The sequence below is a fragment of the Paracoccus halophilus genome, assembly GCF_000763905.1.
GTDB classification, from domain to species: domain Bacteria; phylum Pseudomonadota; class Alphaproteobacteria; order Rhodobacterales; family Rhodobacteraceae; genus Paracoccus; species Paracoccus halophilus.
The window spans coordinates 1-49,259 of sequence record NZ_JRKN01000025.1 but is presented as its reverse complement, the minus strand read 5'-3'; the positions used below and the strand labels follow the sequence as shown (position 1 = coordinate 49,259).

The 49,259-nt window shown below is 65.0% G+C and carries 50 protein-coding genes, 2 tRNA genes, 3 pseudogenes and 1 riboswitch; of the genes and pseudogenes, 17 read left to right on the top strand and 38 right to left on the bottom strand.

The genetic code is table 11. From position 1 onward, the window contains the following. Nucleotides 1–160: 160 nt before the first annotated feature. The 3 genes from IT41_RS19535 (at nt 161) to IT41_RS20845 (ending at nt 2,011) form a co-directional block, all read left to right on the top strand. Complete coding sequence (locus IT41_RS19535; RefSeq protein WP_052081632.1) at nt 161–1,111, top strand: ATP-dependent metallopeptidase FtsH/Yme1/Tma family protein; 951 nt, start codon at nt 161–163, stop codon at nt 1,109–1,111. After that, the gene (locus IT41_RS20850) at nt 1,108–1,533 is read left to right on the top strand and encodes a hypothetical protein (protein ID WP_139221730.1); all 426 of its coding nucleotides are present in this window, start codon (nt 1,108–1,110) and stop codon (nt 1,531–1,533) included. The genes IT41_RS19535 and IT41_RS20850 overlap by 4 nt, the downstream gene beginning before the upstream one ends. A gap of 145 nt (nt 1,534–1,678) precedes the next feature. Then, entirely contained in the window at nt 1,679–2,011 is a 333-nt protein-coding gene (locus IT41_RS20845) for a hypothetical protein (RefSeq protein WP_139221729.1), read from the top strand. A gap of 21 nt (nt 2,012–2,032) precedes the next feature. On the opposite strand, the gene IT41_RS14795 is transcribed toward IT41_RS20845, so the two are convergent. From IT41_RS14795 to IT41_RS14740, 13 genes are all read right to left on the bottom strand, one after another. Continuing rightward, entirely contained in the window at nt 2,033–3,184 is a 1,152-nt protein-coding gene (locus IT41_RS14795) for a site-specific integrase (protein ID WP_139221728.1), read from the bottom strand. A gap of 406 nt (nt 3,185–3,590) precedes the next feature. Beyond that, on the bottom strand, nt 3,591–5,372 hold the full coding sequence (locus IT41_RS14790) for a TniQ family protein (protein ID WP_074948160.1): 1,782 nt from the start codon (nt 5,370–5,372) through the stop codon (nt 3,591–3,593). Then, nucleotides 5,372–6,319 carry a TniB family NTP-binding protein gene (locus IT41_RS14785; RefSeq protein WP_036742780.1) on the bottom strand — a complete coding sequence of 316 codons (948 nt, stop codon included), beginning with the start codon at nt 6,317–6,319 and terminating at the stop codon, nt 5,372–5,374. The genes IT41_RS14790 and IT41_RS14785 overlap by 1 nt, the downstream gene beginning before the upstream one ends. Beyond that, entirely contained in the window at nt 6,312–8,447 is a 2,136-nt protein-coding gene (locus tag IT41_RS14780; protein WP_052081628.1) for a DDE-type integrase/transposase/recombinase, read from the bottom strand. The genes IT41_RS14785 and IT41_RS14780 overlap by 8 nt, the downstream gene beginning before the upstream one ends. After that, nucleotides 8,444–9,133: a TnsA endonuclease N-terminal domain-containing protein gene (locus IT41_RS21660; protein WP_231564760.1), complete on the bottom strand. Its 690-nt coding sequence runs from the start codon at nt 9,131–9,133 to the stop codon at nt 8,444–8,446. The genes IT41_RS14780 and IT41_RS21660 overlap by 4 nt, the downstream gene beginning before the upstream one ends. Before the next feature lie 29 nt (nt 9,134–9,162). Continuing rightward, the gene (locus IT41_RS14770; RefSeq protein WP_231564759.1) at nt 9,163–9,399 is read right to left on the bottom strand and encodes a helix-turn-helix domain-containing protein; all 237 of its coding nucleotides are present in this window, start codon (nt 9,397–9,399) and stop codon (nt 9,163–9,165) included. 233 nt (nt 9,400–9,632) lie between these two features. Next, nucleotides 9,633–9,791, bottom strand: coding sequence for a hypothetical protein (locus tag IT41_RS20840; RefSeq protein WP_156116965.1), 159 nt, complete (start codon nt 9,789–9,791; stop codon nt 9,633–9,635). Nucleotides 9,792–10,321: 530 nt separating this feature from the next. Then, nucleotides 10,322–11,524: a cytochrome-c peroxidase gene (locus IT41_RS14765; protein ID WP_036742778.1), complete on the bottom strand. Its 1,203-nt coding sequence runs from the start codon at nt 11,522–11,524 to the stop codon at nt 10,322–10,324. Then, nucleotides 11,524–11,925, bottom strand: a complete 402-nt coding sequence (locus IT41_RS14760) for a FixH family protein (RefSeq protein WP_036742777.1) — start codon at nt 11,923–11,925, stop codon at nt 11,524–11,526. Before IT41_RS14760 ends, IT41_RS14765 begins: the two co-directional genes overlap by 1 nt. Nucleotides 11,926–11,943: 18 nt before the next feature. Next, on the bottom strand, nt 11,944–12,555 hold the full coding sequence (locus IT41_RS14755) for a hypothetical protein (RefSeq protein WP_074948159.1): 612 nt from the start codon (nt 12,553–12,555) through the stop codon (nt 11,944–11,946). After that, on the bottom strand, nt 12,548–13,165 hold the full coding sequence (locus IT41_RS14750) for a histidine phosphatase family protein (RefSeq protein ID WP_052081624.1): 618 nt from the start codon (nt 13,163–13,165) through the stop codon (nt 12,548–12,550). The genes IT41_RS14755 and IT41_RS14750 overlap by 8 nt, the downstream gene beginning before the upstream one ends. An 8-nt stretch (nt 13,166–13,173) precedes the next feature. Next, nucleotides 13,174–13,920 carry a CbtA family protein gene (locus tag IT41_RS14745; protein WP_036742773.1) on the bottom strand — a complete coding sequence of 249 codons (747 nt, stop codon included), beginning with the start codon at nt 13,918–13,920 and terminating at the stop codon, nt 13,174–13,176. 66 nt (nt 13,921–13,986) lie between these two features. Beyond that, the gene (locus IT41_RS14740) at nt 13,987–14,196 is read right to left on the bottom strand and encodes a CbtB domain-containing protein (RefSeq protein ID WP_036742771.1); all 210 of its coding nucleotides are present in this window, start codon (nt 14,194–14,196) and stop codon (nt 13,987–13,989) included. Between the two features lie 43 nt (nt 14,197–14,239). Continuing rightward, nucleotides 14,240–14,320: riboswitch (adenosylcobalamin (AdoCbl) riboswitch) on the bottom strand. A gap of 130 nt (nt 14,321–14,450) precedes the next feature. Here IT41_RS14740 and IT41_RS14735 point away from each other — a divergent pair. The 3 genes from IT41_RS14735 to IT41_RS14725 all read left to right on the top strand — a co-directional run bounded on the left by IT41_RS14735 (nt 14,451) and on the right by IT41_RS14725 (nt 16,293). Further along, nucleotides 14,451–14,846 carry a hypothetical protein gene (locus IT41_RS14735; RefSeq protein ID WP_156116964.1) on the top strand — a complete coding sequence of 132 codons (396 nt, stop codon included), beginning with the start codon at nt 14,451–14,453 and terminating at the stop codon, nt 14,844–14,846. A gap of 99 nt (nt 14,847–14,945) precedes the next feature. Further along, nucleotides 14,946–15,290, top strand: coding sequence for a PepSY domain-containing protein (locus IT41_RS21895; protein ID WP_036742767.1), 345 nt, complete (start codon nt 14,946–14,948; stop codon nt 15,288–15,290). A 133-nt stretch (nt 15,291–15,423) separates the two neighbouring features. Then, on the top strand, nt 15,424–16,293 hold the full coding sequence (locus IT41_RS14725) for a PepSY-associated TM helix domain-containing protein (protein ID WP_269429318.1): 870 nt from the start codon (nt 15,424–15,426) through the stop codon (nt 16,291–16,293). Nucleotides 16,294–16,664: 371 nt separating this feature from the next. On the opposite strand, the gene IT41_RS14720 is transcribed toward IT41_RS14725, so the two are convergent. Together IT41_RS14720 and IT41_RS22190 are read right to left on the bottom strand one after the other, a co-directional pair. Beyond that, a tRNA-Ala gene (locus IT41_RS14720) sits at nt 16,665–16,740 on the bottom strand. 287 nt (nt 16,741–17,027) lie between these two features. Beyond that, nucleotides 17,028–17,277: pseudogene (locus IT41_RS22190) on the bottom strand (hypothetical protein); the annotation flags it as partial. A gap of 63 nt (nt 17,278–17,340) precedes the next feature. Between IT41_RS22190 and IT41_RS20835 the strand changes: the two are divergent. After that, nucleotides 17,341–17,463: pseudogene (locus tag IT41_RS20835) on the top strand (transposase); the annotation flags it as partial. A gap of 173 nt (nt 17,464–17,636) precedes the next feature. On the opposite strand, the gene IT41_RS20830 reads toward IT41_RS20835, so the two are convergent. Beyond that, the gene (locus IT41_RS20830; RefSeq protein WP_074948158.1) at nt 17,637–17,837 is read right to left on the bottom strand and encodes a hypothetical protein; all 201 of its coding nucleotides are present in this window, start codon (nt 17,835–17,837) and stop codon (nt 17,637–17,639) included. Between the two features lie 287 nt (nt 17,838–18,124). On the opposite strand from IT41_RS20830, the gene IT41_RS14710 reads away from it, so the two are divergent. Further along, nucleotides 18,125–19,123, top strand: a complete 999-nt coding sequence (locus IT41_RS14710) for an L-threonylcarbamoyladenylate synthase (protein ID WP_036742765.1) — start codon at nt 18,125–18,127, stop codon at nt 19,121–19,123. Here IT41_RS14710 and IT41_RS14705 read toward each other — a convergent pair. Beyond that, nucleotides 19,086–20,045, bottom strand: a complete 960-nt coding sequence (locus IT41_RS14705) for a hydrogen peroxide-inducible genes activator (RefSeq protein ID WP_036742763.1) — start codon at nt 20,043–20,045, stop codon at nt 19,086–19,088. The two genes, IT41_RS14710 and IT41_RS14705, sit on opposite strands and share 38 nt — an antisense overlap. 149 nt (nt 20,046–20,194) lie before the next feature. On the opposite strand from IT41_RS14705, the gene katG reads away from it, so the two are divergent. Beyond that, nucleotides 20,195–22,372 (top strand): catalase/peroxidase HPI, encoded by a 2,178-nt coding sequence (gene katG / locus IT41_RS14700; protein ID WP_036742762.1) that lies wholly within the window; start codon nt 20,195–20,197, stop codon nt 22,370–22,372. A gap of 242 nt (nt 22,373–22,614) precedes the next feature. Here katG and IT41_RS14695 read toward each other — a convergent pair whose 3' ends face one another. The 11 genes from IT41_RS14695 to IT41_RS14645 form a co-directional block, all read right to left on the bottom strand. Next, nucleotides 22,615–23,325 carry an outer membrane protein gene (locus IT41_RS14695; protein WP_036742788.1) on the bottom strand — a complete coding sequence of 237 codons (711 nt, stop codon included), beginning with the start codon at nt 23,323–23,325 and terminating at the stop codon, nt 22,615–22,617. 225 nt (nt 23,326–23,550) lie between these two features. After that, nucleotides 23,551–25,989, bottom strand: a complete 2,439-nt coding sequence (gyrB, locus tag IT41_RS14690) for a DNA topoisomerase (ATP-hydrolyzing) subunit B (RefSeq protein WP_036742761.1) — start codon at nt 25,987–25,989, stop codon at nt 23,551–23,553. A gap of 102 nt (nt 25,990–26,091) precedes the next feature. Continuing rightward, nucleotides 26,092–26,427: a DUF1491 family protein gene (locus IT41_RS14685; protein WP_036742760.1), complete on the bottom strand. Its 336-nt coding sequence runs from the start codon at nt 26,425–26,427 to the stop codon at nt 26,092–26,094. Then, the gene (era, locus tag IT41_RS14680; protein WP_036742759.1) at nt 26,420–27,331 is read right to left on the bottom strand and encodes a GTPase Era; all 912 of its coding nucleotides are present in this window, start codon (nt 27,329–27,331) and stop codon (nt 26,420–26,422) included. The genes IT41_RS14685 and era overlap by 8 nt, the downstream gene beginning before the upstream one ends. Next, a complete protein-coding gene (gene rnc, locus IT41_RS14675; RefSeq protein ID WP_036742758.1) occupies nt 27,328–28,017 on the bottom strand; it encodes a ribonuclease III in 690 nt (229 codons plus the stop codon). Before rnc ends, era begins: the two co-directional genes overlap by 4 nt. 44 nt (nt 28,018–28,061) lie before the next feature. Next, on the bottom strand, nt 28,062–28,853 hold the full coding sequence (lepB, locus tag IT41_RS14670) for a signal peptidase I (RefSeq protein WP_036742757.1): 792 nt from the start codon (nt 28,851–28,853) through the stop codon (nt 28,062–28,064). A gap of 57 nt (nt 28,854–28,910) precedes the next feature. Then, the gene (gene acpS, locus IT41_RS14665; protein ID WP_036742756.1) at nt 28,911–29,345 is read right to left on the bottom strand and encodes a holo-ACP synthase; all 435 of its coding nucleotides are present in this window, start codon (nt 29,343–29,345) and stop codon (nt 28,911–28,913) included. 31 nt (nt 29,346–29,376) lie between these two features. Beyond that, nucleotides 29,377–30,123, bottom strand: coding sequence for a pyridoxine 5'-phosphate synthase (locus tag IT41_RS14660; protein ID WP_036742755.1), 747 nt, complete (start codon nt 30,121–30,123; stop codon nt 29,377–29,379). A gap of 24 nt (nt 30,124–30,147) precedes the next feature. After that, nucleotides 30,148–30,969 carry a 4-(cytidine 5'-diphospho)-2-C-methyl-D-erythritol kinase gene (locus tag IT41_RS14655; RefSeq protein WP_036742754.1) on the bottom strand — a complete coding sequence of 274 codons (822 nt, stop codon included), beginning with the start codon at nt 30,967–30,969 and terminating at the stop codon, nt 30,148–30,150. 3 nt (nt 30,970–30,972) lie between these two features. Continuing rightward, a complete protein-coding gene (locus tag IT41_RS14650; protein ID WP_036742753.1) occupies nt 30,973–32,877 on the bottom strand; it encodes a tetratricopeptide repeat protein in 1,905 nt (634 codons plus the stop codon). 95 nt (nt 32,878–32,972) lie between these two features. Next, a complete protein-coding gene (locus IT41_RS14645; RefSeq protein WP_036742752.1) occupies nt 32,973–34,628 on the bottom strand; it encodes an electron transfer flavoprotein-ubiquinone oxidoreductase in 1,656 nt (551 codons plus the stop codon). A gap of 274 nt (nt 34,629–34,902) precedes the next feature. Between IT41_RS14645 and greA the strand changes: the two genes are divergently transcribed. Together greA and IT41_RS14635 are read left to right on the top strand one after the other, a co-directional pair. Beyond that, a complete protein-coding gene (greA, locus tag IT41_RS14640) occupies nt 34,903–35,373 on the top strand; it encodes a transcription elongation factor GreA (RefSeq protein ID WP_036742751.1) in 471 nt (156 codons plus the stop codon). Nucleotides 35,374–35,394: 21 nt separating this feature from the next. Then, nucleotides 35,395–36,378 (top strand): hypothetical protein, encoded by a 984-nt coding sequence (locus IT41_RS14635; RefSeq protein WP_036742750.1) that lies wholly within the window; start codon nt 35,395–35,397, stop codon nt 36,376–36,378. A 22-nt stretch (nt 36,379–36,400) separates the two neighbouring features. Here the strand turns inward: IT41_RS14635 and IT41_RS14630 are convergent, their stop codons facing one another. After that, a complete protein-coding gene (locus tag IT41_RS14630) occupies nt 36,401–36,988 on the bottom strand; it encodes a GNAT family N-acetyltransferase (protein WP_036742749.1) in 588 nt (195 codons plus the stop codon). 101 nt (nt 36,989–37,089) lie between these two features. On the opposite strand from IT41_RS14630, the gene IT41_RS14625 reads away from it, so the two are divergent. Next, complete coding sequence (locus IT41_RS14625; RefSeq protein WP_036742748.1) at nt 37,090–37,866, top strand: AzlC family ABC transporter permease; 777 nt, start codon at nt 37,090–37,092, stop codon at nt 37,864–37,866. Further along, nucleotides 37,863–38,195 carry an AzlD domain-containing protein gene (locus IT41_RS14620; RefSeq protein WP_036742747.1) on the top strand — a complete coding sequence of 111 codons (333 nt, stop codon included), beginning with the start codon at nt 37,863–37,865 and terminating at the stop codon, nt 38,193–38,195. Before IT41_RS14625 ends, IT41_RS14620 begins: the two co-directional genes overlap by 4 nt. Here the strand turns inward: IT41_RS14620 and IT41_RS14615 are convergent. The 5 genes from IT41_RS14615 to IT41_RS14595 all read right to left on the bottom strand — a co-directional run bounded on the left by IT41_RS14615 (nt 38,180) and on the right by IT41_RS14595 (nt 42,486). Next, entirely contained in the window at nt 38,180–38,827 is a 648-nt protein-coding gene (locus tag IT41_RS14615; protein WP_052081634.1) for a hypothetical protein, read from the bottom strand. The genes IT41_RS14620 and IT41_RS14615 overlap by 16 nt on opposite strands. A 24-nt stretch (nt 38,828–38,851) precedes the next feature. Beyond that, nucleotides 38,852–39,004, bottom strand: coding sequence for an aa3-type cytochrome c oxidase subunit IV (locus tag IT41_RS14610; protein WP_036742746.1), 153 nt, complete (start codon nt 39,002–39,004; stop codon nt 38,852–38,854). Nucleotides 39,005–39,062: 58 nt separating this feature from the next. Then, nucleotides 39,063–40,085, bottom strand: a complete 1,023-nt coding sequence (locus IT41_RS14605) for an MBL fold metallo-hydrolase (protein ID WP_036742744.1) — start codon at nt 40,083–40,085, stop codon at nt 39,063–39,065. After that, complete coding sequence (locus IT41_RS14600) at nt 40,082–41,773, bottom strand: acyl-CoA dehydrogenase (RefSeq protein WP_036742742.1); 1,692 nt, start codon at nt 41,771–41,773, stop codon at nt 40,082–40,084. Before IT41_RS14600 ends, IT41_RS14605 begins: the two co-directional genes overlap by 4 nt. Nucleotides 41,774–41,913: 140 nt before the next feature. After that, nucleotides 41,914–42,486 carry a YqgE/AlgH family protein gene (locus IT41_RS14595; protein ID WP_036742784.1) on the bottom strand — a complete coding sequence of 191 codons (573 nt, stop codon included), beginning with the start codon at nt 42,484–42,486 and terminating at the stop codon, nt 41,914–41,916. A gap of 114 nt (nt 42,487–42,600) precedes the next feature. Between IT41_RS14595 and IT41_RS14590 the strand changes: the two genes are divergently transcribed. Further along, nucleotides 42,601–43,383, top strand: a complete 783-nt coding sequence (locus tag IT41_RS14590) for a protein-disulfide reductase DsbD domain-containing protein (RefSeq protein ID WP_036742740.1) — start codon at nt 42,601–42,603, stop codon at nt 43,381–43,383. Nucleotides 43,384–43,401: 18 nt separating this feature from the next. Here IT41_RS14590 and IT41_RS14585 read toward each other — a convergent pair whose 3' ends face one another. Next, nucleotides 43,402–44,238, bottom strand: coding sequence for a uracil-DNA glycosylase (locus tag IT41_RS14585; RefSeq protein WP_036742738.1), 837 nt, complete (start codon nt 44,236–44,238; stop codon nt 43,402–43,404). 47 nt (nt 44,239–44,285) lie between these two features. After that, the gene (locus IT41_RS14580) at nt 44,286–44,687 is read right to left on the bottom strand and encodes a hypothetical protein (protein ID WP_036742736.1); all 402 of its coding nucleotides are present in this window, start codon (nt 44,685–44,687) and stop codon (nt 44,286–44,288) included. A 151-nt stretch (nt 44,688–44,838) separates the two neighbouring features. Here IT41_RS14580 and leuB point away from each other — a divergent pair, with 151 nt between their 5' ends. From leuB to IT41_RS14565, 3 genes are all read left to right on the top strand, one after another. Beyond that, nucleotides 44,839–45,960, top strand: a complete 1,122-nt coding sequence (leuB, locus tag IT41_RS14575) for a 3-isopropylmalate dehydrogenase (protein ID WP_036742783.1) — start codon at nt 44,839–44,841, stop codon at nt 45,958–45,960. A gap of 59 nt (nt 45,961–46,019) precedes the next feature. Next, on the top strand, nt 46,020–46,970 hold the full coding sequence (locus IT41_RS14570; protein ID WP_036742734.1) for a DMT family transporter: 951 nt from the start codon (nt 46,020–46,022) through the stop codon (nt 46,968–46,970). Between the two features lie 69 nt (nt 46,971–47,039). Beyond that, nucleotides 47,040–47,116 (top strand) — tRNA-Pro (locus tag IT41_RS14565). 241 nt (nt 47,117–47,357) lie between these two features. Here the strand turns inward: IT41_RS14565 and IT41_RS14560 are convergent. After that, nucleotides 47,358–49,025: an AAA family ATPase gene (locus IT41_RS14560; protein ID WP_081967574.1), complete on the bottom strand. Its 1,668-nt coding sequence runs from the start codon at nt 49,023–49,025 to the stop codon at nt 47,358–47,360. Further along, nucleotides 49,022–49,259, bottom strand: a pseudogene (locus IT41_RS21655) (hypothetical protein); the annotation flags it as partial. The gene IT41_RS14560 and the pseudogene IT41_RS21655, both read right to left, overlap by 4 nt.

Sequence of the window (49,259 nt, the reverse complement as noted above, 5' to 3'; positions counted from 1 at the left end):
GAGCCGCTTTGCGCTCGTATCGTTTCCGGGTGATTTCGGTCCAGGGCATCATGATCTCCGTTCGTTCTCACAAACAAACAGAATCATAACTCGCTGAAATCACCCAACTCATTTCCGATCAGGCTCTCAGGGAATTCTCAATCAGAATATTGGAAACCTGTTGAAAAAGGATGAACTCGAACAGCTTGCGACCTCCCTCGCCGGCCAGTCTGCCGCCGCGATCGACGCCGCCATCCGCGCCGCCCGCGCCGAATCCCGCCATGGCGGAGCGACGCTCAGCCCGGAGCTGATCCGCCGGCACCTGGGTCTCGCCGAAAACCCCCTAAGCCACACCCTCACCCGCCGCATCACGCTGCATGAATGCGGCCATGCCCTCGTGGCGACGGCCCTGGATCGCGGCCAGACGAGCCGCGTGCTGATCACCCTCGAGGGCGGCGAGACCCATCGCGCTGAGGCCCCCGATGAGGGCTGCCTCGCCGATCACCAGGCCGAACTCACTGTGCTGCTGGCCGGCCGCGCCGCCGAGCGGCTGGTCCTCGGCGAGGTCTCCGCCGGCGCCGGCGGCGCCCCGGCCTCCGATGTCGCCCGCGCCACCCGGCTCGCGCTGCAGATCGAGACGCAATCCGGCCTCGGCATCGCCGGCCCGGTCTGGAGCGACGCCCCCGCCGCCATCGCCCTGCGCGACCCGGCCATCCACCAGCGCGTCAGGCAAAGGCTCGAGGCCGCCGAACAGAGCGCCACCGCGATCCTAGCCGCCCATCGCGACCTGCTGGAACGCATGGCCGGCCACCTGCAGCAGCATCGCGAACTCGCTGGCGATGAACTGCGCCAATGGCTCGCCCGGGTGAGCCGCGCGCAGATCGGCAGCGCAGGCGGTGCGCAGATGACAGAGGCATCGCCGGGCGAAGCGCCGAACGAACCGCCCCGCGATATGCGGCGCGCATCGGCCGGCAGATCGCAACGCGCATCCGGGGACGATATCCCGCACGGACAGCAAGACCTGCCCGATCAGGAAAGCAATCCGCATGGCGCGAAAGACAACCCTGTGATCAGGCACGACGATCCTGTGATCGGACAAGATAACTCCGACCCGGATCAGGCCATCTCATGAAGACCACGAAAAACCTATGGAAAGAAGGCAATCCTGTCCTGTCAGGAGAGCCCTGGCAGCAGTCAGATATCCCCATCCTCTGTGGATCCCTCTCAACATGGCGGCGCGGGCAAAAGCCGCGCCGCTTTTTCTACCTTTTCATATCTCCACACCAGACAATCTCCGCCTGCGGCGGTTTTCCCCTTCTTTATCTCTTCCCGACGAAGACAGCCTCGCGACAAAGGCGCGTTTTCACCTCTTTACATTTTCATCAGAACGAGAGCCGGATTTTCGGACAGTCTTTGTCTCTTCCGGAATTATCCGGATTTTTCCTATTTTATTTCAATGACGGAGGGCCTCTTCGCGGTCTTCATGCCACGCCCCCCAAAAAACCAAAAGCCGAGGCCGAAAATCAGCGATTTTCACCCGTTATCCACAGGTAAGGCCCGATTTTCGCCCCCATTCCCATTCTGAGAGGGCCCCGATGCTCTATAATGATCTCAACAACATGATCCCCGGACCATCCGGACAGATGAGCAGACGAAACCGCGGGAGAACCCCTTCGCGCGGACCAGGAGAGACTTGCCCGTGGCCAAGGCAACGCAACAGTGTAGGGAAAGCACCGGGGCGAAAGCCCCGGGCAAACCCGTCGCTACGGCGGCCCCGGAGCGACCTTGCTGTATCCCGTCAATTTCCAAGGGCCAAACGCTTCCCTGCAAACCGGCCACAAAACTGGATCGCCTGCGCAGCGCCCTGAATTTCATGGCCGAACTGGTCCTGCGCGATCCTTCCTATGTGCCCATTTTTACCCGGCTGGAGGAGGAAATCGCCATCGAGGAGGCAAAGTGTCAAGACGACGCTTTGGCCCGTGCACGCGCGCTGATCCATCAGAATGCGATGCGGCAGATGGCCGCCGCCTGAGGGGCGCTGTCAAACTATCGGCTACAAGGCAATTCTCTCGAGTGCCTTCCTTCGGATTTCAAGCGAGCCGCCGCGACCATAATCGGGGCGCGCGTATTTGTGGCCCATCAGTTCCGCCCTGATCCGGTCGTCGATAGCCGCCTCGACCATGCGATCCTCGAACGAGTGCCGCAGGCTATAGGCGGCATGCTTCGGCGTTTCGCGCAGATTATTTCTGGTCAGATATTTATTGACCGTCGCCGACCAATTATCGCCTTTGTCGAGGTAATGGGTGATCCCACCCCGGTCAACGATCCGCTTCGCCGCGTCAAGTGACACGCCCAGCAAAGGGATTTGACGCGGCGATTGCGCGGTTTTCAGGACGCGCGGAATCTGCTTCGAAATATCGATATGCGGGACCGGTCCTGTCAATTGCCACGCCTCGGTCGAGCATCCGAGAATTTCGGAAGGTCGCGCTCCGGTATTCACCATGACCAGCAGAACATCGCGTGCTTCTTCGTTCAGCCCGTCCAGCGCGCCGGAGCCAAGAATGCGCTCACGGATGAATGCCTCGGAGAAGGCAACGCCAACGGTCCCGGTTTTCTTGCCCCTGAACCGCAGCCTCGCGAAGGGATTGGGCAGGTCGAGGGCATGATATTCGAACCATGACCGGAACAGATCGGACAGATGCCCGATATCCTTGTTGGCCGAGCCTTTGTCCAGGCCCTCGCGCGCGATCCGTTCGGCCCAATGGTCGCGCAGCCGCTGTGCGTGGTCGCGCCTGATTTCCGACATCGGCAAGTCGCCATTCAGTTGGATGAAGGTTGACACTGCGCGCTGGCGCGGCTGTCGCCAGCGCTTGATCTGGCGTTCGGATTTACCAGCCTGCCGCTCAACCTCCGAGAAGCGGAAGAATTCCTCAAGAGCCATGCTGATCGTGACCAGCGGCTGATCGATACCGCCCAGCAGGGCGATCTCTTCCGTCTGGCGTTCTACGCCGCCCTTGGCAGATGCGACCATCTCGATCCGACGCAGCAGATCGTCGATCGGTCCCCGAGCCAGTTCAGAGGCCGGGCGATAGGGAAAGTCGCGCGATTTGGCCAACTGTCGCGCCGCATCATAGGCGGCCGCCGCATCGCCTGCCTGTCCCGCTGCCAGGGCCTCCCAATGGGCCATGATCTCGGCCTCGACCACGACCGCCTTGATCCTCGCCTCACGCTCGGAATCTGTCCACAACGCGCGTGTGACCTTCTGTCGGGGATCGACATGCGCGAAACGCTTCGGCACACGCTTGACGAACTACCAGTAGCCGCGATCCTTGGTAACGACCATGCAATCCCCCAAATGTTCCGCGAATTGTTCCGGGATTTCGGGGCGCTTTCAAGGGGCATCGCTGCGTTTTCCCAGCAATCACGAGGAATTCGTGCAAGGATTGACGCATGAAAAGCGCCACGTAATTGTTCCATTTCCTCCCCGAAAATCTCAATAAAATCAGTTCCCCTTGCGCTGCTCGACGCACTTTCCTGTCCATTTCGGCCACATAGTTTGTTCGCCCTCGGCAAAACAAAAGGGCCGGTGAAACCCGGCCCTTTGTTTGGGATCAGCGGATGTCGACGCGGCGGTAGATGGTTTGACATCGCTCCGGAATGGGTAGGCGGTCGATGCCACGATCAGCCTGGATGATGGCTTCGACTCCAGGATTACGACGATTTTCGGTCGCGAGCTGCGTCACGGTGATGAAGCTGCGCTGGAAATCTTCAACGCTGTTTCCCTGAATGTACCTGCGTTGTCTCCCGCTCTGAGGTTCGGTTACGGGAATGCTTGCCAGGTGCCCGCCGTCGACAAGCGCGCGAAGTGTCCTGATGTCGATTTCAAGCATGCGTGCGACCGTACCCGGGGGCAGCGCCCCGTCGACCGGGCAGGAAATCGCCTCGCGCAAGGTCGGCAGGTGGACGCGGAGTGCCCGGAACCTGCTGCTACAATCGGGCTCCCGGCGCAACGGGATATACTGTTTCAGGATCAGGGTGGTGACCCGGTCGGTTGGGCAGCGTAAGCGATGAGCTGCGGTGGGAATGTCGAGCCAGTCCTCATTGATCGCTCCGCTTTCGGCCAGCCCATTCAAAGCGGTGATAAAGGTGCTCAGATCGCGCGGGTGGTAGCGCGGCGATGCGTGCTTGTCGGCGAAAAATTTTTGTATCACACCGCCATCGGTCAGTTTGGTCAGCAGGAAGCGGTCGATGCCCAGCCACTGCGCCGTGTCGCCTGCCGTCATCAACGCGTTGAAATCACCCGCAACCTGATCCATCACTTCGGCCGAAACATAATCTGTCAGCCGGAAATCACGATCATCCGCACTGCGCTGCGCGAGACCAAGCGCGGTGAGGCGGCGGCCGAGTTGCCAGCGTGTCACGCCATAGGCGCGGCTGGCGGTTGAAATCGAATGCACCAGCTGGCGCGGACATGGCTTTCCGAGGACAATCGCTCCTTTGGCCACAGGGTAGTTCTGGAAAATGAAATCCCGGACAAGATCCCGTATGACGTCAAAATCCGGATCATCGTCACGATATCGCAGCCAGTCAAAAAACAGACGGTACCGGCTACGATATAGTGCGGCGTCGAGCGGAACAGCGCGTTGAAGTTCCTTCAGCGTGTGGCACAGGGCATCCGGGCCTCGTTTCAGGATGGAAAACCCGATACTGCCCGCCTGATGCCATTTGTCTGCGGTGATCAGATCGCGGGGCGCATCGGGGCCGAGCAACATCAACGCCCCGAGGTTTTCTGAGGTTTGGGCCACGACATGAAAAGGCAGCTGGTCGACCCATGTTCCCTCCTTATTGCCCAGGATGCAGGCGAGCAGATGGTTTTCCAGCGGGCTCTCGTTCGCCGCGACAGTATCAAAAAGACGCCCCCGCATTTGCGCAGCATGGAAGGCGAAATCGAATATCTCTTTATTGCTTGGGGTGACGGGCAGTTCCACCAACAGACAGCCATGCCCGATGCAGCGGCGGATGGAACTGAGTTGCCAGATTGCCGGATGAGCTGCCTGACCCTCGGCAAGGCAGGCGGGGCAAGCCCGAAGTCTTGTCCGGGCAAAAGCTGTGAACTTGATCCGCTTCCGGCCAAACCTGAACCAGCCGTTGGCGGTCAGGCGCGGTGTCCAGAACAGCAGAGCCTCAGGATCGGTGCCAGCCAGAGCGGCAAGGCGCCAGATTTCGGTGTCATTGCCATTGGTCAGGGCGCGGTGATCAAGACCCATGTCCGAACAGAAGGTGATCAGCCGTGGTGCGCCGTTCCGCCGTGCCAGACGCGCAGCAAGCGATGTCGCGCTTTCCCCGGGAACCGTTGGGACAGAAAGGCTAAGAGCCGGGAGGGCAGAGAACATCAGGCCATCTCCCGCGTAAAGACTTTTCGGGCGTCGATCCGGTGATAGTCACTGACGATGAACGGATTGAAGGCATCCAGGCAGGAACTGCGCAGCGTATAGGCTGCAGTGAAATGCCGCCATTCGAGGCGGCTGGAGCCCTCCAAAAACGCCACCTCAATTGACGCGATGATCATTTCGATCACCAAACCGAACTGGAAAGCTGCTGCATGGATCAGCCGCTCGGACAGGGTGATGTCGGTGATCTCGCCTGACAGGGACAGGTCGGCCCGCCGGGCATAGCCCGCGATCAGCCGTGCCACGTCGGGTACGTTCAGCACCGGAGAGAGGGGCGCGAAATGAACCGTATCCATGCGGCGGGCAAGCTGGGGATCGTGATTGAGGATGTTTTCCAGCTCCTCCGTCCCGGAAAGCAGGATGCCCACCGGCCAGTCCGCATCTGTCATCAGGGTTTTCAGCATGGATGCGACCGCATCCAGCTCATGGCGGGTCCCGCGCGCGCTGAGGTCCTGCGCCTCATCAAGATGCAGAAACAGCACCTTTCGCTCGCGAAGCTGATGGCGCACCAGGTCCCAGATGTACCAGGCCTGCCGTTCGGCGGTGAGATTGTAGCCAAGGGCACGCAGCACCGTTTGCCCAACGAATTTCAGGGTGGCAGGTGATGGCACACGCAGGCTGATGAGCGTGGCATCCGGCAGGGAAGAGCCCGCCAGATAGGCCTGCATCTTGCTGAGAAGATGCGCGGTGGTGGCGCTCTTTCCGGTGCCGGATGCGCCAGACAGCGCTATCCCATGCGCCTCGGATGTGCGACCGGCGGTAATATCGGCAAGGCGCTTTTCGATCAGAAGCCGGAAACGGTCCTGCAGGGGGGCATAGCGCTCATGGGTGATAAAGCGGCCGCGCAGGTCGGCGATGCGAAGGGCGGTCTGGGCGACATGATCATTCATCGTCAAAACTCCAGGTCGCGGCAGATGACGGGGGTTTATCTTTGGAGAGGCCATTTGTGCAGGCGGGACCTGGGATAGGCGCTGATTGGGAAAGCGGCAGGATTTCGATCCCCTCAGCCAGTGGGTCGGCACCGGAGCTTTGGCCCGTGAGCTTCTCTGTCGATGAGGTCAACGAGAAATGCAGCGCCTTTTCGTTGCGGGCAACATCGGCGTCGGTGACATGGAACGGTGTCAACTGCATCCTCAGTACAGCCGCGCGGTTGGCTTCCGAAATCCGTGCGACGGCCCGCTGCACCAGATCTTCCGACAGGGCAGCCGCGCGGCGGTGCTTAAGGCGAAGAGCGCGACTGGCCTCCTGCCAGTCGGAGTAGCGCATTCCGTCAAAGCCACGATGGTTGCAGGTTGCGGCATGCCAGATGCTGCCGACCTTCACCGCAATCCAATCCAGATCGAACAGGTCTGCGCGGACTTCAACATCACGCTCGGGTGAATGCAGCAAGGCCTCGCGCAGGGCATCGCAGCTATAGGAGAGACCGGCGAAGAGAACGCCATCACCGCGCAAGCGCCGCATCATCGGGCGGCCGAACGCCTTGCGCAGCACCAGCCCGTCCGGCACCGGCAGCAACCCCTGTTCTGACGCCAGCCGTTTCCAGCAATGCGCCGGGGTTTCGTCCTTCGGCGAGCCGTGCGGCTCGTTGTGGTAGATGTCCACGACTAAGGTCAGAAGGATGCGGATAAGGTCGTCGTCATCCAGGCAGGCCAGTTGCTCGGAAGGATAATCGGCCCGCTGCACCGGGTTGAAGAAGGTTCGTCCGGATAGAAGCGGCATGAGCTTGTGCCCCAGCGTGCGAAAAAAGCTCTCGATATTGCCGCGCATCTGCGGCAGGCCCGCCGGGGGGAAATGCATCGTCAGCCCGAGCGAGGCCGCGACCGCCCGGAACTCTTCCGAGATAAATGCCGAGCCCTGATCGGTGACCAATGTGCCGATCCCCGCGACCTGATCCCGCGGGCTTTCGCAGCTTGCGGCCTGTGCATAGAGCGTCCGGTCGTGAAATACGTCGCGCAGGGCGCGGATCGCGTCCTGCGCGTTCGGTGTATTCGCCAGACGAAGAGCGAGAATGCACTTCGTCGCAGCGTCTTTGGCGACATAAAGCCAACGTCTCCCCTTCAGCCGCTCAACCTGTTCGGGCGGCAGATGATCGAGAACCCCCGAGACTGTCAGCAGCGAGATCACATCGAGGCGGTTTTCGTCCATCTCGACACGTTCGCCCGGAAACAGGGTCTCGACGCCGGTCTCGAACAGGTTGAATTTCCGGTTCGCCGCGTCGATACCCCATCGCCGCGCGTGAATGTAATAGGGATTGGCCTGCGAAAGACGCCGCAGGAGGCTGCGTCCCGAGGGAAGGGCAAGCTCAGTCTGCCCATCGGCCCGCCTGCGCAGGTTTTCGGATTTGATCCGATTGCGGGTGTCGGCCACAGCCTGCCGTTTGGTCGGGCGCTGCGTGCTGGCATAGATTTCGATAACCTCCGAAACCATCGCCTCCGTGCGATGGCACCAGCGCAATCCGCGATTGCCGCTGCGATGAGTGCGGGGCAATAGTGCCAGCGGATCATACCCGCCGTTCTCATAGGCACGGAGCCAGCGCAGGATGGTTTTGGCGCAGGGGAGTTTGCGGGTGACGAGCTTCGCACCCGCGCGGCGTCCACCTGCATCGGTGCCGATCTGCCCTGATTTCCGCCGAACCTCATAGTCGAGTGCGGGCAGGATCGCCGTAACCGAGGCATAGGTTCTGGCAACCCGGCCGTCCTGTTCGAGCTTCAGGACACTGTCGCAGATCGCCTGCCGCCAGAGGACGATGGACCGGGCTTCGTCCTCGAGTTCGGCGAGCAGGTCGACCGGACGGTTCTGCCGGTCCCGGCTGCGCGCAAAATCGAAATATCCGGCCTGATAGCGGGTGTCCGAGGATCGCAACAGCTCGTGGATCTCGGCGTGGCTGAAACTCTGGGTGATTCCGGGCTGATCGGAGCGCTCCAGGGTGATCGCATCGGCCTGAACCTCGACCGGGCGATAGGCGACACCCGCGACCGTCAGCAGGTCCGAGCGCGAGAGGCGAAGACGCATATTCATGCCGCGACCTCCGTCAGGACGGGACGGTTGCGCATGATCTGCCGCGCAGCTTCTGCCGCCGCCCGCCGGTCAAGCTGTTCGTCGGTCACGAGCTTGACCCGATGCGCGAGTTGCTTCGGCATGGCGGCAGCGATATGGCGCAACTCGGTGATGAAATCGCGCCGGATTACCCGATGCGCTGGCTTGATCGCGACGGCGATTCGCTCGCCGCTGTTCAGCGTGACAAGAAAATCGAACACATGGTTGGCAATACCGCCATCGGCGCGCCGGTAACGGATCGCAGGCGGCTGTTCCAGAATGTCATGGATATCGGGGCGCAGCAGCGTCAGGCACAGAAAGCGGTATTCCAGCATGCTTTCGAACTGGATGACGCGCGGGCGCTTAAAGGCGGGAAGTTTGGCAATCATGCTGCCGCGCAGGCTCGCCTTCGAGCGGCGCACAACATCCCGACTCGCGCAGCTCGGTTCCGGCTCACGATAGATCAGGGTCTGGGTCATATGGGTTTCGGAGCGCGTGATCTTCCATGCCGCAACTGCGGGGAAGAGGCGCTTCCGCCTCCTTTCAAGGGATGCAGGGATCGGCCCCGCCGGAACTGCTCCGGCGGGTTGACTTTTTCTGCGTCTCGGGGGATGAAAGAAGGGTAGCCGCAAAACTACACCTAGTTTCGAAGGGCCTTCCTGCGTCAACAGGAGGGCCTTTCCCTTTCGACGGCATGCTAATCGGCCGCGTGACCCTCCTGTGCTGAATACCGTTCCGGGAAAAGCTCTTGCGGCGTAACCCCGAGCGCACCGGCAATGGCCGCCTCGATCCTATGCGAGCGCCGATAGCCCTGGCTCACCACGGTCACCGTCGATTGCAGCACACCGAGCTGATTGGCAATCCGGGTCAGAGAACTGCCTCGTTCCCGCAGTCTTACCTTCACATCGCTGTGGCGCAGAAGATCGACCGACATGCCATTCATCTCCATCCGACTTGGACCATGATTCTGCCCGGACAACACCAGATGTTGTGTTTTCCCCAGCCCAACGAATCACAGATATGATTCGTCTGTCAAATGAAGATTCGGCAGAAAAGTGTATTATTTTCAAATCGATAAAGAGTTTCGACCACCGAGGAAGAATATCGGGGGCCGAAAAAGAGTGGCGCTCAGGATATAGTAGCGGTTAAGTTCCGCTAACTTTCACCTCAGCCAAGCAAGGCCAGAGCAGCGCCGAAGGCGACGCCAAGCGCGACAATTGCGACGCCAGCCAGCACAGGCTGCCAGACAGGTTTTTGGCGGATGCGCGCGGTGTCCCGAATAAGCGCAGCGATCTCGGCGCGTATCAGTTCATCGGTTTTGTTCATGCTCGCCCCCATCAACCTAGCCCGCAGTTTGATATCCCAGCCTGTCCCGAGCCTCAGTCCTCACCCCACATCTCATCCATGAACGCCTATTGCCAGCTTCGAAGGAGGCTGCAACTCTGGCGCCGAAACCAGCCTGTTCCGCCCGTTTCTGGATCTCGTGCACGCGCTCTACGAGCCTCGCCGCAGAATGCGGAGAAAGGCATTGGGCTGGTTGAAGGCGATCCATTTTCCATGCGGCAAGGATATCACTGCCAGGTGCTTGAGGGAAAGCGGGTGAAGGCAGGAAACGCTTATTGTGTTGGAGGACCGTGCGCAGGAACCCGCGAAAACGGCGGGGAGCGGTCATTCGCTGCGCGTACAACTTTACTAGCCTGCAACAGCGGAAGCAGACATCCCTGATGAGTCCGAAAACAATCAGTTGAACTTGCTGTCTTTGAATAGATGACGGCTTCCATAATCCACGTGGGAAACACAATGTCTTGGGTTGGGAAAGCCCCTGGCCTTCAAGGCGAAGCATGTAAAGGATCATATTACAGCGTACCGAGGAAAGCGGCCAAATTGGCCCGATCGCGTGCACTCAGGTTGAGGGGAGAGAGTTCGCTGACCCCGATCACCGCCCAGGGAGCGCGGTTGTAATGATTGAGCGCCTCGGCCAGGGTCGCGAACTGGCCGCCGTGCATATAGGGCGGGCGGGTGGCGACGCCGCGCAGGGAGGGGGGCTTGAAGGCGCCGAGAAGGGCCTCGCCCTCCGCCATGAAGCGCAGTTCGGTACATTCCTGCGGGGCGGCGTCGCTATAGGGGCCGAGACAGTTGAACGGATCGGCCTTCACCACTGCCAGCCCGTCGTAGCGGCCAAGGTCGCGCGGCAGGCCCGCGGCCTCCGGCACGCCCGTATTGTGGAAGCTGCCGTTGCTCAGAAGCGGGCCGTTGTGGCACTGGGTACAATTGCCCTTGCCGATGAAGAGGCGCAGCCCGGCGATCTCTGCCCGGGTCAGGATGCCCCGGCCGCGCCCGCCCGCGGCGATGGCATCGGCATAATCGTCGAACCGGCTGCGGGGTGGGGTGAGCCCGTGCTGCCAGGCGGCCAGCGCCTTGCCGATATTGGCGGCGACCCGGTTGATCGCATCGCGCCGCGCTTCGGGAATGGCTTGCCAGGCGGCAACCGTGGCCGGGGCGCCGATCGGGGAGGCATCGGGCGGCAGGCCGGAGAGATCGGGCAAGGGGCCGAAAAGCGCCCGGTAGCTTTCGGCATAATCGCTGGCGATCAGCCGCGCGAAGGCGAGGCGGCTTCCCGCCATCTCGTCGGGGTTTTCGAGCGGGCCGAGTGCCTGCGCCCAGAGGCTGTCCGCCCGTCCATCCCAGAACAGCCACGGGAAATGTGCCACCCCGGCGAGCGGCATGGTGCGGCGCACGGTACGACCGACGCCTTCGCCCGGGCGGGCGCCGTCCTGAAACTGCCCTTCTGGCAGATGGCAGGAGGCGCAGGAGATGTCGCCGAAGGCGCTGAACCGCGGGTCGAAAAAGATCGCCTCGCCCAATTCGGCAGCGCGCGGATCCCCGGCGAAACGGTTCGACGGGTCCGGCGGCGGCGCGGGCAGCCGCGACAGGGACAGCGAGGCGATCGTCGCGCGCTCCTGCCCGCTCCACCCCGCGAGCCAGAGCCAGCCGATCAGCGCCGACAGGGCGAGCAACGCCAGAAAAACGAGCCACCGGAGGCGAGGCGCCGCGCCCATCAGATGTCGAAACGGAAGATGATCCTGTCCGCGCCGGGGGATGCCATGACCCCGAAACCGAGCGCCCAGACACCGGTCATGGAGAAGTGCAGCCCCTCGATCCGGTAGCGGCCATCGCCCAGATCGGCGGTTACCCCCGGCGCCGTCGGCAGGCCGTGGCCATGCGCGGGCATGCCGCCGGTGATGGCGATGCGCGCGCCCTCGACCGGTATGCCGGCGGCATCCGTCAGGGTCAGGGTCCAGGCTTGCATGATGTTGATGGGAATGGGCATGGCTTCGGGCAGTAATTCTGCCCGGTAGAGCCCCGCATCGGACGTGGCGGTCAGCGGCGCGGCGTCCTGCGCGAGGGCGGCTGTGGCAAAGGCGGCCAAGGCGAGAGCCGCGAGGCGGCGTAAAAACATGGCTGGCTCCTTTCTCGTCTAGTGATGTCCGTTGAATGTCAGCCAGCGGGTCATCGAGGCGATGGCGCTTTTCTTCACCAGCAGCACCTCTTCGGCTGCCTCGATCAGTGCCGGCGCGCTGGCGCTTTCGGTTGCGTGCCCTGCCGCCGCCACCGCCCCGCCATAGACCGCCTGCAAGCTAAACACGAAGATGCGGTCTGGCAGGGTTTTGATGGCGATTGCAGTGCCGAGATCGGCGCGGGTGCGGGTGCGGATCGCCTCATAGAAGGGGTCCGGGCCGGCCGATGCGCCGGTTTGGCGCAGGGCCGCCACCCGGGTGTCGGAGGTCGTGGCGACCCTCTGAGCGAAATCCCGGACCGTTGGATCGCTCAGGTCTGCGAGTGCGGCAGAGGCGAGCGCAGTGGCGGTCTCAAGACAGGCGGCCAGAAAGGTGGCACAGGCCCCGTCGCCGCCCATTGTGGCCAGATCGGGCAGGTCCAGCCCGGCCGCGGCGGTAATGAGGCGCGCGCGCAGCCGGTCGTTGCGCGGGCGCGGGTCGAGCACCCGGATGCCGGCCGCCGCCGCGCCGATACCGACCGCGAGCAATCCAAGTGCCACGAGCCGGCGGCCGGGGCGCGAAGGCTCAGCCATCGCTGCCCGCTCCGGCGTCGCCCGCCCCGATGTCGCTTGCCCTGTCCGGCAGGGTCAGCGACCGGAATACCCAGCGGCGGCCGTTGCTGCGGAAATCGGCCATGGTCAGCGGCCCCGCGTCGATCCGCCAGAAGGCGGCCGGCCCCGCCCCGATCACCGTCGCGATAGCCGCGCGCAGGATGGCCGCGTGGCTGATGGCCAGAACATGCCCGCCATCGCGCGGAAGCGCCTGAAACCAGAGGCCCACACGCTCCAGCAGCGCGGCGATGGTTTCGCCGCCATGGGGCGCGGTGTCGGGCTGGCGCATCCATGACAGAAGCTTGCGCGGCTCACGGCGCAGGACGTGCTGAAAGCTCTGCCCCGCCCAGCGGCCATAATCGCAATCGCGCAGGGCATCCTCGGGCGTGCCGCTCAGGCCGAGCGCCTCGGCGGTTTCCCGCGCCGCCCGCGCGGGGCTGAAATATACGCGATCCACCTTGTCCATCCGTCGGGCGATATGGCCGGCCCGGATGCGACCGGCTTCCTCGATGGCGCCGTCCGCCGCGAAGACCGCCGATCTCTGGCCGCGCGTGGCGGCATGGGCGAGAAGGGTGACGCGCGGCCCGGCCATGGCCGCGCTCAGGCGGCGGCGATGCGGCTTGTGCCATCGCGATCCAGCACGCGCCCGGCCAGAGAGCCAAAGACAAGGCCGATACCGGCCCAGAGGACGAACTGGATGCCCAGCGAGGCGATGCGGAACTCCCAGAGCACCGTTGCGGGGAAGGTTTCCGGCGTTTCATTGACCGCCGGCATGATCAGGAAGACCACGGCGACGGCCACGACATAGCCCAGCCCGGCGATCACCGAGGCATTCCACGCCCCGAGCCCGGGCAGAAGCTGCTGGCGCAGCATCCAGGCGCCGTAGCCCAGTGCCAGCGAAATCGCCAGGATCAGGAAATACAGATCCGTGCGATAGACGATCGTATCGTCGAAGGTCGAGGCGGGCGGGTTGGCGGGATATTTGAGCCAGGGCACCAGCGAGAAGGAAATGAACCCGATGGCCGCCAGCAGAAGCGAGGCCTGCGCCGCCGAAAGCGCCCCGAGCCGGCCATAGGCACAGGCGAAAAGGATGGCAAAGACCCCGCCCAACCCGACTGACAGGATCAGGATGCCGGTCAGCAGGCCCCAGCTCGATTGCACCGGGCGGGAGACCAGCGGCTCCTCCTCGATCGCACCGGGATCGGCGGGCTCGGCCGCGGCCATCTGCTCCTCGAAGACGATGGCCGCATCGACGGAGGGCTCGCCGAAGACATAGGCGAAGCAAAAGGCCAGAATCCCGGCCACGAGGCCCGCAAGAAGGCCCCGCATCAAAAGTTGTCCAATCATGTCATTACTCCTACGGGGCCGCGCGCGGTCATGCCGCTGCGGGCCCTGTGTCATCCACGGTCGCGATCAGTGGCAGGGAAAGCCGAGCAGGTGGCGGGCGTCATGGACGAATTCATGGATCGTCGCCCCTTCGAAAAGCGCCAACGCGCCCTGTTCGAGCCCGATGAAATAGAGCGCGATCAGGCCGATGATCAGCCCGAAGATCGCCCAAGGCGTTACCTCCCGCAGGGGAAAGGGCTGTGGTGCAAGAGCCGGAATCGTTGTATTATCTGACATGGTATCCTCCCGGGAGATCGTGTCCCGTTGCAGCAGCTTGTCCTGCGAATGAAGGTCTGACTTCCGAAGGCTCGGTTACAGTGGCACGACCGCACCGGATTTGCACCGGGTTTCCTCACCCGCATCATGCTGAATGCACGGTATCAACGGCGCCCCTCTTTGTAAATTGGATTCGACAATTGCTCTTAATACGACTGATCTCTTGCGAATACTGTTCGCTTCGGCGACGAACGGACCAGCTTGCGCAGGGGCAGATGAATTCGGATCTTCTGTTTACGCCCTGTCGGTGCCATAAGGCTGCCATACGAAAACAGGTGACTCTTGCGCTAGTCATGTCCCTCGGCGTGATCATGGCATTGTCGAGCGCGATTTCTGCCGCGCTCATGGCGCCGGATCGCGCGACTGTTGAGCTTCAGGCCTATGCAATGGTCTATGGCAGCGTCCTCGGCGACCTTTGCGGCAAGGGGGGCGATGCTGAGTACCGCTGTCCGCTCTGCCACAGCTTGCCCAAAGCCCCCATAAGCATCCATGAAGGCCGCTTCCTCCTGCTTGAACCGCATGAGGCGTGGCGGTGTTACGACGACCTCCACCGCGCCGCGCAGGCGCGCAACCTCCGTCATTCCCCGAGGGCGCCGCCGGTTCCCGTCTGACGGCCGCGCGCCATGCTTTCGCGGAACCGCTCCGGGCCTACCCTGCCCGGAGCCCCCTTCTCATGCCCGCCCTTCGGCCGGGCCAATCGGAATTGTCTCATGACGGAAATGACCCCATGCGCGGCATCGGCCGCGCTCTACCGCGCCATGTGGCGCTGGCACTTCATCGCCGGGCTGGTGATCTTGCCCTTCGTGGTGATCCTCGCGATCACCGGCGCCATCTACCTCTTCAAGGACGAAATCAACGATGCCGCCCATTCCCGGCTGCGCTTCGTCGAGCCGACGTCTTCGCAACTCACCCTGACCGTCCTCGCCGCCGCTGTGCTGGACGCCCATCCGGGCGAGGTGAAGGCCTATACCCCGCCCGCCGCCGCGAACCGCAGCGCGGAGGTCGACATCCTCGGCGAGGACGGCCTGAAGGACACAATATTCGTGAACCCCTAACCGGCGAGGTGCTGGGCACGCTCTGGGACGGCGGCGCCGCGGGCAGCCCGGCGATGTATGTTGTCCGCAAGCTGCATTCGCTGGAATATGTCGGCTGGGTCGGCAACGCCTGATTGAGATGGCCGCAGGCTGGATGGTGCTGCTGGTCGCCTCGGGCATCTATCTGTGGTGGGCCCGCGGCAAGGGTCTCGGCACAACCACCATCAAGGCCAGGCGGGGCCGTCCCTGGTGGCGGGACCTGCACGCGGTGACGGGCATCTATACCGGCGTCTTCATCGTCTTCCTCGCCCTGACCGGCCTGCCCTGGTCCGCGGTCTGGGGGAGCAAGTTCTATGATTATGCCAACTCGCTCGGCCTCGGCATGCCCGAGGGCTTCTGGTCCGGCCTGCCGATGTCGACCGTCCCGCTCTCCGAGGCCACCGATCGCGCGCCCTGGATCATAGAGAAACAGCCGGTGCCGCTCTCCGGCACGGCCTCGGGCATACCGCTGACGCTCGATCAGGTGGTTGCGACGGTGGAGGGCCTGGGTATCGTGCTAGGCTATGCCGTCTCAATGCCGAAGGGCGCCGAGGGTGTTTTTACTGCCTCGGTCTATCCCAACGACATCACCTACGAGCGGGTGATCCACCTCCACCAGTACAGCGGCGCGGTGCTCTACGATGCCGGCCTTTCGGACCTCGGCACGCTCGGCCGCTGGGCCGAATGGGGAATCTCGGTCCATATGGGGCAGGAATGGGGGCTGGCAAACCAGATCGTGCTGCTGCTCGCCTGCTTCGCCATGGTCGCTCTGTGCCTGTCAGGCGCCACGATGTGGTGGAAACGCCGCCCCTCCGGAATACTTGGCGTCCCCCAAGTCCCTACCGACTGGCGCATACCGCGTACGCTGTTGTTGATGGCTGCGGCGGCTGGGGTGTTCTTTCTCCTGGTCGGTCTGTCGATACTGGTGCTCGCAACCGTCGAAAGCGTTGTCTACGTTACGGCCCGGCAGAAAAAGCTCGCATGACCCCATACAGGCGCCCGGCACCCGGGCGCCTGCTTTTTGAAGCCTCGGAAGGCGTGTCAAACGCTGGTTTTGTCCCACGCTGACGTAATTCACCTGTAAAGCTCTCAACGGCGGCTTTGGCTCGCTGCGTTGCAGCATGTGCGCACATAGTCGAATGGCAGCTTCGGGCCGGCTCTGCCGCACCAGTGTATCTGGCGTCTTGACGGTGAGCGTCGGAGGAATGGCCCTCGGCTTTCCCCGCGCATAGCAATAAAGCCCGCAGAACGATCTCTACCGGCTTCTGATTCCCTCACAGATGCAGATTTTCCAACAAAATGGACAATCTGCTGTCACTAATGGAAGATCTATCTGGCACTTGCAAGACGCAAATATGGTGGAGCCAAGGGGAGTCGAACCCCTGACCTCTTGAATGCCATTCAAGCGCTCTACCAACTGAGCTATGGCCCCACCGGAGGTCTGCAGCGTATCCGCCGCTCGCGTGGAGCGTCGTATATGGTTGCTGCCACAAGAGTGCAAGTGGGAAAATGCGTCGGCCCGGAAATGCCACGGATGGGTTCCCCGGTCGTTATGCCGGCCTTCTTGGCAGGGCCAAGCCAAGAAATAGGCGCCCTGCGGTGCGGCCCGCGCATGCCCGGCCGTTCAGACCTTCCTAAAGCGTTTCGATGAAAGTTTGCCTCGGACGCTTCCCCTGACGCCTGAGTTTTGATTCCCCATGTTTGGGAGGATCGCATCATATCGGTGAGCACGGTTGAACGCGACGCTTTCGGCTCTGTTTTCAGGTGCTCCACCGTCGCACGCTTGCGCCACTTGGCCACCGTTTTGGGGATGATGCCCAGCTCTTGGCTCAGCTGCGCGAACGAAGCCTGCGATCATTCGGGTCGGCCCTTGGACCGATGGCGGGCAGGCCCTCATTATTGCTGCTCGGACGGCGTGCGTGGTCGTGGCGCTGCCGTGACGAACTTGTTCCTTTAGGCTTTCTTCCATTCCTGCGAAAGGATCACAGCATCAAACCGTGGGATCAAACAGCCAAATGAGCTTCTCCGGAAGCATTGCGCGAAGCTTCGCGGTACGAATCCAATAGGAGGCCGGAACGGCGAGATCAAGCGGCGCACAGACGTTGTCGGCATCTTGCCCAACGAGGCTTCGATCCGCCGGTTCGTCGGCGCGATGCGGGGGCGATGCTCCCGATGGGTCGCCCGGCGACCCGATGATGGCCTTTGTCATGTGGCTTATCCCCTTCTGGGAAGGGAATGACGGCGTCCCGAATATGCCGTTCCACCGCGGCCGGTCACGCGCCAGCGATCGCACCGCAGCACTCGCGCGGCGATGAACAGCGGGTGTCGCTAGACCCCGCTCATGTCACGCCAGCGTGTATGGATGTTCTCGCAATGCGCGCGTTCCTTGAATGCGCGGTCCATCGCGGCCATGAAAACCGACCTCCACAGGGAGGGCGGCTGGCGATAGACTCGTGAGTAAAGCGGCTCGGACTGCTGGCCTCCAAGCGCGCGGTTCAGGGCGACGGATGTGCTCCACCAGGCGTTCATGTTAACCTCGAATACTAGCTACCAAAACTTCGACCATAAGAACGTGACGCCTATGAAACACTCGGCGCCATACTCAACAGAATCCGCTCTTTTGGCAAAAAAGTCACGGTGCCTTTTTGGACAACTGCAGGTGGAGTTCCCGTTCAACCCGGCCGGGGCTTCCGGGGCGGGGTTCGGGCCGGGTTTTGCGGCGTTGACGCCTTGCCGGATCGCTCCTAACAGTCGGGCAGAAGAAAAGGGATCGTCATGAAATCGCAACATCTTCGCAAGTGCCGCAGAGGCAGCGCATGAGCGGCGCCGAAACCGGCCGTGCCCGGGTGCTGGATGCCGCCGACCCCGCCGCGCTGACCGAGGCGGCGGCGCTTCTGGCAAGCGGCCAGCTTGTGGCCCTGCCGACCGAGACGGTCTACGGGCTTGGCGGTGTCTCGACCATGCCCGAGGCGATCGCGCGCATCTATGCCGTCAAGCGCCGGCCGGCCCGCAATCCACTGATCTCGCATGTCGCCGATATCGACATGGCCGCGCGCTATGTGCGGTTTGACAGGTTTTCGTTGCGGCTGGCGCAGGCGTTCTGGCCGGGGCCGCTGACGCTGGTTCTGCCGCTGCGCGAAGACTCGGCCATCGACCGCATGTCGACGGCCGGCGGGACGACGGCAGCGATCCGGGCGCCGCGCGGATTCGCGCAGCGGCTGATCGCCCGGCTCGACCTGCCGCTGGCCATGCCAAGTGCCAACAGCTCCGGGCGCATCAGCCCGACCTCGGCGCGCCATGTGGCCGAGGATCTGGGGCCAGAGTTGCCGCTGATCATCGATGCCGGCCCGACCGAGATCGGTCTGGAATCGACGGTGGTCCGGGCGCGCGCCGATGGCATCGACATTCTTCGCGCCGGGGTGATCACCGCCGATCAGATCGCCATGGCGGCGGGGGTCGGGCTTGCCGATGTGGGGACGCCGGCGGCAGGTGACGGCGGTGCCCTGCCGTCGCCGGGCATGCTGGGTTCGCATTACGCGCCGCATGCGCTGCTGCGCCTGGATGCGCGCGAGGTCGCACCGGGCGAGGTTCTGATCACCTTTGCCGGGCAGGTGCTGCCGGGACAGGAAGATGCTGTCGCCATCTTTGACCTCAGCCCAAGCGGCGATCTGGCCGAGGCGGCGCGGCGGCTTTTTGCCCTTCTGCATCAGGCGGATGCGACCGGGGTCGGGATGATCGCGATGGCCCCGATCCCCGATCACGGCATCGGTCTGGCGATCAGGGACCGGCTGACGCGGGCCGCCGCGCCGCGCTAGCCGCCGATCCGCTGCCGGTTTCCGTGCCGATCGTCGCTAGCGCGACGTCGCGCACGATCGCCCCGACCTGTTCCAGCCTGTCGCCCAGCGGATTGGTCTTGCGCCAGATCATGCCGATCTTTCGCGATGGCCGCGGCGGCGCCAGCCGGGTGACCGAGACCGAGGCCGAGCGCGTCTCGATCGGGATCGCCATCTGCGGGACCAGCGTCACGCCGATGCCCGCGCCGACCATCTGCACCAGCGTGGCAAGCGAACTGCCCTCCATCATGTCGCGCGCGACCGAGGCCGACATCTTGCAATAGGACAGCGCCTGATCGCGGAAGCAATGCCCCTCGTCCAGCAGCAGCAGGCGCATCTCGCCAAGCATCTCGGCGCTTGGCGCGGGTTTGAGCGCGTCCTCGCCGGGGCGGACCAGCAGGAACTCCTCGCTGAACAGGGGCATCTCGACCAGCATGGGTTCGGAAACCGGCAGGGCGACGATGGCGGTGTCCATCCGCCCCTTGGTCAGGTCGTCGATCAGCAGGCGCGTGATCGCCTCGCGCGGGCGCAGGTCCAGACCGGGAAACCGCGCCGACAGTGCCTTGACCACCCCGGGCAGCAGATAGGGCGCGACGGTCGGGATGACGCCGATGCGCAGGGGGCCGGTCAGCGGCCCCTCGGCCATATGGCCCAGCAGCGCCAGTTCATCGACCGCGCGCAGGATATCGCGCGCGCGGGCGGCAAAGGCTTCGCCAAGTGCGGTCAGCCGGACCTGCCGCGTCCCGCGTTCGATCAGCGGCGTGCCCAGGATATGCTCAAGTTCCTTCATCTGCAGCGACAATGCCGGCTGCGAGATCGCGCAGGCCTCGGCGGCGCGGCCGAAATGGCCGTGCCGGGCAAGTGCCTCGAAATAGCGAAGATGTTTCATCGAGATATTGTTCATAAGAATTGCATATCAGATGAATTAGAAAATGAAAATTTATCTTATGATTGTGCCTTGCTATCGTGGCATCGACGCGCGAATCCCCGGCCCGCGCCGATGACGCATCGGGGAAAGGCATTTCACGACTGCAGCCACGATTGGAGAGCGACATGGACGGAAATGATATCAATACGGCGGGCAAATGTCCGGTCATGCACGGCGGCATGACTGCGGCCGGAAGATCCAACACCGACTGGTGGCCGAACGCGCTGAACCTGGACATCCTGCATCAGCATGACCGCAAGACCAACCCGCTGGGCCCCGATTTCAACTATCGCGAAGCCCTGAAATCGCTGGATATCGACGCGCTCAAGGCCGATCTGCGCAAGCTGATGAACGACAGTCAGGACTGGTGGCCGGCCGATTGGGGCAGCTATGTCGGCATGTTCGCGCGCGTGGCCTGGCACGCGGCCGGCTCGTATCGTCTGGCCGACGGGCGTGGCGGCGGCGGCACCGGCAACCAGCGCTTCGCGCCGCTGAACAGCTGGCCCGACAATGCCAATACCGACAAGGGGCGCCGCCTGCTGTGGCCGATCAAGAAGAAATACGGCAACAAGATCAGCTGGGCCGATCTGATCATCCTCGCGGGCACCGTCGCCTATGAGGTGGCCGGGCTGAAGACCTTTGGTTTCGCCTTCGGCCGCGAGGATATCTGGCATCCCGAAAAGGACACCTATTGGGGCGCGGAAAAGGAATGGCTGGCCCCCAGCGACGGGCGCTACGACAGCGTGGACGATCCCGCGACGATGGAAAACCCGCTGGCCGCCGTGCAGATGGGCCTGATCTACGTCAACCCCGAAGGGGTGAACGGCCAGCCCGACCCGCTCAGGACCGCCGCGCAGGTCCGCGAAACCTTTGCCCGCATGGCGATGAATGACGAGGAAACCGCCGCCCTGACCATCGGCGGCCATACCATCGGCAAATGCCACGGCAATGGCAGCGCCGCCGATCTGAGCGCCGCGCCCGAGGGCGGCGAGGCCGAGCATCAGGGCCTTGGCTGGCTGAACACCAAGGGGCGCGGCATCGGCCGCAACACCGTGGTCAGCGGCATCGAGGGCGCCTGGACGACCCACCCGACGCGATGGGACCATGAATATCTCGACCTGCTGCTGAATTATGACTGGGAGCTGAAGAAAAGCCCGGCCGGCGCATGGCAATGGGAAGCGGTCGATCTGGCCGAGGAACACATGCCGGCGGATGTCGAGGATCCCTCGAAGCGGATCAATCTGGTCATGACCGATGCCGACATGGCGCTGAAGATGGACCCGGATTTCCGCAAGATCATTGACCGCTTCCACCGCGATCCGGCGGCGCTGGACGACGCCTTTGCCCGCGCCTGGTTCAAGCTGACCCATCGCGACATGGGCCCGAAATCGCGCTATTTCGGGCCGGATGTCCCGGCCGAGGATCTGATCTGGCAGGACCCGATCCCCGCCGGCCCGACCGGCTATGACGCCGAGGCGCTCAAGGCCAGGATCGCCGCCTCGGGCCTGTCCATCGCCGATATGGTCGCCACCGCCTGGGACAGCGCGCGCACCTATCGCGGCTCGGACATGCGCGGCGGCGCCAATGGCGCGCGCATCCGGCTGGCCCCGCAAAAGGACTGGCAGGGCAATGAGCCCGAGCGTCTGGCCCGCGTGCTGTCGGTGCTGGAGCCGATCGCCGCCGAGTCGGGCGCCAGCATCGCCGACACCATTGTGCTGGCCGGCAATCTGGGCATCGAACAGGCTGCGAAAGCCGCCGGTTTCGAGATCAAGGTGCCCTTCGCGCCGGGTCGCGGCGACGCGACCGACGCGCAGACCGAGGTCGATTCCTTTGACGTGCTGGAACCGCTGGCCGACGGCTATCGCAACTGGCTGAAAAAGGATTATGTCGTCAGCCCCGAGGAGCTGATGCTGGACCGCACCCAGCTGCTGGGTCTGACCGCGCCTGAAATGACCGTCCTGACCGGCGGCATGCGTGTGATCGGCGCCAATTTCGGCGGCTCGAAGGACGGGGTCTTCACCGACCGCGAAGGCGCGCTGAGCAATGACTTCTTCGTCAACCTGACCGATATGGGCAATAGCTGGCACCCGGTCGGCGAAGGCCGCTACGAGATCCGCGACCGCAATACCGGCGCGGTGAAATGGACGGCGACCCGGGTCGATCTGGTCTTTGGCTCGAACTCGATCCTGCGTTCCTATGCCGAGGTCTATGCCCAGGACGACAATCGCGAGAAATTCGTGCGCGATTTCGTCGCCGCCTGGACCAAGGTGATGAATGCCGACCGGTTCGACCTGACCGCGTAACACCCAAGAAAACCCGAGGGATGGAGCGGCCGGCAGCGATGCCGGCCGCTTTTTCGTGGCGCCGGGACGCCGGGAAGCGGCCACGCCCCGCCCCTTGCCGCGATGCAGCCGGGACGGCCCGCGCCAAAGCGGTGGCCTGCCGTCCGCCCTCGCCAGATCATGGCATGGGAATCGTCGCGGCAACGGAAAAGGGCCGCCCGAAGGCGACCCTTTCATCCGTGGAGCCGGATCAACTCGCTGGATCAGAACCGGAAGTTCAGACCCACTTTCAGATTGTGGTAATCGGGCGTCGCCTGGGTCGAGCCGCCCAGACCATCGCGGCGCGTGTCCTTGCCGAAATTGGCGTATTCGTATTCCCCGGTCAGCGACATGCGCTCGGTCATCATCTTTTCGATGCCGAAGCCGACGATATAGCCGGTTTCCGAGTAATCGTCATCCACCCCGATGGTGCCGTGGCTGCCGGTGCCCTCGACCTTGTAATCGATCTTGGCGCGGGCGGCGCCGATGATGCCGTAAACCAGCATGTCGTTATCCAGCACATAGCCGGTCTTGAAGCGCAGGGCGAAGACGTTCTTGATTTCCGATTCCGCTTCGTAGCCATCCGTCGAGAAATCGTCATCGACATTGCCGGCTTCGAAACCCAGTTCCGGGCCAAAGACCCAGCGGTCGCGCTGCCAGCGATAGCCGATCCGCAGGCCGGCATTGACGCCGCTCAGTTCAAGCTCGTCCGGTGTGCCAAAGCCGGTGGGCGTCCGCACGCCCACATCGTCATCGCCGGCCAGGGCATAGCCAAGGGTCAGACCGGCATAACCGCCCTGCCAATCGGCGGGGGCGGGGGTGACGACAACGGTTTCCTCGACGACCGGCGGAACATAGCCGCCGGCATGGGCCGAGACGGCGACCCCGAGGCCAAGGGCTGTGCTCAGAATCGCTTTTGGAAAAACATGGTACATGGGACACTCCGGATTGTTGGTCTCCTGATGCACGGGCTTGGGCTCCGGAAAATGCACAGGAAGCATTTGGCTTAGCAGACAACCTAGTCCCGCAGCCCTCCGCCTACAAGGAAACTTGTAAAATTGCAGCCATTGCCGCGAAAAGCGCGACATCCAAGCAACAATATTCGGCCGCGGTCAAACTGCCCTGCCGCCTGCCGGGGCGCGGATCGCCCCGACTGGCCGTCAGATATCGAGGTTCTCGACACTGAGGGCGTTCTGCTGGATGAAGTCGCGGCGCGGTTCGACGACATCGCCCATGAGCTTGGTAAAGATGTCGTCGGCGTCGCTCAGATCCTCGATACGGACCTGCAGCATGGTGCGCGCGACCGGGTCCAGCGTGGTTTCCCAAAGCTGTTCGGGGTTCATCTCGCCCAGGCCCTTGTAGCGTTGCAGGGACAGGCCCTTTTCGCCCTCGAGGAAGATGGCCTGCAACAGGCTCAGCGGGCCATGGATCGGGATGTCGCGATCCTTGCGGATCAGATGCGCGGTCTGGCCATAGATTTCCCGCAGCGGATCGGTCATCGCACCCAGCCGGCGGCTTTCGGCGCTGCGCAGCATCGGGCCGTCCAGCGTGCGGCTTTCCTCGACCCCGCGCAGCATGCGGGTCAGGCGGATGCCGGCATCCTGCGTCGGCCGGCCGGTCCAGCCGCGTTCGTATTCGGTGGCGATCATGTCGAGCCGCGCGGCAACGGCATTGGCCACGCCCTGCGCATCGGCATCCATCCTGCCCTGAACCAGCGCGCCGGCGATGGCGGCCTGTTCGGTGATATGGGCGGGGTAATGCGTGGGATAGGCGCGAAGGATGCGGCGCGCCGAGCGGGCCTCTTCGACCACGCGGGCCAGATCGGCGCCGCTGATCAGCTCGCCGCTGGCAAGGCGCAGGCTGGCGCCGTCGATGCCCTGTTCGATCAGGTAATCCTCAAGCGCGGATTCGTCCTTGAGGTAAACCTCGGACCGGCCCCGGCTGACCTTGTAGAGCGGCGGCTGCGCGATATAGAGATGCCCCGCCGCGATCAGCTCCGGCATCTGCCGGAAGAAGAAGGTCAGCAGCAGCGTCCGGATATGCGCGCCGTCCACATCGGCATCGGTCATGATGACGATCTTGTGATAGCGCAGCTTGGCCAGATTGAACTCGTCGCGGCCGATGCCGGTGCCAAGCGCGGTGATCAGCGTGCCGATCTGATCGCTGCTGAGCATCCGGTCGAAACGCGCGCGCTCGACATTCAGGATCTTGCCGCGCAAGGGCAGCACCGCCTGGTTCTGGCGCGAGCGCCCCTGCTTGGCCGAGCCACCGGCCGAGTCCCCCTCGACGATGAACAATTCGCTGAGCGCGGGATCCTTTTCCTGGCAATCGGCCAGCTTGCCGGGCAGCGAGGCCACGTCCATCGCGGTCTTGCGGCGGGTCAGTTCGCGCGCCTTGCGGGCCGCCTCGCGGGCCAGCGCGGCCTCGACGATCTTGCCGACGATCTGCCTGGCCTCGGCGGGGTTTTCCTCGAACCATTCGGCCAGTTTCTCGTTCACCAGGCTTTCGACCGCCGGACGCACCTCGGAGGAGACCAGCTTGTCCTTGGTCTGGCTGGAGAATTTCGGATCCGGCACCTTGACCGACAGCACGCAGGTCAGCCCTTCGCGCGCGTCGTCGCCGGTGAAATCGACCTTTTCCTTGCGCGCCACGCCGCTGGTCTGGGCATAGCTGTTGATCACCCGGGTCAGCGCGCCGCGAAAACCGGCCAGATGGGTGCCGCCATCGCGCTGCGGGATATTGTTGGTGAAGGGCAGCACGGTTTCGTGATAGCTGTCATTCCACCACATCGCGACCTCGACCCCGATGCCGTTCTTTTCGCCCTGGATAAAGATCGGATCGGCCATGACCGGGGTTTTCGAGCGGTCGATGAATTTCACGAATTCCCGCACGCCGCCCTCATAGAACAGCTCGGTCCGCAGCGCTTCGGCCGGGCGCTCATCCTCCAGGATGATGCGCACGCCGCTGTTCAGGAAGGCCAGTTCGCGCAGCCGGTTCTCCAGCGTCTTGAAGCTGTAATCGAGGTTCGAGAAGGTGCCGGTGCCGCCATCCGCCTTGGACGAGGCCAGGAAGCGCACCTCGGTTCCCTTTTCGCCCGGCGCGGCATCGCCCACCACGCGCAGATGCTCGACCGTCTCGCCCAGTGCGAATTTCGCGTAATGCTCCTTGCCGTCGCGCCAGATGCGCAACTCCAGCCAGTCGGACAGCGCGTTCACGACCGAGACGCCGACCCCGTGCAACCCGCCCGAGACCTTGTAGCTGTTCTGGTCGAATTTGCCGCCGGCATGCAGCTGGGTCATGATCACCTCGGCCGCCGAGACCCCTTCCGAGGCGTGCATGCCGACCGGGATGCCACGGCCGTTGTCGCGGACCGAGACACTGGAATCGGCGTGGATTTTCACGCGCACGAAATCGGCATGACCGGCCAGCGCCTCGTCAATGCCGTTATCGACCACCTCATAGACCATGTGGTGCAGGCCCGATCCGTCATCGGTATCGCCAATATACATGCCGGGGCGTTTGCGCACGGCTTCCAGGCCCTTGAGAACCTTGATGGAATCGGCACCGTATTCTGCGGGCTGGGGGGCGGCTTCGGTCATGCTGTATTTATCCTGCCTTCGACCCGCATCTTATAGTGTGCGTGGCGCGGAATGTCACGGGAAAGACACAAGATTTAGCGGCTTGCCGGGCTTTGCCGGGGATCAGGCCAGGCCCGGCTCGTCCAGCAGCGTCCGGCCGCCCCGGCTTTCGATCTCGATCACCCAGAGATCGGGGTCGCGGGCGGTGCTGCGGGCGATCTGGGCGTCGATCTCGCGCTCGTCGCCCTCGGACAGGCGAAGCCACTGGCGCCGGTCGCTTTCCAGATCCCATTCCCGGCTCCACAGGCTGGCGCGCCCGTCCAGCGTGGCGCATTTCACCATCACCGCGCCGGCCGTGTCATCGCCGTGGCGGGCCACATAGGCCGGGATATCGGCCAGCGACAGGCGCCGCAGATAGGCCGCCACCCAGATGCCGGCGGCAAGGCGGGCCTCAGGCATCGCCGTCGCGGAAGTCCAGACCCATTTCGCTGTAACGCTCGGCCTCGTCCAGCCAGTTCTCGCGCACCTTGACCTGCAGGAACAGATGCACTGGGCGGCCCATGAATTCGGTCAGCTCGGCGCGGGCGGCTTGGCCGACGGCCTTGATCGTTTCGCCGCCCTTGCCCAGAACGATGCCCTTGTGGCCGGGGCGGGCGACATAGACGATCTGATCCACGCGGGCCGAGCCGTCCTTGCGCTCTTCCCATTTTTCGGTCTCGACCGTCAGCTGATAGGGGATTTCCTCGTGCAGGCGCAGGGTCAGCTTTTCGCGGGTGATCTCGGCCGCGATCATGCGCATGGGCAGATCGGCCACCTGATCCTCGGGGTAGAGCCATGGCCCGGCGGGGACCTGTCCGGCCAGCCAGTCCATCAGATCGGCGCAGCCATAGCCCTTTTCGGCCGAGACCATGAAGGTCGCGACGAAATCGTAGCTTTCGTTGAGCTGCTGCGACAGGGCCAGCAGGGTTTCCGACTTCACCCGGTCGATCTTGTTGATGACCAGCGCCACCGGGATCTGGCCGGCATGGTCGCGCAACTGCGCGATGATCGCCTGCGCGCCCTCGGTCAGGCCGCGATGAGCCTCGACCAAGAGCAGGATCACGTCGGCATCGGCCGCGCCGCCCCAGGCCGCCTTGACCATCGAGCGATCCAGCCGCCGGCGCGGGCGAAAGATGCCCGGCGTGTCGACAAAGACGATCTGCGCCGGCCCGTGCATGGCGATGCCGCGGATGCGGGCGCGGGTGGTCTGGACCTTGTGGGTAACGATGCTGACCTTGGCCCCGACCATGCGGTTGAGCAGGGTGGACTTGCCGGCATTGGGTTCGCCGATCAGGGCCGCGAAGCCCGCGCGTGTTTCGGTCATGTCGATCCCTCGATGCGGTCGAGCAGCGCCTGCGCGGCCGCCTGTTCGATGCTGCGTTTGGTGCCCTTGCCGCTGGCATGGGCTTCGCGCCCGTCATCCAGCCGGACGGTGATTTCGAATTCCGGCGCGTGGTCGGGGCCGGAGCGTGCGGTCTGGACGTAGCGCGGCGGGCTCATGCCATTGGCCTGCGCCCATTCCTGCAAGGCGGTCTTGGCGTCGCGCGCATCGTCATCGACATTGTCCAGCCGATCGGCCCAGAGGGTCAGGATGACCTGCCGCGCGACCTCGAACCCGGCATCCAGATAGACGGCGGCCAGCACCGCCTCCATCGCGTCGGCCAGCAGCGCCTCCTTACGGCGCCCGCCGGACAGCATTTCCGAACGGCCCAGCTTCAGAACCTCGCCCAGGCCGATCTGGCGGGCGATGGCGGCGCAGGTCTCGCCCTTGACCAGCGCATTGTAGCGCGGCGCCAGCTGGCCCTCGGTCGCGGCGCGGTCGGCGGAAAACAGCGCCTCGGCCATGGTCAGGCCCAGCACCCGGTCGCCCAGAAATTCCAGCCGCTGATTGTCGGGCCGCGTCGCGGTCGAGATCGAGCCATGGGTCAGCGCGCGCTGCAACAGTTCTGGGCGCGCGAAATCGTGCCCTAGCCGTTTCGAGAATGCGCGCAGTTCGGTGGATATCTTCATCGCCCGATCCTGCCACGGCAGCAGGCGCCGCGGCAATTCATCCCTTACTCGACCGCCTTGAAGAAGCGGTCCCCGCGCCAGGTCCAGAAATACAGCAGCGATTTCCCGGCCGAGGAGAACATGATCCGGTCCGCGCGGCCGATCAGGAATTCGGCCGGCACCATGCCGACGCCGCCGGTCGCCGCCGGCCAGCGCGAATCGCCGGAATTGTCGCGATTGTCGCCCATGAAGAAGTAATTGCCCTCGGGGACGGTGAATTCGCCGGTATTGTCGCCCGGCCCGCCGTCAAAGATGTTCAGTACGCTGTGGCTGACGCCATTGGGCAGCGTTTCGGTATAGCGCGGCTTTTCGCACTGGCCACCCTGAAGGGCGGGTTGATTGGCGCATTTCGGCAGGCCCTGCTGCGGGCCCTGCGGCTCGTTCAGCTCGGTGAAGGTGCCGGCGGGGGTCTGCGGGACTTCCTGGCCGTTGATCCACAGAAGGCCGTTTTTCATCTGCACGCGGTCGCCGGGCAGGCCGATCACGCGCTTGATGAAATCGTCGCCGCGCGTCGGGTGGCGGAAGACCACGACATCGCCCCGTTCCGGTTCCGATCCGAGGATGCGGCCGGAGATCGGGCACATCTCGAACGGGCAGGAGACGCGCGAATAGCCATAGGCCATCTTGTTGACGAACAGGAAATCGCCGATCAGCAGCGTGTCCTTCATCGAGCCCGAGGGGATCCAGAAGGGCTGGAAGAACAGCGTGCGGAACACGCCCGCGATCACCAAAGCCCAAAAGATGGTCTTGATCGTTTCCCAGATGCCCCCATCCTTGCGGGCGTCGCTTTTGGCCATGGATGCCGTTCCCTCATGCGAAATTCGCGCGTTCATGGGCTGCGCGATATGGCAAAGTCAAGCGCTTGTGCCGGGTTTCGGCGCCGCGTTCACGCCCATGGGAAGGGCTTCGATCACCACGAAGGCCTGTGCCCAGGGGTGATCGTCGGTCAGGGTGACATGGACATGGGCGCGGTGGCCGGGCGGCGTCATCGCGGCAAGACGTTCGGCCGCCCAGCCGGTCAGCTCCATTGTGGGCTGGCCCGTCCGCAGGTTGCCGACCGCCATGTCCTTCCAGCTGATGCCCATGGCCAGCCCGGTGCCAAGCGCCTTTGAGCAGGCCTCCTTGGCGGCCCAGCGTTTGGCGAGCGTGCCCGCCTCATCCTTGCGGCGGCGCGCCCGGGCCAGTTCGGTTTCCGTGAAGACGCGGTTGCGGAAGCGGTCGCCGAACCGCTCGAGCGTGCCGGTGATCCGGTCGATATTGCACAGATCCGTCCCGATGCCGAGGATCATGCAAGCGGCCCGTCCGGTGACCTGGATATTTTCATGAAGAAGAAGACGCGCGCGCCGCGTCCATGCGGCGGCGCATTTCCCGGATCGCGCCGTCGAGGCCGATGAAAACGGATTCCGAGATCAGGAAATGGCCGATATTCAGCTCCCTGACCTCGGGGATCGCGGCGATCGGCGTGACGGTGTCGAAGGTCAGGCCATGGCCGGCATGGACCTCGAGTCCGAGGCTGTGCGCCAGCGCCGCGCCCCGGCGCAGCGCGGCCAGTTCCGCATCGCGTTCGGCCATGCGCCCTTCGGTATCGTAGTCACAATAGGCGCCGGTATGGAGTTCGACGACGGCGGCGCCGATCCGGGCCGAAGCCTCGATCTGGGCGGGTTCGTGGCCGATGAACATGGACACGCGGCAGCCCGCCTCGCGCAGCGGCGCGATGAAATCGGCCATGAAGCTTTCCTGCCCGGCGACGTCCAGCCCGCCCTCGGTCGTGCGCTCCTCGCGTTTTTCGGGGACCAGGCAGACGGCATGCGGGCGGTGGCGCAGCGCGATGGCCTGCATTTCCGGCGTGGCCGCCATTTCCAGGTTCAGGGGCAGGCGCAGCGCGGTCATCAGCCGGTCGATATCGCCGTCCGAGATATGGCGGCGATCCTCGCGCAGATGGGCGGTGATGCCGTCTGCGCCCGCCTCCTCGGCCAGTTTCGCGGCGCGCACCGGGTCGGGCCATGGCGTGCCGCGCGCGTTGCGGATGGTTGCGACATGGTCGATGTTGACGCCGAGACGCTGCATGATTCCCCCTTGTTTGCCAGCAAATTAGCCCTTTGGCGGCGCGAGTCCAGATGTCTCGACCCACCAGCCGGGCCGGGCCCGGGCGATGCCGGCCGCCGCCGCCCGCGCATCGGTCGCGGCGGCGTAGAGACCGAAGCAGGTGGCGCCCGATCCCGACATGCGCGACAGGGCCGCGCCGCTGTCGCGCAGCGCCGCCAGGCAGTCGGCGATTTCCGGCATCAGCGATATCGCCGGGGCCTGCAGATCGTTGCGGCATGCGCGCAGGAAACCGATCAGCGCCGCCGCGTCGGGAAAATCGGGCAAAGGATCGGGCATCGGCGGATTGTCGCGCCGCTCGAGCGCGGCATAGACCGCCGGTGTGGAGAGCGCGCGGCCCGGATTGACCAGCACCGCATGGAGTGGCGGCAGGTCGGGCAGCGGCGCGAGGATCTCGCCCAGGCCACGCATCCGTGTCGCAACCCCCGCCATGCAGACGGGCAGATCGGCGCCCAGGCTTGCGGCGGCCCCGGGATCGGCATCCAGCGCGCGCAGCACGGCGGCCGCATCGGCCGAACCGCCGCCGACGCCCGAGGCGACGGGCAGGTTCTTTTCCAGCCCGATGGCGACCTCGCGTCCGGCCAGCCGCGCGGCGCGCAGGCAGAGATTGTCGGTCTGGCCGGCAAGCGCCGCCGCGAAGGGGCCGGTGACCGCAAGCGCCAGCGGCCCCTTCGCGACCGTCACCACATCGCCTATGTCGAGAAACACCACCAGCGAATCGAGCAGGTGATAGCTGTCGGGGCGGCGGCCGGTGACATGCAGGGTCAGGTTCAGCTTGGCGGGCGCGAATTCGCGCCGGGGCAGGCTCATGCCTTAGTCCCGGTCGGTTTCGGCCGGCGCCCGCTCGGGCCTGTGCGGCTCGGGCAGGGTTCCGCCATTGGCCTTTTCCTCGGCCAGGACGGCGTCCAGACCGCGATCGAGCTTGGCGCGGATGCGCCGGGTCTCGGCCTCGGTCTCGGGCTTCAGCGACAGGGCGCGCTGCCACTGGATCTCGGCCTCGCGCCGGCGTCCGACCATCCAGTAGATGTCGCCCATATGGTCGTTGACCAGCGCGTCGCTGGCCATGGTGGCGACGGCGCGCTCCATCGGGGCGACCGCTTCGTCAAAGCGGCCGAGGCGGTAATAGGCCCAGGCCAGCGAATCGAGGATATAGCCGTCATTCGGCCGCAGTTCGACCGCGCGCTGGATCAGGCGCAGCGCCTCGTCGAGGTTTTCGTTGCGGTCCACGAGACTGTAGCCGAGATAGTTCAGCACCTGCGCCGATTCGGGACGGATCTGAAGTGCGGCGCGGAAATCGCTTTCGGCCTTGGGGAACTGGCCGGCGCGTTCCAGCGCGATGCCGCGCGCATATAGCGGGAACCAGCGCATTTCGGGCGAGCGGTCGCCGATCAGGCTGAGCGCCTTGTCATAGGCCGGGATCGCCTGGGCGAATTTCTCCTGCTGGCGCAGCAGGTCGCCAAGCGCGATCCAGCCCTGCGCCAGGTCGGGATGCGTCGCGGTCAGCGACAGCGCGGCCTTTTCGGCGTCGTTCAGGCGCTCGGCCCGGGCCAGCGCGTCGATGCGCGACAGTTCGGCAATGGGGCGCATCTCGCCCAGGTCGCGCAGGGCGTCGAATTCCTGCTCGGCCAGATCGAACTGGCCGAAGCTTTGCAGAAGCTGGGCGGCCAGCAACCGCGCCTCGCCCAGATCGGGCGACAGGTATTCGGCCAGCCGAACATGAATCAGCGTCATCAGATTGGGCTCGTCATCGCTGAGCAGGACCGAGCCGAAGGTCAGATAGACCTGCGCCATGCCGTCGGCCGGGGTGCGCACGGAATCGAAGGGCAGCGTCTCGCCCGCCCGCAGCCGGTCGCGCAGCGCCACCAGATGCGGCTCTTCGTCGAACCCGGGCGTGTTCTCGAGCATGGCGATCGCGTCGGCGTTGCGTTCAAGCTGCGACAGGATCTGCGCGCGGGCGGTGACGCCAAGGATATGCGCGCCGGTGCTCTGATCGGCCAGCAGCAGCTCGGCGCCCTCGAAATCGCCGACCTTCGCCCGGACCAGGGCAAGGTGATAGTTCACCACCGGCGCCGCGCCACGGATCTGCGACAGGCGCTTGAATTCGGACAGCGCCTCGCTGGCCTGTCCGGCGCCCAGCAGCGCCCATGCCCGGATCATGCCATCGACCAGCACGCTGCCCAGGTCGCTGCCGCCCGCCATGCCGCCGGAGCCGGCATCGATATCGGCGACCAGATCGTCCCAGCGTTCGCTCCGGGCCAGTTCCGCGCGCCGGACCAGCTGCGCCAGTTCGGTCGCGCGGCCCTGATCGGCCATGGTCAGCGAAAGCGCGGCGGCGCGTTCCATCTGCCCGGCCGAGATCAGCGCGACCAGCGCGCTGTCCTGCAGAAAGGGGTTGGTGTCGTCCTGCGCCAATGCGCGCAGGGAATAGTCGCCCGCCTTCGGGAAATCGTTCAGGCTCGCGGCCATGCCGGCGGCCAGATAAGGCCCGGCCAGGCCGCGTATCGCGCTGCCGGATGCGGCATCGGGTGCCGGGGTTTCGGCCTTATCCCCGGTCGTTTCCGCGGTTTCGGGCCGATGGGCCGGCCGCTCGCTGCTGTCGGGCGTCTCTGACTGGGCCAGCAGCGGCGCGGCCATGGCCGCGCCATGGGGCACAGGCGCCGGAAGCAGCGGCGCGGCGGTCAGCGCGATCAGCGCCAGCGGGATCATTCTTGTTGTCACGGCTTCGGCCCAGTTCTTGGCAATTCCCGCCGCGACCCTAGCCGCCGGGGCGGCACAGGGCAACGCCGCCCCGGGCCCCGCGCGGTGTCAGGCGATCACATATTCGGGTAGTTCGGCCCGTCGCCACCCTGGGGCGTGGTCCAGTTGATGTTCTGGCTGGGATCCTTGATGTCGCAGGTCTTGCAATGCACGCAGTTCTGGAAATTGATTTGGAAGCGCGGGCCGTCCTGATCCTCGATCACCTCATAGACGCCGGCCGGGCAATAGCGCTGCGCGGGTTCAGCGTATTCGGGCAGGTTGACCCGGATCGGGATCGAGGGATCCCTGAGGCGCAGGTGGCAGGGCTGCGATTCCTCGTGATTGGTGAAGGAGAAGCTGACATTGGTCAGCCGGTCGAAGGACAGCTTGCCGTCGGGTTTCGGATAGGCGATCGGCTTGTGATCGGCGGCCTTGCCGGTCGCCTCGGCATCGGTCTTGCCGTGTTTCCAGCTGCCCAGCGGGTTCCAGCCGGTCAGGTTCGCCACCCACATGTCGAAACCGCCAAGCGCGAGGCTGGCCCAGAGGCCCAGTTTCGACCAGATCGGCTTGACGTTGCGTACCGGGCGCAGGTCCTTGCCGATGGCGCCGCCGCGGACCTCGGCCTCGTAATCGGTCAGCTCGTCGCCCGCGCGCCCGGCCGCGATGGCGGCGGCGGCGGCCTCGGCGGCGGCGATGCCGGACAGCATGGCGTTATGGTTGCCCTTGATGCGCGGCACGTTCACAAGCCCGGCGGAGCAGCCCAGCAGCGCCGCCCCCGGCACGGTCAGCTTGGGGATCGACTGCCAGCCGCCCTCGCTGATCGCGCGGGCGCCATAGGCGACGCGCTTGCCGCCCTCAAGCAGTTCGGCGACCAGCGGGTGATGCTTGAAGCGCTGGAATTCCATATAGGGATAGACATGCGGATTGGCATAGTTCAGGTGCACGACAAAGCCGACCACGACCTGATTTCCCTCAAGGTGATAGATGAAGCTGCCGCCGCCGGCATTCTTGCCCAGCGGCCAGCCCATGGTGTGGGTGACGGTGCCGGGCCGGGCCTTTTTCGGGTCGATTTCCCAGATCTCCTTCATGCCGATGCCGAATTTCTGCGGATCATGGCCGTCGGACAGGCTGTATTTCCAGATCAGTTCCTTGGCCAGGCTGCCGCGCACGCCCTCGGCGATCAGCACGTATTTGCCGCGCAGCTCCATCCCCGGCTCGTAATTGGGGCCGGGCTTGCCGTCGGCCTCGAGGCCCATCTCGCCGGCAACGACACCGGCCACGCGCCCGCCGTCATAGACCAGCGCCGAGCAGGCCATGCCGGGAAACACCTCGACCTCCAGCGCCTCGGCCTGTTCGGCCAGCCAGCGGCAGACATTGCCCATGGAAACGATGTATTTGCCGTGGTTCGACATCAGCGGCGGCATCGGCCAGTTCGGCACGCGAATCTGGCCCGCCTCGCCCAGGATGTAGAAATTGTCCTCCTGCACCTCGGTGGTGACCGGGGCGCCCCGGTCTTTCCAGTCCGGGATCAGCCGGTCCAGCCCCGAGGTGTCCAGCACCGCGCCGGACAGGATATGGGCGCCGATCTCGGAGCCTTTTTCCAGCACCACGACGGAGAGTTCGGGATTGATCTGCTTCAGCCGGATGGCCGCCGACAGGCCCGCAGGGCCGCCTCCGACGACGACGACATCGTAATCCATTGACTCGCGTTCGATCTGGCTGCCTTCAGACATGGCTCGGACTCCGCTTTCCTGGCTAATTCCCCTGAAAAAGACCTAGCCTGTAACAATCTTGCGCGCAATTGGAACGCTGCGCGCAAATGCGGTGCCATAGGCCGGGCCCAGTGGCGTTCCGCCCATGGCTGCCGGCGGGGCTTGAAACGCGACCCGGAACCGGCCACGATGCGTTGCGGAATTTGAGCGAGCGCCCCCGGCCCAAGGCCGGGGGCGTTCCAGCAACTTGTTTCGCGCAGGCATTTATCGCGCGAATGCGACCGGAAGGAACGGAATGGAAAAGATACCGATGACCCGTGCGGGGTTCGACCAGCTGGACCAGGAATTGCGCGATCTGCGCGCGGTCGAACGCCCGGCCGTCATCCGCGCCATCGCCGAGGCGCGCGAGCATGGCGATCTGTCGGAAAATGCCGAATATCACGCCGCGCGCGAGAAGCAGAGCTTTGTCGAGGGCCGGATCAAGGAACTCGAAGGGCTGATCTCGCGTGCCGAGGTGATCGACACCTCGAAGCTGAAGGGCAGCATCAAGTTCGGGGCCACGGTCACCCTGCTGGACGAGGATACGGAGGAAGAAAAGACCTATCAGATCGTCGGCGAGGCCGAGGCGGATCTGGAGCGCGGTCTGCTCAACGTACGCTCGCCCCTGGCCCGGGCCTTGATCGGCAAGGATGAGGGCGACAGCGTCGAGGTGGTCACCCCGGGCGGCGGCAAATCCTATGAGATCATCGTGATCCGCTATGTCTGATCGCGGCGGGAACAGGCTCGGATGAGCGCAAGGGACGCCCTGCAACAACTGATCGCCGAGCGGCGGCGCGGCCGGCTGCTGCTGATCGGCATGGCCGCCAGCCTGGCCTGGCTGGTGCTCGCCGCCCTGTTCGCCGCGCTGACGCCGGAAGGCGACGGGCAGGACAGCGGCTGGCTGATCTGGACGGTCGGGCTGCTGATGCCGCTCGCGCTGATCTGGCTTGCCGTCTGGTCCGCGCGCAGCCTGTCGCTGCTGCGCGACGAGGCCGACGAGCTGCGCGCCATGCTGGACCAGATGCAGGAAAGCCGGCCCGAGCGCATGCCCGAGCCTATGCCCACGCAAACGCCGGCGCGGCAGGCCGCACCCGTGGCCGAACCGCCCCGCCCGGCCGCCGCGCGGCCGCCTCCGGCGATGCCGCGCGCGCCGGCGCAAGCCGCCGCCACGGCCGATGGCCGGCAGGCGCAGTTGCAGCTTGATTCGCCGCCGGTGACCGAACTGACCGCCCCCGAGCTGTTCTTTGCCCTGAATTTTCCCGACGGACCCGAGGATCGCGAGGCCATTCGCTGCCTGCGCCTGGCCCTGGCCGATCCGGGCCTGGCGCGGCTGATCCGGGCGGCGCAGGACGTGGTGACGCTGCTGGCCGGCCAGGGCGTCTTCATGGACGAATTGCCCATGCCCGAGACCGATGCGGATCTGTGGCTGCGCTTTGCCGAAGGCGCGCGCGGCGATGCCGTGGCCGGGCTGGCCGTGATCACCGACCGCGAGGCGCTGGAAACCGCCGCCGCCATGCTGCAAGGGGATGAGGTTTTCCGCGACGTGGCGCATCATTTCCTGCGCCATTTCGACCGGCTGCTCAACCGCAAGGCAGAAGAACGAAACCCGCAATTGCTGGCGGTTCTGGCCGCGACGCGCTCGGGCCGGGCCTTCACGCTGCTGGCGCAGGTGGCGGGCATGCTTGGGCCGGGCGCCGCGCGCAAGGACCCGGATGGCGCGAACGACGGCTGAGGGCGGCGCCCGCGCGCCTTGGCTACAGCGTCAGCCGCAGCACATGGGCGGGCGCGCTCCAGGGCCAGCCCAGCCGGACACGCGCCATGGGCGCGAAGCCCATCGCCCGCCAGGCCGCGAGTGCCGCGTGATTGCCCGCCGCGACCTCGGCCCGCAGGGCGCGATGCCCGGTCTGGCTTGCATGCGCGATGGCGGTCCCGACCAGCAGCCGGGCGATGCCGCGCCCGCGCCATCCGGGGCGCACCGCGATACCGTCGAGAATCAGATCCGATGTCGGCGGCCCGGCGCGGAACAAGCCTGCCGCGCGATGGCGCAACTGCCCCCGGACCGGTCCCCAGACGGCGTGAAAGCTGCTTGGATCGGGGCGCAGGATGCCGCCACCTGCGTCGCGGATGCCGGCGATGCCGACCATTCGGCCCGAGGGCGCCAGCGCGATCAGCGCGTGATCCGGGCGCAGGGCGGCGCGAATCAGCGTGATGCCCTGCCGCGGTGTCGTCGGCAGCGGCAGGATCTGCGCGCCGAAATACCGCCAGTAAAGCGCCGCGGCGGCAATGCGATGCTGCGGCGCGATGCCGTGCAGGATGCGGATGGGGCCGGGATCGGCTTGCATGGTACGGGCGGGGTCCGGTCGTCGGTTTTCTGGTCTTGTATCCGGCCGGGCGCTTGGCCAATCTGCCGCGAAGCTTACCCGAAAGACGAGCGCGTTCCAGCATGCCCGCGACAGCAGAGCATATTTCCGCCCATGATCTGACCCCGGCGCAGCGCCGCGCGCTGGGCCGCACGCCCGCGCAGGCCCTGCGCCACGGCATCGTGCAGTCGCTGCCGTTCATGCTGGTGCTGGTGCCCTTTGGCATGCTGTTCGGCGTGGTCGCCGCCGAGGCGGGGCTGCAGCTGTCCCAGGCGCTGGGGTTTTCGGTGATCGTGCTGGCCGGCGCGTCGCAGTTCACCGCCGTGCAGATGATCATGGATCATGCGCCGGCGGCGATCATCATCCTGGCCGCGGTCGCGGTCAATCTGCGCATGGCGATGTATTCGGCCGCGCTGGTGCCATGGCTGGGCGAGGCGAGGCCGCGCGAACGCGGGCTGATCGCCTATCTGCTGATCGACCAGACCTTTGCGCTGTCGCTGCAGCATTACGAAAAGCATCCCCGGCTGACCGTGCCGCAACGGGTGGGCTATTTCCTTGGCTCCTCGATCGGGGCCTGCCTGCCCTGGATCATCGCCTGCGCACTGGGCCATGTCCTGGGCCGGGCGATCCCGGACAGCCTGGCGCTGGATTTCGCGGTGCCGATCACTTTCCTTGCGATGATCGGGCCGATGCTGCGCACGCTTGCGCATGTCGTGGCGGCGCTGGTGGCGATCCTGGCTTCGCTGGTCTTTGCCTTTCTGCCCGCGGGGACCGGGCTGTTCGTCGCCGCGCCGCTGGCCATGCTGAGCGGCGCCCTTGTCGAGACATGGACCGAGCGCCGGCGGGTGATGCGGGCATGAGCGGCTATTCCGACCTGACGATCTGGGCGATCATCCTGCTGACCGGGCTGGGCACCTATGCCCTGCGCTGGTCGTTTCTGGGCGCTGTCGGCAACCGCCCGATGCCGGGCTGGGTGCGGCGATTGCTGCGCTATACGGCGGTGGGCGTGCTGCCGGCGATCGCGGCGCCGCTGGTCGCCTGGCCCGCCGCCACGGATGGCCAGCCCGATCCGGCGCGCCTGATCGCGGCGGCGGTCACGCTGGCCGTGGGCATGGCGACGCGCAATCTGCTGGCCGCCATTCTGGGCGGCATGACCGCGCTTTATCTGGCGCTTTACCTGACCGCCTGAAGCTGGCCGCGCGCGTCATAGCCCGCCACGACGCCGCTTTTCTGGCGCAGCAGCACGTTATGGTTGTTGGCCGGATCGCCGTCCATGTGCTTTTTCGAGGTCACGCCCGGCAGGGTCAGGAACCACTGGCGCATCCTGAGCGGCGAAAAGCCCGAGGGTGCGCCCTCGAACCCGGGCACCTTGCGCAGCACCTGCCCGGTCGCCACGGCGCAGAAGCTCTTGTTGGTGGCGCCCTGCGCCTCGGCCGCGCGGATCGCGGCATTCGCGACCTCGAGCGGGACCGGCCTGGTATCCTCGGCCACCCAATAGGTTTCGCGCGCGTGATAGTCGATGTAGAAATTCTTGAAGTTCGGCGTGATCCCGTAAAGCACGTCATGGCGCTCGGGGATCGAGGGGTGGTTCCAGCTGCCCGCCGGGTCAAAGATGATCCGCTGGCTGCCATTGATCAGCAGCGCGGTATGGGCACCTTCGCCGCGCGGAATGCCGATCACCGTGAACAGCGTGATCGAGGGCGGCTCGTCCGAGACATAGCGCGCGCGGCGCACCGACTCGTCGCTGGCCCAGATATTGTCGGCGCCGCAAGCCGCGAGTGCGGCCGGCAGCGACAGCGCAAGAAACGCGCGCCTTTGCATCATCGAATCTCCGCCTTCGGGGAATCAGCCGTTGGCCAGCGCCAGAAAGACCAGCACGAGGATCGACAGGATGCAGACCCAGACACCCGCCCTGACAAAGCCGGTGAATGTCGCCTGCTGCGCGCGAATGTCCATGTCGCCGTGCTTGTGTTCGGTGATTTCGTTATGCGAGGCCATGTCTGAGTCCTGAACTGCGAAGCGTTGCGCCATGGGATAACCGATGACCGCCGCGCTGTCACGCCCCCCAGAGCCGCGCGCCCTGCGCGTCCGTGCCGACGGGCCACACCCGGCCGGCGGCATGCAGATGGTTGATATGGCCGACCGCCTCGGCCAGGGCCAGACCGAATTCGGGCTTGGCGATCTTGCGGCGATAGAGCAGATCGAAACACCCGACCGCGCTGCGCGGCCCCTGCCTCAGCCCGGTGATGATGCGCTCCAGCGCGGCGCGCTGGTTCTCGGCCAGTTGCCGCAGCCGCGTGGGCAGCCCGCGATAGGGCAGCTTGTGGCCGGGAAGGACAAGTTGATCGGGCCGGGCATGAAGGGCCAGCCGCGCGCAGCTTTCCAGCCAGTCGCCGACCGTATCGGCGCCGGGCTCGGTCGGATAGACGCCCAGATTCGGCGAGATCGTGGCCAGCATCTGGTCGCCGCCGATCACCAGATCGCCGTCTTGCGACCAGAGCGTGACATGTTCGGGCGCATGGCCATGGCCCATGCGCACCATCCAGCGCCGCGCGCCAAAGGCGATTTCCTGCCCCTCGTGCAGGCGCAGGTAGCCGGGCGGCAGCGGGGCGCAGTAATCGGCGCTGTTGAAGGGTCGCTCATGGCTGCGCTCCTCGATCAGGTCGGGGGGCATGCCGGCGGCGCGCCAGAATGCCAGGGCCTGCGGTGTCGGGCGTTCCTGCACGTCGAGGATCCCCATCCGCGCGGTCAGCCAGGCGGTGCGCGAGGTCCATAGCTCCGCCCCCTGTTCCCGGAACCAGCCGGCCAGCCCGATATGGTCGATATGGTGATGCGTGGCGATCAGCCGGGTGATGGGGGCGCCGGCCAGCGGCCCCCGCAGGATGGTCTGCCACAGCGCACGGCCGCGCCGGGTGTCGATGCCGGTATCGACCAGCGTCCAGCCATCGTCATCGCGCAGCGCATAAACGTTGACGGCATCGGGTTTGAACGGCAGCGGCAACTGGAACCACAGCACGCCGGGCGCGATCTCGATCGCATCGCCCCCGGCGGGTGGGGTGTCCGCCGCGCTGTGGATCACCCTGCCATCCGACCCAGCAATACCGCTTCGTCGATCGCTTCCAGATCGGCCAGATCGGCCCGTGCGGCGGCCAGATCGGCGGCGAAATGCGGCAGGATGCGGGTGATATAGACCCGCGCCAGCGCCCTGTTGCCGCCCCGCAGCGCGGCCAGCAGATGAAAGGCGGCGCCCAGCACCCGCGAAAAGGCCGACAGATAGGGCACCGCGCCGGCAAAGCGCTCGTTCAGGTCGCGGTCGAGCAGTTCCAGCGTCGTCTCGCGCAGGGTTTCGGCGGCCTGCCAGACCTGCTCGGCGAGTTCGGGCTGATCGGCCTGCGCGGCCTTGGCGCCGTCCAGGATCTCGTCCAGCAGCGCCATGGCCGCCGCGCCGCCGTCCGACAGCTTGCGCCCGACCAGATCCATCGCCTGGATGCCGTTCGTGCCCTCGTAAATGGCGGTGATGCGCACGTCGCGCAGATATTGGGCGGCGCCCGTCTCCTCGATATAGCCCATGCCGCCATGGACCTGCACGGCGGTGTCGCAGACGCGGATGCCGATATCGGTGCCATAGGCCTTGGCGATCGGGGTCAGCAGCGCGGCGCGCGCGGCCCAGTCATCCGAGCCGGTGGCGCGGGCCATGTCGAGCGCCGTCGCGCAGGCGAGGCAGATGGCGCGCGCGGCGAATACCTCGGCGCGCGATTCGGCCAGCATGCGGCGCACGTCGGGATGGCGGATGATCGGCCCCATCTGCACGCGCTCGGCCGCGTATTCGGTGGCCTGTTGCAGCGCCGCCTCGGCCTGGGCCACGCCCTGGACGCCGACGCCCAGACGCGCCGCGTTCATCATCGTGAACATGGCGGCCATGCCCTTGTGCTCTTCGCCGACGAGCCAGCCTTTGGCGCCCTCGAAGCTCATCACGCAGGTGGGGCTGCCATGGATGCCCAGCTTGTGTTCCAGGCTGACCACGCGCAGATCATTGGCCACGCCGGGATTGCCGTCCGCGTCGGGGATGAATTTCGGCACCATGAACAGGCTGATGCCGCGCGTTCCCTGGCCGCCATCGGGCAGGCGGGCCAGCACCAGATGGCAGACGTTTTCGGTCACGTCGCTGTCGCCCCAGGTGATGAAGATCTTTTGCCCGGTAACCGTATAGGTGCCGTCGTCATTGCGCGTGGCCTTGGTGGTCAGCGCGCCGACATCCGATCCGGCCTGCGGCTCGGTCAGGTTCATCGTGCCCGACCACTCGCCCGAGATGAGCTTGGGCAGGTAAAGCGATTTCAGTTCATCGCTGCCGTGATGCTCGAGCGCCTCGATCTGGCCCTGCGTCAGCATCGGGTTCAGTTGCAGCGCCAGGCAGCCCGAGGCGACCATCTCGTTCACCGCCATGTTCAGCGCCTGCGGCAGGCCCATGCCGCCATATTCCGGATTGGCCGAAACGCCGATCCAGCCGCCCTCGGCCAGGGCGCGGAACGCATCCGCATAGCCGGGGCTCGAGCGCAGCTTGCCGTTTTCCAGCGCCGCCGGGGTCAGGTCGCCGGCGCGGTTCACCGGGGCGATGACTTCGCCCGCCAGCTTGCCGGCCTCGGTCAGGATGGCGCTCGTCGTTTCGGGGGTGGCTTCGGCGAAAAGTTCGGTTCCGGCAAGCTGCGGGAACGAGACGACTTTGTTCAGGATGAACTCGATCTGTTCGACCGGGGCGGTATAGGTCATGACAATCTCCCTGTGTCGCGCCGCGGGCTGGCGCATGCTGATCCTCGGGCAGGATCATATTGGCACAGGGCGCTCCGGCAATCGAAACCCCACGTTACAGCGGCGCAAGGCAGGTTCGTGACCCAACGTCACTTTTGCCGTCAGGCGTGGCCGGCATCCGGTGACAGGACCACCGGATCGATGCCCAGTGACCGCAGCGCGGCGCGCCATTTGCCGGCATTGTCGGTGCCGAAGATGATCTCGTCGCCGCGTTCGGTGGTCAGCCAGCCGTTCTGGCGTATCTCGGAATCCAGCTGGCCCGGACCCCAGCCGGCATAGCCAAGCGCCAGCATGGCGGGCTGCGGGCCGTGGCCGCGGGCGTAGTTTTCCAGAATGTCGCGGGTGGTGGACATGGCCAGATCCTCGGCGATGCGCATGCCGTCCACGCCGATCTCGATGCCGCGGGGCACGTGATGCAGCACGAAGCCGCGCCCCGGCTCGACCGGGCCGCCAAAGCCGACGGGGATCTCGATCAGATCGTCGCTGGCGGCGATGTCCAGCTGTGCCAGCAATTCGGAAAAGCCGATCTCGGGGATGGCGCGGTTGACGACCAGCCCCATCGCGCCCTCGTCGGAATGGGCGCAGATCAGGATCACGGAATGTTCAAAGCGCGGATCGCGCATGCCGGGCATGGCGATCAGCATCTTGCCGGTCAGGTTCGCGTCCTCGTCCATCGCCCGCTCCATCCTTGGCGCTTTCACCCAAGATCGGCCTTGCCGGGCGGTTTCGCAAGGGATTGCCGGTTTTGTGACTTCACGCAGGCGGGGGCGCGGGGCTAGATATCGGGCATGAGAACGCTTGCCCTGCTTTTGATGACCGCCCTGCCGGCCCTGGCGCAGGGCAATCCGCCCGGGCTGGTTTCGGCCGAGCTGCTGCCCGGCTGGGTCACCGCCGATGGCGCGCGGATGACCGCGCTGGATGTCCGGCTTGAGCCGGGCTGGAAGACCTATTGGCGCAGCCCCGGCGACGCCGGCATCCCGCCGGCATTCGACTGGCAGGGTTCCGCCAATCTGGGCCGGGTCGAGATGCTCTGGCCGCTGCCCGAGGTGATCGATTCGGGCGGCGAGCGGACATTGGGCTATCACGAGCGTCTGGTGCTGCCGATCCGCATCGCCCCGGCCCGCCCCGGCGCCCCGGTCGAGCTGCGCGCCGAGGTCGAGATGGGCATCTGCGAGGATATCTGCGTGCCGGTCAGTGTCAGCCTGCGGGCCGATCCGCCCCGTGACGCCCCGGACCCGCTGATCGAGGCGGCGCTGGCGCGGCTGCCGGTGCCCGCCGATCTGCAGCCCGCCTGCCGCATCCGCGAGATCGAGGACGGGATGCGGGTCACCGCGCTTTTGCCCGAGACCGGCCGCGCGGCGGGCGACGAGGTGGCGCTTGAGCTGCGCGGCAGCGATGTCTGGGTCTCGGCCCCCGAACTGCGCGACGAGGGCGGCCGCATGGCGGTCGAGGCGGATTTCGTCGCCGCCTCGGGCAAGCCGTTTCCGCTGGACCCTGACGATCTGCGCCTGACCTTGATCGGCGCGCGGGACGCAATCGAATTGCAGGGCTGCGCCGAGGTGCAGGGTTAAGCCGCGCGCCCCAGGCCCCTAGTCCCCGTCCAGCCTGGCGGCCAGCGACAGCAGATCCGCCCAGGCCTCGCGCTTGGCCTGCGGCATGCGCAGCAGATAGGCGGGATGCGTCATCGGCAGCGCCGGCAGGCCGAACACGGTCGTCCATTCGCCGCGCAGCCGGGTGATGCCCTGCCGGTTCAACAGCGCCATGCAGGGCGTATTGCCCATCAGCACCAGCAGGTCCGGCTGCGCCAGTTCGACATGGCGGCGCAGAAAGGGCAGCATCATCGCGATTTCGGCCGGCTCGGGCCGGCGGTTCCCCGGCGGCCGCCACGGCAGGACATTGGTGATGTACAGCGCCTTTTCCGCGTCCACCGCCTCGCGCGACAGGCCGATGGCGTGAAACATCAGGTCCAGCAACTGGCCGGCGCGTCCGACAAAGGGGCGGCCCTGGCGGTCCTCCTCCTCGCCCGGGGCCTCGCCGACGATCATCACGCGGGCGGCCGGGTTGCCATCGGCAAAGCAGAAATTGCGCGCGCCCTTGCGCAGGTCGATCCCGTCAAAGGCCTCTTGCGCGGCGGCCAGCGCGGCAAGATCGGCGGCCGCGCCCGCCATCGCCTCGGCCCGGGCCAGCAGATCGGCACCTGCATCTGCAGGCGCGGCGGCGTGGTCAGCGGCGCGGTCAGCAGCGGGGGCGGCAGCAGCCGGCCGTGCCGGGCGCGGCGCGGTTTCCGCCCGCTCGGGCAGGTCATAGCGGTTCAGGGCCGCGTCGAGACAGGGCTCATCCGCGCCCATCTCGGTCTGCCATTGCAAAAGCGCCAGCGCCGTTTCGGCATCCAGCGCGAATCCCCTGTAGGTCGGTTCGGCGGTCATGGCGGCAGGCTAAGGCGCGCCGCGGTGCTGGGCAAGGCGGTGCGGGGCTATTGCGGTTGCGACAGGCGTTCGGTATCGCCGCCCATGCCGATCAGGCGCCGGATCATCGGCTGCGCCATCGGGCCGATCCGGTCGCAGGTGCCGGGATCGGCCAGCAGCTCGAAGGCGGGCGCGTAATAGGACTTGTCATAGCTGGCCGCATCCAGCCCCAGCCGTGCCGCCAGCCGGTCGCCGGTGCCGGTGATCAGCGTCCATTCCCCTTCGCTGATCGGGTAATCCGGGCAGTTCGCGGTGATCACGTTCACCCTGGCCAGATCGGCGAGCATCGCCCTCGCTTCGGTCTCGGGCAGGTCCGAAACGTCGGGCAGTTGCACGGTCATGCCACCGCCCGCCAGCGCGATTCCCGTCATCAGGACAAGGGCGCCGGCACTGTGGACGGGAATTTTCATCGTTGCAGACCTTGTTTGCCGAGGTTGGGACGCCTCCCCATCCCGCCCGATGCGGCTTTCCGGCGCAAGCCAATTCGCCGTGAACTTGACGCAGCGGAGCAGCAAGGCTAGGCGGTTTCACAACTGTGACAAGCCCATGAGGATGCCCGCGATGACCACCTATTCCCTGCTGATCCTGCCCGGCGACGGCATCGGCCCCGAAGTCATGGCCGAGGTGCGCAAGGTGATCGGCTGGTTCGAACAGAATCGCGGCCTGTCCTTTGACGTCAGCGAGGATCTGGTCGGCGGCGCGGCCTATGATGCCCATGGCGTGCCGCTGGCCGATGCGACCATGGCAAAGGCGCAGCAGGTGGATGCGGTGCTGCTGGGCGCGGTCGGCGGGCCGAAATACGACAATCTCGATTTCAGCGTGAAGCCCGAGCGCGGGCTGCTGCGCCTGCGCAAGGAGATGGACCTGTTCGCCAACCTGCGGCCGGCGCAGTGTTTCGACGCGCTGGCCGATTTTTCCTCGCTCAAGCGCGAGGTGGTCGCCGGGCTGGATATCCTGATCGTGCGCGAGCTGACGTCGGGCGTCTATTTCGGCGAGCCGCGCGGCATTCATGACGACGGCAACAACCCGGAAAACGAGGGCGGCCGAGTCGGCATCAACACGCAGCGCTATACCTCGGGCGAGATCCGGCGCGTCGCCCGCGCCGCGTTCGAGCTGGCGCGCAAGCGTGGCAACAGGGTCTGTTCGATGGAAAAGGCCAATGTCATGGAATCCGGCATCCTGTGGCGCGAAGAGGTGCAATGGGTGCATGACAACGAATACCCGGATGTCGAGCTGTCCCACATGTATGCCGATAATGGCGCCATGCAGCTGGTGCGCAATCCGCGCCAGTTCGACGTGATCGTGACCGACAACCTGTTCGGCGACCTGCTGTCGGATGCCGCCGCGATGCTGACCGGCAGCCTGGGCATGCTGCCCTCGGCCAGCCTTGGCGCGCCGATGGCGAACGGCCGGCCCAAGGCGATGTACGAGCCGGTTCACGGCTCGGCCCCCGATATCGCCGGGCAGGGCAAGGCCAATCCGATCGCCTGCATCCTCAGCTTTGCCATGGCGCTGCGCTACAGCTACGATCTGGGCGCCGAGGCCGATCTGCTGGAAAAGGCGGTCGAAAAGGTCCTGGCCGAGGGCGTGCGCACCGCCGATCTGATGGGCCCGCAGGGCGGCACGCCGGTCTCGACCGCGGAAATGGGCGATCACGTCGTCAAGGCTCTGTCGGCGCTGTAAGGGCGCAGGCCGCGTTCGCGCGCGGCCCTGACATCCGTGCATGCCTTGGGGAGAGGGTCATGACGCCGGGAAATATCAAGGGTGCGCTTCTGGCCCTGCTGGCCATGGGGCTTTATTCGACCCATGACGTGATCATCAAGCTGCTGGGCGCGACCTATCCGGCGCTGCAGATCCTGTTCTTTTCGGCGCTTCTGTCCTTTCCGCCGATCGCCGTGCTGCTGCTGCGCGATCCGACCCAGGGCACGCTGCGACCGCGCAGGCCGTTCTGGGTGGGGCTGCGTTCGTCCTGCATCGTGATTTCGGGGATCGGCGGCTTCTACGCCTTTTCGACGCTGCCGCTGGCGCAGGTCTATTCCGTCCTGTTCGCCGCGCCGCTGCTGGTTACCGTGCTTTCGGTGCCGCTGTTGGGCGAAAAGGTCGGCATTCACCGCGCCCTTGCCGTCCTGGCCGGGCTGGCCGGGGTGCTGATCGTGCTGCGCCCCGGTGCCAGCGAGCTTGGCCTTGGTCATCTGGCGGCGCTGGCGGGGGCGACGGCGACGGCGATTTCGGCCATCGCGGTGCGCAAGCTGGGCCGGTCCGAGCGCACCGTGATCCTGATCCTGTGGCCGATGATCGGGAACTTCCTGCTGACCGGCGTTTCGCTGGGCTTTGCCTACCGGCCGATGGAGTTCGCGGATCTCGCGCTGACCGGCGTGATCGCGATACTGGGCCTGCTGGCGGGGTTTCTCCTGATCATGGCCTATCAGGCCGGAGAGGCGACCAATGTCGCGCCGATGCAATATTCGCAGATCCTTTGGGCCACGGCTTACGGCTGGTTTCTGTTCGACGAGCGGCCCGATGGCGCGACGATCGCGGGGGCGGCGCTGATCGTGGCCTCGGGGCTTTATATCCTGATGCGCGAGCGCCGGGGGGCCTCGCATCTGCGTCCGGTCACCGGCGCGCGGCTGCATGCCGAAGGGGTGACGGCGCCGCGCTGGACGCTGCTGCAACGCCTGCTGCGCGATCGTTGAGCGGCACGGGCGGGGGGCAAGTTTCCCCTTGCATTCCGCTGTCTCAAGGGATACCTGCCCCTCCACGGTCGGAGCGTAGCGCAGCCTGGTAGCGCACCTGCTTCGGGAGCAGGGGGTCGGAGGTTCGAATCCTCTCGCTCCGACCAGTTTCCCGGTGTGTGTGAATTGCCACGATATTCTTCCTCAATTGCCACTATGCTTCCTTTGCGGCAGCAGAGCTGACTTATTTGTCGGAAGATTATCGCTTGCCGCTGGACTGTCGGTGACGAGCGCCTGACAGGTTAAAATGACGGCGGAGTTTTGTTCGGTCGACAAGGACCGGCCCGGAGCGGACCTTGGGGCAATAGCGCAGCGAATGGCTGCTTTCTCGAGTAGCCGCGCGGAGGTTCAGCCCTGTGCCGCAATGCCTTTGATCACTTCGATTTGGCCGGCCGCGTACCTTTCTACAACCTGCACCGTTTCCGCACAGGCCAACTTCAGATCATCCGGTGAAGGCATCTCATCATAGTACGTACCATGACAAAATGAGTTAATAAGAACGCTTTTGATGATGATCCCATCTTCAGCAGCTAAGTGCTGTACGAACAATGTCAGGCTGGAAGACTTGTCGGGCCTGCAGAAGCGCCCGACCGCTTCCAGCACAGAGCGGATCGCATTTGCTGTTGAATGGTCCGGATCGCGACCATTGGCGATTTCGACAATATCTTTTAGTTGTTCCTGAAATGGAGCTACATATTTTTTAAGCCACGAAATCTTGTGAATTCCCTTATCAGGATGAAGGGCAAAAGCAGCATTCTCGTCAACGACTTTGTTCGCCACAGAGATATTGAAGAAATAGCTACTGTGGGTGAGGATCAAAAGCTCAGGCCGTTTGCTCTTATTTCCGTCAATATGCCCCGGATTGATGGACACTTCACCCTGATCGGAAATGTTCAGGTTCTTCAGTGTTTGAGCGATCCCAAATACGAAGTCATAGGACATCGACGTGACAGGGTCGTCAAAAACCAAGAACAGACGGTGATAGTCGCTATTCGCTGCGACCTTCCGATGCACGCAGGCCACAAAATAGCAAAAGGCTATTGCGGTCTTCTCCCCGTCACTGAGGGTGCGGTGTGGCCCGCGCGTCATCTCGTGCGCGCCGCGCTTCAGAACGAAGGTATCTTTGTCAAAGACGTACTTATCGCCAAAGAAATCCTTCAGAAGAAACTCGAAGGTCTCTGCTACTCGCGCACGCGCATTCGTGGACGGGCTCGACTTCTCCAGGGCTTCAAGTGCTGCTGTCTTGTCCTTCTCATCCTTTTGGAGCGCCCTGAGCGCTTCAATGTCCGGCCACCGCAATATGGCGAACTCTCGCTCAAACACTCCGCAAGCCTGCCGCTGTGACTTCTTACGCTCCTCATCGGACTTGGACACGGCCCGGCTTAGTGCATCGACGCTCTTGTTGTTATCCTCTATAACCCGATTGATCACACGGGCGCGTGCTGCGAGATCATCATCCGGAAGGGACGCCGGAAGGCTAAGACTCTTCGCTTTTTCCTCGATTGCGCTCTTGAGCGAAGAGATCGCCTCGGCCATTGCCTTGATCGCGTTCTCGCTCTCGGTAAGCAAAGTCAGCTTCATGGAAGGAAGGTAGACCTTGAGCGTGTCATAGCGGGACTTCTGGCGTGCCAGCTTGTTTTCAGTCTCTGAAAGTTGCTTCTCTTTGTTGTTTAGTGCTCCATAGAATCGGCGAAGCTCTGATTTGTGCTTCGCCTCTTCGTCAGAGAAATATTCAACATACGCATCAATGACGGCTTTTGGATCTGGCGCTGTGATGCCCTGCTCACACAACGGACAAATGGCAAGGTGCTCCTGATCGATGATATCAACGCCGGTCTTGTAGAAATCGCGATGCGTATCGATCTTCTGCTTTACTGCCTCAGAAACGCTTGAAGGTGATGTGACTCTGTTGAGGCTGCCCGCAAGAGCGCTCAAATCGACATCATCAAGCCCAATGATATCAACAGTCTCTGGATGGTCCGGTTCAGCAGGTATGGTCTTAGGGTCAGGACTCATTTTGGCAGCCAAAAGATGACGATGGCGGCGATGCAGATGGCGGAGAGGAACAGGTCTCCGCATCTGTCGTAACGGGTTGCGATACGCCGCCAATCTTTCAAGCGGGCTGTTGTTCGGCGTGGAATAAGGACCCCGCTTCTGGGGTGATCGGCGTCCAAAAGGGACCCCACCGACCGGGGGTTGGGTCCATTGTGTTTCCGATGATTATCGGAGGCCTTGAGCGGGATGTTGATC

Bases quoted from the DNA above. Each gene is read 5' to 3' on its own strand.
- IT41_RS14600 (WP_036742742.1), bottom strand. From the start codon at position 41,773: ATGACCTATACCGCCCCGGTCGAACAGATCGAGTTCATCCTGAACAAA.
- IT41_RS14630 (WP_036742749.1), bottom strand. From the start codon at position 36,988: ATGCAAGCCGATCCCGGCCCCATCCGCATCCTGCACGGCATCGCGCCG.
- leuB (WP_036742783.1), top strand. From the start codon at position 44,839: ATGACCACCTATTCCCTGCTGATCCTGCCCGGCGACGGCATCGGCCCC.
- IT41_RS20840 (WP_156116965.1), bottom strand. From the start codon at position 9,791: ATGAACAAAACCGATGAACTGATACGCGCCGAGATCGCTGCGCTTATT.
- katG (WP_036742762.1), top strand. From the start codon at position 20,195: ATGGACGGAAATGATATCAATACGGCGGGCAAATGTCCGGTCATGCAC.
- IT41_RS14740 (WP_036742771.1), bottom strand. From the start codon at position 14,196: ATGTCAGATAATACAACGATTCCGGCTCTTGCACCACAGCCCTTTCCC.
- IT41_RS14580 (WP_036742736.1), bottom strand. From the start codon at position 44,687: ATGAAAATTCCCGTCCACAGTGCCGGCGCCCTTGTCCTGATGACGGGA.
- IT41_RS14615 (WP_052081634.1), bottom strand. From the start codon at position 38,827: ATGCAAAGGCGCGCGTTTCTTGCGCTGTCGCTGCCGGCCGCACTCGCG.
- IT41_RS14755 (WP_074948159.1), bottom strand. From the start codon at position 12,555: ATGGCTGAGCCTTCGCGCCCCGGCCGCCGGCTCGTGGCACTTGGATTG.
- IT41_RS14655 (WP_036742754.1), bottom strand. From the start codon at position 30,969: ATGAGCCTGCCCCGGCGCGAATTCGCGCCCGCCAAGCTGAACCTGACC.
- IT41_RS14625 (WP_036742748.1), top strand. From the start codon at position 37,090: ATGCCCGCGACAGCAGAGCATATTTCCGCCCATGATCTGACCCCGGCG.
- IT41_RS14635 (WP_036742750.1), top strand. From the start codon at position 35,395: ATGAGCGCAAGGGACGCCCTGCAACAACTGATCGCCGAGCGGCGGCGC.
- IT41_RS14645 (WP_036742752.1), bottom strand. From the start codon at position 34,628: ATGTCTGAAGGCAGCCAGATCGAACGCGAGTCAATGGATTACGATGTC.
- IT41_RS14585 (WP_036742738.1), bottom strand. From the start codon at position 44,238: ATGACCGCCGAACCGACCTACAGGGGATTCGCGCTGGATGCCGAAACG.
- era (WP_036742759.1), bottom strand. From the start codon at position 27,331: ATGACCGAAACACGCGCGGGCTTCGCGGCCCTGATCGGCGAACCCAAT.
- IT41_RS14610 (WP_036742746.1), bottom strand. From the start codon at position 39,004: ATGGCCTCGCATAACGAAATCACCGAACACAAGCACGGCGACATGGAC.
- IT41_RS14790 (WP_074948160.1), bottom strand. From the start codon at position 5,372: ATGTTCTCTGCCCTCCCGGCTCTTAGCCTTTCTGTCCCAACGGTTCCC.
- IT41_RS14745 (WP_036742773.1), bottom strand. From the start codon at position 13,920: ATGATTGGACAACTTTTGATGCGGGGCCTTCTTGCGGGCCTCGTGGCC.
- IT41_RS14590 (WP_036742740.1), top strand. From the start codon at position 42,601: ATGAGAACGCTTGCCCTGCTTTTGATGACCGCCCTGCCGGCCCTGGCG.
- IT41_RS14595 (WP_036742784.1), bottom strand. From the start codon at position 42,486: ATGGACGAGGACGCGAACCTGACCGGCAAGATGCTGATCGCCATGCCC.
- IT41_RS21895 (WP_036742767.1), top strand. From the start codon at position 14,946: ATGACGGAAATGACCCCATGCGCGGCATCGGCCGCGCTCTACCGCGCC.
- IT41_RS14560 (WP_081967574.1), bottom strand. From the start codon at position 49,025: ATGAGTCCTGACCCTAAGACCATACCTGCTGAACCGGACCATCCAGAG.
- gyrB (WP_036742761.1), bottom strand. From the start codon at position 25,989: ATGACCGAAGCCGCCCCCCAGCCCGCAGAATACGGTGCCGATTCCATC.
- IT41_RS14735 (WP_156116964.1), top strand. From the start codon at position 14,451: ATGAATTCGGATCTTCTGTTTACGCCCTGTCGGTGCCATAAGGCTGCC.
- IT41_RS14780 (WP_052081628.1), bottom strand. From the start codon at position 8,447: ATGAATATGCGTCTTCGCCTCTCGCGCTCGGACCTGCTGACGGTCGCG.
- acpS (WP_036742756.1), bottom strand. From the start codon at position 29,345: ATGATCCTCGGCATCGGGACGGATCTGTGCAATATCGACCGGATCACC.
- IT41_RS14765 (WP_036742778.1), bottom strand. From the start codon at position 11,524: ATGGGCGCGGCGCCTCGCCTCCGGTGGCTCGTTTTTCTGGCGTTGCTC.
- IT41_RS14770 (WP_231564759.1), bottom strand. From the start codon at position 9,399: ATGTCGGTCGATCTTCTGCGCCACAGCGATGTGAAGGTAAGACTGCGG.
- greA (WP_036742751.1), top strand. From the start codon at position 34,903: ATGGAAAAGATACCGATGACCCGTGCGGGGTTCGACCAGCTGGACCAG.
- IT41_RS14705 (WP_036742763.1), bottom strand. From the start codon at position 20,045: ATGAACAATATCTCGATGAAACATCTTCGCTATTTCGAGGCACTTGCC.
- rnc (WP_036742758.1), bottom strand. From the start codon at position 28,017: ATGAAGATATCCACCGAACTGCGCGCATTCTCGAAACGGCTAGGGCAC.
- IT41_RS14710 (WP_036742765.1), top strand. From the start codon at position 18,125: ATGAGCGGCGCCGAAACCGGCCGTGCCCGGGTGCTGGATGCCGCCGAC.
- IT41_RS14695 (WP_036742788.1), bottom strand. From the start codon at position 23,325: ATGTACCATGTTTTTCCAAAAGCGATTCTGAGCACAGCCCTTGGCCTC.
- lepB (WP_036742757.1), bottom strand. From the start codon at position 28,853: ATGGCCAAAAGCGACGCCCGCAAGGATGGGGGCATCTGGGAAACGATC.
- IT41_RS14570 (WP_036742734.1), top strand. From the start codon at position 46,020: ATGACGCCGGGAAATATCAAGGGTGCGCTTCTGGCCCTGCTGGCCATG.
- IT41_RS14785 (WP_036742780.1), bottom strand. From the start codon at position 6,319: ATGAATGATCATGTCGCCCAGACCGCCCTTCGCATCGCCGACCTGCGC.
- IT41_RS14760 (WP_036742777.1), bottom strand. From the start codon at position 11,925: ATGTTTTTACGCCGCCTCGCGGCTCTCGCCTTGGCCGCCTTTGCCACA.
- IT41_RS20830 (WP_074948158.1), bottom strand. From the start codon at position 17,837: ATGAACGCCTGGTGGAGCACATCCGTCGCCCTGAACCGCGCGCTTGGA.
- IT41_RS14750 (WP_052081624.1), bottom strand. From the start codon at position 13,165: ATGGCCGGGCCGCGCGTCACCCTTCTCGCCCATGCCGCCACGCGCGGC.
- IT41_RS14620 (WP_036742747.1), top strand. From the start codon at position 37,863: ATGAGCGGCTATTCCGACCTGACGATCTGGGCGATCATCCTGCTGACC.
- IT41_RS14725 (WP_269429318.1), top strand. From the start codon at position 15,424: ATGGTGCTGCTGGTCGCCTCGGGCATCTATCTGTGGTGGGCCCGCGGC.
- IT41_RS14660 (WP_036742755.1), bottom strand. From the start codon at position 30,123: ATGCAGCGTCTCGGCGTCAACATCGACCATGTCGCAACCATCCGCAAC.
- IT41_RS14685 (WP_036742760.1), bottom strand. From the start codon at position 26,427: ATGCCTGAGGCCCGCCTTGCCGCCGGCATCTGGGTGGCGGCCTATCTG.
- IT41_RS20850 (WP_139221730.1), top strand. From the start codon at position 1,108: ATGAAGACCACGAAAAACCTATGGAAAGAAGGCAATCCTGTCCTGTCA.